This is a genomic window from Nocardioides terrae, assembly GCF_900112345.1.
Classification (GTDB): Bacteria; Actinomycetota; Actinomycetes; order Propionibacteriales; family Nocardioidaceae; genus Nocardioides; species Nocardioides terrae.
Window position 1 is genome coordinate 226,303 of sequence record NZ_FOLB01000001.1, and the last position, 56,904, is coordinate 283,206.

The following is a 56,904-nucleotide window of genomic DNA, read 5'->3' on the forward strand; positions in this document are numbered from 1 at the left end:
GTGACCTGCGAGTACTGGGGCCGCCCGGTGGAGCTGGCCGTGCTGGCGGGCCCGCACGCCGACGTGCTCAGCGACCACCTCGGGAAGCGGGTCGTCCTGGCCGCCGCGCCGCCGGCGGCCGTCGTCTATGGCGGGCCCACCGTCACGCTGGTCGGCACCGCCTCGCTGCGCGACCTCGGCGAGCGCTGCGGGGTCGACCTCCTCGCCGAGTCGGCGCGGTTCCGGGCGACCCTGGTCGTGGAGACCGAGGAGCCCTACGTCGAGGAGTCGTGGCTGGGCAGGGAGCTGCAGGCAGGTTCGGCGGTGCTGCGCGGTGGAGTCGCGATCCCGCGGTGCGCGGTGATCGACCACTCCCCCGCGACGGGCGAGAAGGACGCCCGCCTGCTCAAGGCGCTGGTCACCTACCGACCGCTCAACGCTGCGGGCGAACCCGCGTTCGGTGTCTACGCCTCGGTCACGACCCCAGGGGCGGTCACCGGCTCACTCGCCTGACTCATCGTCGTCGAGCTTCCCCTCGCGCTCGGCCTCCGCGACGATCCGCCGCACGCTCTCCACCGAGCCGCAGCCGGAGTCGATCAGCTCGTTGCGGCGCGCCGCCCACCTCTCGCCGAGCTCGAGCCGGATCCGCTCGCCCACCTCGGTCCGGGCCGGGCTCAGGATCGTCAGCTCCTCCTCGGCGACGTGGTGGGCGACGAGGTTGCTGAGCTCCTCGACGGCGTCGGTGAAGGCCTGGGTGTCGGTCCCCTTGAGCTCGAGCACCTTGAGGAGCGCCTGGTTGCCCTCGGCGTGCTCCTCCTCGCCGTGCTCGACCTCGTGCTCGCCGATGTCCTCGGCCTTGCGCCGCAGCACCGGGTAGACCAGCTCCTCCTCCGCGACGCCGTGCCCGATGAGGACGTCGGAGAACGCGCGCCGCACGGCCTCGCGGTCCTCGGTCTGGTCGCGCAGCTGGCGCAGCAGCTGCTCGAAGCGGCGGTGGTCGTCGATGATCAGGTCGATGACGTCCCCGGAGAGGGGACGGCCCACGTCGATGCTCGTCATGGGGCAGCAGTAGCCCGTGGCGCGCCGCGGCATGCCCGTCACCCACCGGGATACCAGTCGCCATGACCACATCGCCTACTCCCTCGGACCCCCGCCCGTCCGCTCCTCTCGCGGTCGTGACCGGCGCCTCGACCGGCATCGGTCGCGCGCTGGCGAAGGAGTTCGTCGACCACGGCTTCGACATCGTCATCGCCGCCGACGAGCCCGCGATCCTCGAGGCGGCCGCCGAGCTGGCCACACCGGACCGTCGGGTCGTCCCCGTGGAGGTGGACCTGTCCACCGCGGAAGGCGTGCAGGCGCTCTACGACAAGATCGACCGCACCCCCGACGCGGTCGCCCTCAACGCCGGGATCGGCGCCAGCGGGCGCTTCGACGAGACGAGCCTCGACGACCACCTGCGGCTCGTCGACCTCAACGTCCGGTCCACCGTGCACCTCGGCCAGCTGCTCGTCCGCGACATGGTGCGCGCCGGCAAGGGGCGCCTCCTGGTCACCTCGTCGATCGCGGCGGTCGCGCCCGGGCCCTACCACTCGACGTACGCCGCGTCGAAGGCGTTCGTGCACTCCTTCGCCGAGGGGATCCGCGAGGAGCTGAAGGGCACGGGCGTCACCGTCACGTCGCTGATGCCCGGGCCGACCGACACGGAGTTCTTCCGCCGCGCCTCCATGGAGGACACCCCGCTGGGCCGGAGCGACGCGAAGGACGACCCGCAGGAGGTCGCCCACGACGGCTACGAGGCGCTGATGGCCGGCAAGAACAGCGTCGTTGCCGGCTCCGCCAAGAACCGCATCCAGGCCGAGCTGGGCACCCACCTGCCCGACGCGCTCGCCGCGCCGCTCATGGCCCGGATGACCAAGCCCCAGGACTGAGCATCCACGAACCGTCGAAGGAGACAGCATGCGAGCCGTGACCTGGCAGGGACCCAAGCACATGAGTGTCGAGGAGGTCCCCGACCCGACCATCAAGGACCCGACCGACGCGATCATCCGCGTCACCAGCACCGGCCTGTGCGGGTCCGACCTGCACCTCTACGAGCCCCTGAGCCCGTTCATGACCGCCGGCGACGTCGTCGGCCACGAGCCGATGGGCATCGTCGAGGAGGTCGGCTCGGAGGTCGGCGACCTCAAGCCCGGCGACCGGGTCGTGGTGCCGTTCAACGTCAGCTGCGGCTCGTGCTGGATGTGCGAGCGCGGCTTCCAGAGCCAGTGCGAGACGACGCAGAACCACGAGCACCACACGGGCGCGAGCCTGCTCGGCTACAGCAAGCTGTACGGGCAGGTGCCCGGTGGCCAGGCCGAGTACCTGCGGGTGCCGTTCGCCGGCTACGGCCCGATCAAGGTGCCGGAGGGTCCGCCCGACGACCGGTTCGTCTACCTCTCCGACGTGCTGCCCACCTCCTGGCAGGCCGTGGAGTACGCCGGCGTCGGACCCGGCGACACGCTCCTGGTCCTCGGCGCCGGTCCGATCGGCGACATGTCGACGCGCATCGCGCTGCACCGCGGCGTCCGCGTCATCGTCGCCGACCGCGTGCCCGAGCGGCTCACCCGCGTCTCCTCCCGTGGCGCCGAGGTGATCAACATCGACGAGGCCGGCAAGGAGCTCGGCGACCGGGTCCGCGAGCTGACCGGCGGCCGCGGCACCGACGCCGTGATCGACGCGGTCGGCATGGAGGCGCACGGCTCGCCGGTGGTCGAGATGACCCACAAGATGGTCGGCCGGCTGCCCGATGCGATCGCGCAGCCGTTCATGAAGAAGGCCGGCATCGACCGGCTGGCGGCCCTGATGAGCGCCTTCGACGCGGTCCGGCGGGGCGGCACCGTCTCGCTCTCCGGCGTCTACGGCGGGGCGATGGACCCGATCAACATGATGCAGCTCTTCGACAAGCAGGTGACGCTGCGGATGGGCCAGGCCAACGTCCGGCGCTGGAGCGACGACATCCTCGACCTCCTGACGCAGGACGAGGACGTGCTCGGCGTGGAGTCGTTCGCGACGCACCACCTGTCACTCGACGACGCCCCGTCGGCGTATGCCGACTTCCGCGCCAAGAAGGACGGCATGGTGAAGGTGCTGTTCAACCCGTGAGCGGCCCGATCCGGCGGATGCCGCTGTACCGCCACGTGAAAGCGGGTACATGATCGACTCGACCATCCCCACACCCTTGGAGGAACCATGACCGACGGACCGCTCAGCGACGACGACCTGACCACCACCGGCGCAACCGGTCCCGACGCCTCCGTGGGCGGCGACGCCGACGGCACCGACGGCGACGGCACGGACGGGACCGACGGCGACACCACCGATGGCGACGGGACCGACGGGACCGACGGTGACGCCACCGACGGTGACGGCACCGACGGTGGCGACAGCGACGGGACCGACGCCTAGATGACCGCCTCCTCCTCGGAGCCGGTCGTCGGGTGAACGCCCTCGACCTGCTCAGCGGTGACGCCCAGACCTTCCTCGCGAAGGTCTGGGCGTCCCGCGTGCACCTCCACCGCACCGAGCCCGACGAGCTGGTCGGGCTGCTGTCCCTCGACGACGCCGACGCGCTCCTCACCGACACCGCGATCCGGACGCCGGCCGTCCGGGTGGCCAAGGACGGCGCCGTCCTGGCCGAGTCGTCCTACACCCGCCACGCGACGATCGCGGGCAAGCAGCTGACCGGGCTCGTCGACCCGCGCCGGGCGCTGGAGCTCTTCGCCGACGGCGCGACGATCGTCCTCCAGGGGCTGCACCGCTACCACCCGCCGCTGACCCGGCTGGTGGCCGAGCTCGAGCTCGCGCTCGGACACCCCTGCCAGGCCAACGCCTACCTCACGCCGCCGGGCGCCCAGGGATTCGCCGTGCACTCCGACAGCCACGACGTCTTCGTCTTCCAGACGGCCGGCTCCAAGCAGTGGGAGATCCACGGCGCCGACGGTGCCGAGGAGGTCCTCCTCGAGCCGGGCCTGTCGATGTACCTGCCCGCGGGCACGCCGCATGCCGCCCGCGCCCAGGAGACCGTGTCGCTGCACGTCACCATCGGCATCAACCAGCTGACCTGGCGCGGACTGGTCGAGCGGACCGTCTCGCCGCTCCTCGCGGGCGTCGACGGTGGCCACCTGCCGGCCGGCTACCTCGACGACCCGGCCCTGCTGCGCGACGGGCTGGCCGAGCGGCTCGAGACCCTCGCCGCCGAGGTACGCCGCCTCGACACCGCGGCCGCCGTCGGGGCCGAGATCCGCCGCTTCCTCACCTCGCGCCCACCCCGGCTCTCCGGCGGGCTCCAGGACGTCCTCTCCGCGGGGTCGGTGGAGGTCACGACGCGGCTGCGCCGTCGCCCCGGACACCCGTGCGTCCTGCTCGACCGCGGCGAGCAGGTCGAGGTGCTGCTCGGCGACCGCGCGATGACCGGTCCCGCCCGGATCAGGCCCGCCCTGGAGGAGCTCCGGCTGCGCGCCGAGCTGACCCCCGCCGACCTGCCCCTGGACCCGGAGAGCAGTGTCGTGCTGTGCCGCCGCCTGGTCCGGGAGGGCCTGTTGGAGATCGTGTGAGCGTCGCCAGCGACGCCGACGGTCCAGCCGGCACCCCTGCCTGGCGCTGCGCGGCCGCGAGCCTCGACCGCGACGAGCCGGTCGCGGGCAGCGCCACCCACGTCCGTACCTGGCTGCTGCTCGAGCACGTCGGCCCCTGGGGTCGCACGGCCCTGCTCGACGCCCGCCTGCCCGACGGACTGGGCGCCGAGCTGAGCCGGCGCGCCCAGCAGCTGCGCGCCAAGATCCTCCTGATCCGGCGCTACAGCTCCGAGCCGGACAGCAGCGACGGGCTCCGGGTCTTCGCCGCGCAGGCGGACCCCGTCGCGCCGCGGCTGGAGTCAGGCCTGCTCAGCGACCCGCGCGACGTGCTGGACCTCGACCTGGCCGCACTGCGCCACGGCGGCACGACCGGCCTGTCGGCGCACGACGGAGACATCTACTGCGTCTGCACCAACGGCCGTCACGACGCCTGCTGCGCCGAGCGCGGGCGACCGGTCGCGAAGGCGCTCGCTGCGGCCCACCCGGAGGAGACGTGGGAGGTCTCGCACGTAGGCGGCGACCGATTCGCGGGCAACATGGTGGTGCTCCCCCACGGGCTCTACTACGGACAGCTCGACCCGGCCGGCGCACTGGACGTGATCGCCGCCCAGCGCGCGGGCCGGCTCGACCTCGACCGGCTCCGCGGCCGGTCGACGCACCCGATGCCCGTCCAGGCCGCCGAGATCGCGCTGCGCCGCGAGCTCGGCCTGACCGGCTTCGACGAGGTGCGGCTCACCGGCGCGACGAGCGACGGCGAGGTGACCCGCGCGGTCTTCAGCACGCCGACGAGCGGGTACGCGGTGAGGGTGCGTACCACCCGCTCCCCCGCCACGGCCGTCCGACTGACCTGCACCGCGGGACGACCCGAGCCGCCGATCGCGCACGACGTGCTCGGGATCGCCGAAGCGGGGACGTGACCGGTCGTTTGGCAGGCTGGAGAGTGTGATGACCGTCGAGTCCGAGCCCGTCGCGGGTCGCTACCGCCTGATCCGCGAGGTCGGCCGGGGCGGCATGGGCGCAGTCTGGTTGGCCCACGACGAGCTGCTCGGCCGGGACGTCGCGCTGAAGCGGCTCGGCCACTTCGAGGGGGTCCAGAGCCGGGTGCGGGCCGAGCGCGAGGCCCAGCTCGCCGCCCGGCTCAGCCATCCCAACGTGGTCACCGTCTTCGACCTCGCGGAGGACGACGACACCCGCTGGCTGGTGATGGAGTACGTCGAGGGCACGACCCTCTCCCGGCTCGCGGCCCTCCGCGACGGGCTGCCGCTCGACGAGGCGGCGGCGATCATCCGGCAGGCGGCCGAGGCGCTCCGCGTGGCGCACGCGGCCGGCATCGTGCACCGCGACGTGAAGCCGTCGAACCTCATCGTCGCGCTCGACGGGACGACCAAGCTCACCGACTTCGGCATCGCCCGCGGTGACGCCGACGACACGCTGACGGCGACCGGCATCCTCACCGGGTCGCCGGCCTACCTCGCGCCCGAGGTGGCCTCCGGGACGACGGCCACGCCGGCCAGCGACATGTGGTCGCTGGGCGGCACGCTCTTCCAGGCGGTCACCGGCCGGACGCCGTACGAGCTGGGTGACAACGTGGTCGCCGGGCTGGTCCGGATCGTGCACGACGACCCGCCGCGGCTGCCGGCCGGATCCGGGCCGCTCGGCACGGTGCTCGCGGCCACGATGGTCAAGGACCCGGCGAGCCGCTGGACCGCAGCGCAGGTGTGCGACTTCCTCGACACCGTCGCCACGGCGCCGCCCGGCGCATCGCTCCCGCTCCCGACCGACGGGCCCGACAGCACCCAGGTTCTGCCCGAGACGCCGACCGCCGCCCGGCCCGCTCGGCCTGCCCGGCGTGCACCGGCGGCCCGGTCCCGCCTGGTCTGGCCGGTCATGGCAGCGGTCCTGATCCTCGTCCTGGTGCTCGGCGGCTGGCTGCTCAGCCGGTCCCGCTCCCCGAACAACGAGCCCTCGGCCACGTCGACGTCGACGTCGGGCCCGGCGAAGGGCGCCACCGGCACACCGCAGACCTCGACCACCCAGGCCGCGAAGCCGACCGCCGAGGAGATGACGTCGTTCCTGCGCGGCTACCTCACGACCGTTACCAGCGACACCCGAGCGGCCTTCGCGATGCTGACCCCGTCCTTCCAGCAGGCGTCGGGCGGGTACGCCGGCTACGACTCCTTCTGGAAGCACGTCCACCAGGCCACCCCGAGCGGGATCCGGGCGGACCCCGAGGAGCTGACGGTGAGCTACCACGTCGACTACGCCGGACCGAAGAAGAAGGTGAGCGGCGGATCCGACGACGTACGGCTCCAGCTGGTCTACGACGGGGCCGGCCACTACCTCATCGACGGCGAGCCGAAGTGATCAAACCAGACCGATCTAGTAGACTAAACCCGTGACGATCGACGCCCTCCCTCACCGGACCCGCCACCGCATCGCCGTGATCGGCGGTGGCGCGAGCGGCGTGCTCACCGCCGTCAACCTGCTCGCCCGCTCCGACGACCCCGGCCTCGAGGTCGTGATCCACGAGGCGAGCGGCGTGGTCGGGCGCGGCGTCGCCTACGGCACCAACGACCAGCGCCACCTGCTCAACGTCCGCGCCCGGCACATGAGCGCCTTCCCGGACTCACCCGGCGACCTCCTCGACTGGGCGCTGCGGACCGGTCGCAGCGACGACCCGCAGGGCTTCCTGCCCCGCGCGGACTTCGCGATCTACCTGCAGGACCGGCTCACCGACGTCGCGGACGACCGGCTGCGCATCCGGGCCGGCCGGGTGACCGACATCGTGCGCACCGACCCCGGCTCCGACTCCGACCCGGCCGGCGGCTTCGAGATCGTCACCGAGCGGAGCCGCAGCCGCGCCGACGCCGTCGTGCTCTGCCTCGGCAACCAGCGGCCCGCGCCCCTGCGCGACGCATCCGGCGAGCCGCTCGCCGAGGCGCCCTGGCACCTGGCGAACCCGTGGGATCTCGGCCGTCTGCGCACCCTGCCCGCCGACGCGCGCGTCCTCGTCATCGGCACCGGCCTGACCGCGATCGACACGGCTATCACGTTGCTGGAGGACGGCCCCCGCCGCCGGGTCTCCCTGGTCAGCCGGAGCGGGATCCTGCCCAAGCCCCACGTCGAGCAGCAGCACACCGCGTGGGTGACCAAGGTGCCCGCCGGCCCCCTCACCGCCGACCTGCTCGCCGCCGCGGTCAGGGCCGAGTGCGAGGCAGCGCGCCACCTCGGGGTGAACTGGCGCAACGTCGTCGACGGCCTCCGGCCGCATACCCAGGACATCTGGCGACGGCTGCCGTTGCCGGAGCGTCGACGCTTCCTGTCGGTCTACGACCGCGAGTGGGAGGTACGTCGGCACCGGATGGCCCCCGAGGTCGCGCTCCGGCTGGCGCGCTACCGCTTCGAGGGCCGGCTCACCGTCGCGTCGGGCGCCCTGCACACAACCACCGACCTCGGGGCGCGATGTGCCGTCTCGACGGCGCCGGGCGGCCCGGCTTCCGAGGTCGATGCGGTGGTGAACTGCACCGGGCCGCTCTCGGACCTCGGCCGCGCGACGGACCCGCTGCTCGTGGCGCTGCGGGACAGCGGGCTGATCGCGCCTGACCCGCTCGCACTCGGCCTCGACACGACGCTCGACGGCCGCGTGGTCGGGATCGACGGCGGCGTCGTCGGCGGGCTGTTCACGGTCGGCCCGGCTCGCAAGGGCACGCTGTGGGAGTCGACGGCCATCCCCGAGATCCGCGCCCAGGCCGCGGGTGTCGCCGCGATCCTGTCCGATCAGCTGGACGGTTCGGGAACGTCCACCTTCGAGCAGTCGACCTTGGGGTTGACGCCGAAGTAGTTGAGCGGCCCCGCCACGATGGTGAGGGCGGTGTCACCGACGTCCTTGCAGCTGACGTCGTCGTCACCGCTGAAGTAGTCACGCTGGTAGGCCGCGAACGCCCCGATCAGCAACCAGATCAGCACGATCAGTCCGATGAGTCCCCGCATGGGGAGGTCGTACCCTCTCGCGACGGCGCGCAACCGTCGGCCGCGCGTCAGAAGGTCCGGGCCGCCCAGACGACCTTGCCCTCGGAGGTGCTGCGGCTCCCCCACCGGTCGGCGACGGCCTCGACGATGGTCAGCCCGCGCCCGCTCTCGGAATCGCGGTCGACCCGGCGTCGTCGCGGCCGCAGCGGCGTGGCGTCGACGACCTCGATCAGGACCTCGTGGGGGACGTGGCGCAGGCGCAGCTCGTAGGGGCCGCGCGCGTGCCGCACCGAGTTCGTGACGAGCTCGCTGGTGATCAGCTCGAGGTCGGCCACGATCCGCTGCGGCAGCTGCCACCGCTGCAGCTGCGCAGCGACGGCGCGGCGGGCCCGCGCCACCGAGGCCGGCTCCTCCTCCAGGGACACCCTCATCAGCTGGCTGCCGGAGTCGTGCACCTTGACCACGGCCAGCGCCACGTCGTCGTTGGCCCCGTGCGCGAGCAGCTCGACGAGGGTCTCGGGCAGGTCGGCGACGGGCCGGCCGCGCAGGTCCACGAGTGCCGTCTCGAGGGCCTCGATCCGCGCGCCGAGGTCGACGCCGCGCCGCTCCACGAGCCCGTCGGTGTAGACGGTGAGGAGCCCGCCGACGGGCAGCTCGACGCGACGCGTCGCGAAGCCGACGTACCCCGACCCGAGCGGCGGCCCGTCCACCGAGAGCTGCGCGGTCGTCCCGTCCGGACGGACCAGGATCGGCGGGACGTGACCGGCGTTGGCATAGCTGAGCGAGCGATCGGTGTCGTCGTAGACGCCGTAGACGCACGTGACGATGCCCTCGGGAGCGACCTCCTGCACGATCGCGTCGAGGTTCTCGACGACCTCGCCGGGCGTGAGGTCGAGCCGGGCCAGGGCGCGCACAGCCGCCTTGATCTGACCCATCACCGACGCGGCGCGCACGCCACGGCCCATGACGTCACCGATCACCAGCGCGGTCCGGCCGCCGCCGAGCGCGATGACGTCGTACCAGTCGCCGCCGACCTGCATGCCTTCTACGCCGGGGCGGTAGAAGGTGGCCACCTCGAGCGCCTCGGAGTGCGGCTCGACGTCGGGCAGCAGGCTGTGCTGCAGCTCCTCGGCGATCGCGCGGTCGCGGGCGACGGCGTGGCGCTCGGCCGCCGCCGCGGCGTGCTGGAGCTGGATCATCCGGCGCTGCACGCGCAGCCGCGCGAGCAGCTCGCGCGCTGCGAACGGCTTCACCAGGTAGTCGTCGGCGCCCGCCTCCAGTCCGTCGGCCATGCCGTCCTCGCCGGCCCGGGCCGACAGCATCACGACGGGTACGCCGGCCAGGCGGGCGTCCTGCTTCATCCGAGCCAACAGGCCGAACCCGCCCAGGCGCGGCATCATCACGTCCGAGACGACGATGTCGACCGGCCGCTCGGCCAGCAGCTCCAGCGCCTCGATCCCGTCGGTGGCGGTGAGCACGACGTAGTCCTCGGCGAGCAGGTCGGCGACGTAGGTGCGCATGTCGTCGTTGTCGTCGACGACCAGCACGGTGGCGCGCTCGCCCCCGTGCTCTGGCCCGTGCTCGGCCCCGTGCCCGACGACCTCGTGTGGCGCCTCCGCCCCGGCCTCCAGCCAGCGGACGGTGTCCTCGACGATCGACTGACCGGGGACCGGCCACCCGAGGTCGTCGGTGGAGTCGGCCACCTGCTCGGCGGGCAGGTGGTCGTGGCCGAACGGGATCCTGACCGTGAAGGTGCTCCCCTCACCCAACCGGCTCCGGACCTCGACCTCGCCCCCGTGGAGGTCCGCGAGCTGGGCGACCAGCGCCAGGCCGACCCCGGAGCCCTCGATGCTGCGCGAGGCGGCGCGGCGGACCCGGTGGAACCGTTCGAAGAGCCGCGGCAGCTCCTCCTCGGGGATGCCGGTCCCCGTGTCGGAGACCCGCAGGACGGCACGGTCGCCGTCGGCGTCCCCCTCACGGTCCACGCTCACGGTGATCCCGCCCTCGAAGGTGAACTTGAAGGCGTTGGAGAGCAGGTTGAGGACGATCTTGGCCCAGTGGCCGCGGTCGACGTACGTCTCGCCCTCCAGCGTGCCGGTCACGGCGAGCCGCAGGCCGGCCCTGTCCGCGGCGCTCTCGAACATGCTGGCCAGCTCGGCGGTGTAGCGCAGCAGGTCGGTGGGCTGGAAGGTCGACTCGTCCCGCAACGCGTCGAGGCGGGAGAAGTCGAGCAGCGTGTTGACGAGGCCGAGCATCCGGCTGCCGTTGCGCGCGATGACCTGGAGCCGGGTGCGCTGGGTGTCGTCCAGCGGGTGCCGCTCGTCCGCCAGGGCATCCTCGGCGGGCCCGAGCAGCAGGGTGAGGGGCGTGCGCAGCTCGTGGCTGACGTTGGCGAGGAAGTCCGACTTCGCCTCGTCGAGCCGGCCGAGCGCCTCGGAGCGCTCCTTCTCCTGCTCCATCGCGCGCGCGTCGGTGATGGCGGCCGAGAAGTGCCCTGCGATCAGGTCGGCGAAGTCGAAGAAGCTCCCGTCGACGGGCCGGTGCCGGTTCGCTCCGAGGGCCAGGAAGCCGTAGGGCGTCGCGTTCATCGGGCGCGGCAGCGGGACGAGCACCGCCTTCTCCGGCGGCAGCCGCCAGACCCCCGTCGGCAGGTCAGGGAAGCGCTCGTCGATGGCGTCGACGGTCACGCGGGACCCCTCGGCCAGCCGTCCCACGGGCCAGACCGGGTCGGCATCGCCCGCCTCGATGCGCCGGGGCGCCGCCGGATGGCCCGGGTCGATGCCCGACGTACCGGCCAAGGACGCGCTGCCGTCACCGTCGAAGAGATAGGCCGCGACCCACGGCAGCGACCCCTGGTTGAAGGCCAGGTGGTCACAGCCCGCGCGTACGGCGTCGGCGACCGTCTCGGCGGTGGAGACGCGGATGCCGAGGTCCCGCAGGGTGCTGGCGCGGCGCTCGCCGACCACCTGCTCGGTGACCTCGGCGACGACACAGAGCAGCCCCTTGATCACACCGTCGTCGTCGGTCAGCGGTGAGTAGGAGAGCGTGTGGTAGGTCTCCTCGAGGTAGCCGGACCGCTCGAGGAAGAGCTGCAGCGAGTCGTCCCAGGTGGACTCGCCGGCCATCGCCAGAGCCACCCGGGGCTCGACGGACGACCACACCTCCGACCACACCTCGCGGGCCGGCCGGCCGAGCGCCCAGGGGTACTTGGTGCCCAGGCTGTCGTGGCGGTGGGCGTCGTTGCAGATGAAGGTGAGGTCGGGACCCCACGCCATCCACATCGGGAAGCGCGAGCCGAGCACGATCTGCACGGCGCTGCGCAGACTCTGCGACCACTCGTCCGGGTCGCCCAGCGCAGTCGCCGCCCAGTCGACGTCGGCGAGGTCGCGGCCGACCCGGCCGGCCGCGCGCAGCGTCTCCCGCATCGAGGTGGTCGTCATGGTTGGCCCGGTCGGCTCGGGCTAGCCCGCGAACTCCCGGTCGAGCGCCTCCTCGACCGTCGGGTGGACCGCGACCACCTTGTCGAGGCTCGTCAGCCTCAGCAGGCGGAGGACGACGTCGTTGCTGCACGCAAGGACCAGTGCGCCCCCGAGGACGTGCAGCCGTCGCCTGATCGAGACCAGCGCGCCGAGACCGACCGAGTCGAGGAAGACGTCGCCCTCGAACGCGAGCACCTGGTTGACGTGACCCTCGTCGGCCAGCTCGAGCAGCCTGGTCCGCAAGCGCTCCGCGGTGGTGATGTCGATGTCACCCGTGGCCGAGATGACGCAGGCCCGCTCCCCGATCGACACGTCGAACGAGAGCGCCTCGTCGGGGGTGGGGTCGGACTCGGCAGGCGACACGGAGACTCCTCGGAAGGCGGCGAACGAGAGCCCGTTACCCGGACTGAGGTCATTGTGCACGTTCTCCGCGCCGACTGACGCCTACCCGATCCTGGCGATTTCCCCGACTCGGCGGCCGTGCGAGCGGCGAGGCGATCTGAGCGTGGGTCGGATACCCATTCCCCTGCAAGGAGGCAGCTCGATGCGGAGACTCCAGACGATTGCGAGCGTCGCGGCGCTCACTCTCACCGCCGGCTTGGCCGGCGTACCCCAAGCCGAGGCGGCCGGCCGTCACCGAACCCTCGCGGATGGCCTGCTGAGCCCGCTCAGCCTGGCCGTCGACACCGACGGCACCACCTACTTCACCCAGAACTTCGCCGGCATGCTCGCGAAGGTCAGACGCGGCAAGGCGCCCAAGGTGCTCTACCGCGCGGCCAACGGCAACGAGGTCGGCGGCGTCTCCGCCCACAACGGGCGTGTGGTCTTCACCGAGACCGCCAGCGACCCGCAGGGCAACCCGGCCGACTCGTGGGTCAAGGTGCTCACCCGCCGGGGCAAGGCCCGCACCCTCGCTCACGTGCGCGCCTACGAGAACAAGAAGAACCCCGACGCCAGGGTTCTCTACGGCGCCCGCGGGATCAGCGGGGAGTGCGCCAGTCAGTGGCCTGTCGAGCAGGCCGGCCCCGCCGTGCACCAGGGTCTCAAGGACTCCCACCCCTACGCGACCTGGCAGAGCGGTCGGACGGTCTACGTCGCCGATGCGGCCATGAACGCGATCCTCGCCGTGCGCAAGCACCGGATCAGGACCGTCGCCGTGCTGCCGCCTGCGGCGGTGAAGATCACCGCTGAGCTGGCCGCCGGCGCCGGGATCCCCGCGTGCGCGGTGGGCCTGACCTACTACAGCGAGCCGGTGCCGACCGACGTCGAGAAGGCTCCCAACGGCTCGCTCTACGTCACCACCGAGGGCGGCGGACTCGGCGAGATGATGCCGCTCGGCGCCCTCTACCGGATCCGCGGCAAGAAGGCCCACCAGGTGGTCGGCTCGCTGTTCGGTCCGGTCGGCCTGGCCATCAACGGCCGCGGCGACGCCTTCGTCTCCCAGCTCTTCGGCGGGATGATCTCGAAGGTCAAGCACGGCACCCATCGCGCCCGCACCTTCGCGAAGGTCAACATGCCCGGTGCGCTGGACTGGCGGGGTCGGCTCTACGCGACCACCGACGTCCTCGTCGGCGCCGGAGACCCGAGCGCACCGCCGGCCGCGCCCGGCGGCAAGGTGGTGCGCTACCGCCGCTGAGCACTCCCGCACCAGGTGACGAGGGGGCCGTCCACGGCGGCCCCCTCGTTGCGCGGACGACCCCGATTTGGGGTTAACCCACCCCACCTGTAATGTTCTGTTCAGCGACGCGGGGTGGAGCAGCTCGGTAGCTCGCTGGGCTCATAACCCAGAGGTCACAGGTTCAAATCCTGTCCCCGCTACCACACAGGGAGTCCCGGACCATCAGGTCCGGGACTTCCTGCATTTCCGACCCGCTGTGATGCGCCGAGGCTGCGCGACCCCTCGCTGCAGGTCCCCGGCCGCGACACGCAGCCGTCTCGGCGTGTCGGGCTGGTGGCACGCGTGGAGCGGCTGCCGGGCGCTCGGGGGCGGCGCGGACGGCATGGCGGAGGCTAGGGAGCAAGCACGTGCCCCTCCCGCGTCACTCCAGCAGCGCGACCGCCTGCGCGACCTTGTCCTGGGCCTGCTCGAGCAGCTCCTCGCGCTTGGCGAAGTCACCGGCCTTGCCGGCGGCATCGGCCTGCGTGAAGAGGGTCTGCGCCTCGTCGAGCAGCGCGCGCGCCCGCTGCTCGGCGTTCCCGTTGGGGTTGCCGCTGGGCGTGGGCGTCGGCGAGCCGCTCGGGTTCGGCGACGGCGGACTGGTCGGAGTGGGCGTCTGAGGCGTACCCGTCGACTTCAGCGCCGACGTGATCGCGGCCTGCAGCGTCTTGCCGTAGCCGAGATGGTTGTCGTAGGAGACGAGCACGTAGGCGAGCACGGGGTACGGCGACGACGTGCCCTGCTTGGCGTAGACGGGCATGACGTACATCAGGCCGTGCGACGTCGTCGGGATGGTCAGCAGGTTGCCGTAGGTCACCAAGGAACCGGTCCCCTGGTACGGGAGCAGCGCGCTCGAGATGGCCGAGTCGTTCTTCAGGTTGGAGAACACCTGGCCCGGGCCCTGCGTCTGCTGGTCGGGGCGCTCGAGCACCTCCATCGTGCCGTACTCCGGCGAGGTGGCGTCGGAGTTGACCGTCATGACCGCCGAGAGGTTGTTGCGGCCGTTCGGCGTGAAGGTCGTGGAGAGCGACCAGACCTCCTTGTCCGAGCCCGTCTCGTCGAGGAACATCCGGTAGGGCGCCATCAGGTGCTCTCCCGGCGTGGCCGGGTCGGTCGGCACCTGCCACCAGTCGGAGCCCTGCAGGAACGCGCGGGCGTCGGTCACGTGGTACTTCGCGAGCTGGAAGCGCTGGACCTTGAACAGGTCCTCCGGGTAGCGCAGGTGTGGCAGCAGGTCGTCGGGGATCGCCGACCGGGGCAGCACGGTTCCGGGGAACGCCTTCGACCACGCGTGCAGGATCGGGTCCGACTCGTCCCAGGCGTAGAGCCGGACGGTGCCGTCGTAGGCATCGACGGTGGCCTTCACGGCGTTGCGCATGTAGTTGATCTGGTCGGTCGGCAGCGTGCGCAGGCCGGTGTTCTGCTGGAGGACGTCGTCGGTCATCTCCTGGAAGGAGTCCTTCTCCGAGCCCGGGTAGTGGTCGGTCGTCGTGTAGCCGTCGAGCACCCACTGGATCCGGCCGTCGACGACCACGGGATAGGCGTCGTCGTCGAGCGTCAGCCACGGCGCGACCTTCTCCACCCGCTGGCGCGGCGTGCGGTTGTAGAGCACCTCGGAGTTCTCGTTCATCCGCCCGGAGAGCAGGAAGCTGGACGAGCCGAACTTGATGCCGTACATCAGCCGACGGAACGTCGACCCGATCGGCACACCACCCCGCCCGTCATACGTCGTGTGGGTCTCCGCGTCCTCGCCCGACTCGGCCAGGTCCAGCTCGACGGGCGAGGCACCGTCGGGTCGGCCGACGACGGCGTAGGTGGTCGCCTGCTCACCGAAGTAGACGCGCTGCTCGAACTGGCCCGGCCCGTTCTCGACCAGGTCGTTCTGCGCACCCTGGTTGCCCTGCGCCCACTGGATCGACTCGCTCTCGCCGGAGTCGTCGAGCGGCCGCTGGTTGGCGTAGGCGGCGATCACGCCCGAGCCATGGGTGTAGGTCGTGTGCAGGTTGGTCCAGTTGCGGTCCTTGGGGTCGATGCCGCTCTGGTCCAGCTCGCGCACCCCGAGGACGAGGGCGCGGTCCTTCCCGCCGATGTCGTAGCGGTCGACGTCCAGCGGCTCCGCGAGGCTGTAGTAGCTGCGCTCCTGCTGGCTCTCCTCGAAGAGGTCGTGCACCAGCAGCGGGTCGACGAGCGGCGCCGACGCGACCTGCGCGTCGAGGTCCTGGGCGAGCGAGGCCGGCCCGGAGGCGTTCGCCTGTGCGGTGTAGTTCTGGACCATCACCTTCGAGTCGTCGATCGCGTAGGCCTGCCGCGTCGCGTCGATGTTCTTGGCAAGGTAGGGGATCTCCTTGTCCGGCGAGGGGCGCACCTGGAAGCCCTGCACGATCGCCGGCCAGATCAGCCCGAGCAGGATCGCGGAGATGAGCAGCAGGGCGGCGCCGACGCCGGGCAGCAGCCACGTCCGGCGCCAGATGTTGACGAGGAACAGCACCGCGCAGATGACAGCGATCCCGGCCAGGATCGCCTTCGCCGGCAGCACGGCGCGGTCGTCGGTGAACGAGATGCCGGTCATCTTCGGCCCGTCGCCGTGGACGAGGTCGTAGCGATCGAGCCAGTAGTCGGCCGCCTTGGCGAGCACGAAGATGGCGATCAGCGTGGAGAGCTGCACCTGCGCGCCCGGGGAGACGCGGTCGCGCTGGGACTGCAGACGGATGCCGCCGTACAGGTAGTGGACCAGGAGGGAGAGCAGCAGCGCCACGACGGACGCGGCCATCACGAAGTTGACCAGGAGGTGCCACCACGGCAGGTCGAAGACGTAGAACCCGATGTCCTTGCCGAAGTAGGGGTCGTCCTGGCCGAAGTCACCGCCGTTGCGCCACAGCAGGTAGGTGCGCCACTTGCCGGCCCCCGAGGCGCCCGCGAACACCCCCGCGATGACGGCCACGCCGACCAGCAGCCACGTGCGGATCGGGTTCACCGCGTCGCGGTAGCGCTCCAGGCCGTTGTCGCCCGCGGCGGGCTGGATGAGCGGTCGGCTGCGGTAGGCAGCCATGATCGTCGCGGCGACCGCGCCGCCCATGATCAGGCCGAAGACGAGGAACAGGCCGGCGCGCACCCGGAACAGCCGGGTGAACACGCTGCCGTAGCCCATCCGGTCGAACCACAGGTGGTCGGTCCACAGCGAGGCGAAGGTCGTCAGCAGGAACAGCGCGACGGCGAGCGCCACGGCCGTGATGACGAGCGCCCGGGTGCGCCCCGAGCCGCTGCGCGGCGGGCTGTCGCGCGGGTCGTCGTCGAAGAGCTCGCTCACGCCTGACCGTCCTCCGCCTCGGCGCCGTCGTCCTCGAGCGTGCCGCGCAGGAGCTCGACGAGCTGCGGGACGAGGTCGTCGCCCGCGACGACCTCCTCCGGGGTGTCATGGGTCCGCAGGCGCAGGGCGCAGTACGACGCCCCGGCGCGGGTCACGCCGACGACCATCCGCACGTCCTGGCGGTCCGGGTGCTGGCGCGCGAACGCGTCGGCCGCAGCCGGGTCCGCAGGGATGTCGGCGTCCACGCCCGGCGGCAGCACGAGCCGCTCGACGACCGCTGCACAACCGACCACGCCGTCGGGCCAGATGATCGTCGGGAGCGCCTCCTCGAGGGGGCGGGTGAGCTGCTCCTGCTCGACGGGCGTCAGGCTCCCCTGCGCCGAGGCGTCGTCGAGGCCCATGAGCGCGGCCAGGGCGGGCTCCTTGGCGACGAGCGACGCGGTGTCGACGAGGGCGTAGAGCGTCGCCGGCTGGTCCCACCCCTGCCCGCTGGCGTGCGTCTCCAGCTCCAGGACGGCGGCCGCCAGGGCCGGGTCGATGTCAGTGATGTCGAGGCTCATGATCCCCCTCCGCAGGTCGGCAGCTTCGCGTCATGATCCTTCGTCCACGTCTCGACGGACGTCACGGCGTCGTGCATGGTCGTCACCTCCACCAGTCTCACGTCACCCCGGGCGGCGCCGACGGCCTCGTCGCAGTTGTCCTTCGGGACCAGGAACAAGCGCGCGCCGTCGCGGTCGGAGGCTGCGATCTTCTGCTGGATCCCCCCGATCGGGCCGACGCTGCCATCGGGCTCGATCTCGCCGGTGCCGGCGATCTTCTGGCCACCGGTCAGGGAGCCGGGCGTGAGGACGTCGAAGATGGCGAGGCTGAACATCAGGCCCGCGCTCGGGCCGCCGATCGCCGGGTCGATCCCGATGGAGACGTCGAAGGGGAAGTCGTAGCCGGCGCCGACCGTCGCCCCGATCCGCGGCGTGCCGTCGTGGTCGGTGGGCGTGACGCTGACGTGCATCTCCTTGCCGTCCCGGCGCACCAGCAGGTCGAGCGGCTGGCCGGCCGGCGTCTTCCGGATCAGGCCGATGCCCTGGTCGGTGCTCGTCACCGCCGCGCCGTCGATGCTCACGAGGACGTCACGCGGCTTGAGCCTCCCGTCCGCCGGCTCGCCCTTGCCGACGTCGGCGATCGTGACGACCTCCGGGACGTCCTGGCCGAGCTCGTGCAGGGCGACGGCGGTGGCCACGTCCTGGGAGGAGGCCATCTGCGCGGCGCCCTCCTGCCGGCTCTCCTTGTCGCTCGTGCCGGTCTGGTAGACGGCGTCCCACGGATAGACGGCGTCCTTCTTGCTGACCCACGCGCCGAGCAGCTCGGGCAGCCGGACCTTCGTGTCCGGGCGGCTCACCGAGACCGTCGTCATGCGCAGCTGGCCGTCGTCGCGGAAGACCTGGTGACCCTCGACGTCGATGATCGGCTTGCCGTCGCTCTTGCCGAGCACGTCGACGGTCACACCGGGCCGGTAGACCACGTAAGGCAGCGGGCTGAGCCATGCCACCACCAGGAGCGCGATCACCAGCGGCACCGCGACGAGACCCGCGATCGTCCGCTGGGTCATCGAGGTGGCCTTCTTCACGGCGCCAACCCTCCCATGCGATGCCAAGCGGCACCTGAGAGGTCCGGGCCTGCGCTCAGGACGCCCGGTCCCGCGGCGCGCGGACCGCGACGCCGGTGGAGCGCTCACGCGGCGGCCGGCGTACGACGACCCCGGGCTGCGCGGGACGGCTCAGCGCCTCGCCCATCCGGCGCACGGCCGTCTCGCGGTCGACGTCGCCGCGGCCCTCGCGCCCCCACCAGGCGACCCACAGCATCGCCAGGACCGTCACGACGGCGGACGGCACGAGCCAGAGCAGGATGTCCACGCGCCCCAGGCTATTTCAGCGCGACCCGCTGGCGGCTACGGCGCGCCGACCCACTCGTCGGTGCCGTCGGTGAAGCGCTGGTGCTTCCAGATCGGCACCTCGTCCTTGAGCGTGTCGATGAGCGCCCGGCTCGCGGCGAAGGCGTCGCCGCGGTGCCCCGACGTGGTGGCGACGACGACGGCGATGTCACCGATCGCCAGGTCCCCGGTGCGGTGGACGGCGGCGACGCCGTTGACGTCGTGGTCGCGCGCGACCCGCTCGCAGACGTCGACCAGCCGGTCGAGCGCGGTCGGGTGGGCGTCGTAGGTCAGCCCGGTCACGCCCTTGCCGCCGTCGTGGTCCCGGACCCGGCCGACGAAGAGCGTCAGCCCGCCCGAGGCGTCGTCGTCGAGGACCTTCACGACCTCGTCGACGTCGAGCGGCGTCTCGCGGATCTCGGCGAGCCGGACTGCAGGATGGGTCACAACGATCACCTTAGGCGCGCGTGGGTGTGCCGCGTACCGTTGGACCCATGGCTGAGAACCCTGGTGACCCGGGCGACAACCCGTTCAAGGGCACCCCTTTCGAGGCGTTCTTCACCGGCGGCGGCATGCCCGGCGGCGGAGTTCCGGACCTCTCCTCGCTCTTCGCGCAGATGCAGTCGCTGATGCAGCCGTACGACGGCCCGCTCAACTGGGACGTCGCGCTCGACATCGCCCGCAAGAGCGCCGCCCAGTCCCCCGACCCCACGCCGACGGACCGGCAGAAGGGGGCGGTGGCCGACGCCCTGCGTCTGGCCGACCACTGGCTGGACGGCACCACCTCGTTCCCGTCCGGGATCGCGACGGCCCAGGCGTGGAGCCGGGCGGAGTGGCTGGTCAACACCGTCGACGTGTGGAAGGTCCTGGTCGAGCCGGTGGCCGCCTCCTCGGTCAACGCGATGAGCGGCCAGCTGCCCGAGGAGATGCAGGCGATGGCCGGCCCGATGATGGGCTTCCTCGGCAAGGCCGTGGGCGCGCTGATCGCCAACCAGGCAGGCTCCGGCCTCGGTGGCCTGGCGAGCGAGGTGCTGTCGGTCTCCGACATCGGCGTACCGCTCGCCGCGCCCGGCCGGGCCGCGCTGCTGCCGACCAACGTGCACGCCTTCGCCGAGGGCCTCCCGGACGTCTCCGAGGACGACGTGCTGCTCTACCTCGCCCTGCGCGAGGCCGCGCACCAGCGCCTCTTCGCCGGCGTTCCCTGGCTGCGCGACCACGTGATCGGCGCCGTCACCGACTACGCCCGCGGCGTCGAGGTCAACCTCGGCAACATCCAGCAGCAGGTCGAGGAGCAGATGCGCGGCGTCGACCCGGCCGACCCGCAGTCGCTGCAGCAGCTCTTCGAGAACGGCTCGCTCTTCGAGATGCCCGACTCCCCCGCCCAGCAGGCGGCCCTGGAGCGGCTCGAGGTCGTGCTCGCTCTGGTCGAGGGCTGGGTCGACGAGATCGTCGGCGAGGCGACCAAGGAGCGGATGCCGGCCGCGGCCAAGCTGCAGGAGGCGTTCCGCCGCCGCCGGGCGGCGGGCGGCCCCGCCGAGCAGACCTTCGCGACCCTGGTGGGCCTGGAGCTGCGGCCGCGGCGGCTGCGTGACGCGTCGACGCTGTGGGGCGCGCTGCGGGCACGCCAGGGCGCCGAGGCGCGCGACGGTGTGTGGATGTCGCCGGCCCTGCTGCCCACGGCGGCCGACCTCGACGACCCGCTGGGCTTCCGCGAGGGCGCCGACCAGCCCGAGGCCCTCTCCGAGGACGACTTCGACGCCGAGCTGCGCAGGCTGCTCGACGGCCCCGACACCGAGTGACGCTCCACGAGGACGCGCTCGACCTGCTCGCCTCCTGGCCGGCCCCCACGCCCGGCCAGGAGGTCCTGCGTCAGCGGTACGCCGACTACCTGCTCACCCACCCGCCCGGAGTGTTCCGCGAGGACCGGCCGCACCACCTCACCGCATCGACAGTCGTGCTCTCCGCCGACGGCGGCTCCGTCCTGCTGACCCACCACCGCAAGGCGCAGCGCTGGTTCCAGCTCGGCGGCCACCTCGAGCCGGGCGACTCCTCCGTGCTGGCCGCGGCGACCCGGGAGGCACGCGAGGAGTCCGGGCTGGCCCTCGACCTCGACCCGGCGCCGGTCCAGCTCAGCGACCACGCGGTGGAGTTCTGCGGCCCGGGCGTGCACCACCTCGACGTGCGGTTCCTCGCCGTCGCACCTGCGGACGGCGTACCCACCACCTCGACCGAGTCGCTGGACGTGCGCTGGTGGCCGGCGGCCGACCTGCCCGACCCCGACCCCGACCTAGTCGAGCTCGTCGCCCTCGCCGTGCGGCGGCTCGATCTTGGCGGCCGCTGACCAGCCCAGCAGGTAGCCCTTGGCCCGCTCGGCCTGCGGGAAGCGGTCGACCCACCCCCAGAACCGGGCGTCGTGGGACGGCTCGAAGAGGTGGGCGAGCTCGTGCACGAGCACGTAGTCGAGGACCCAGGACGGCATCCCCTGAAGCCGCTCACTGAGCCGGATCGTCCGGTCTCCCGGCGTGCACGACCCCCAGCGGGCGTTCTGGTTGCCGACCCAGCGCACCGACTCGGGGATGGCGATGCCGCCGAAGTAGCGGTCGCTGAGCGATAGCGCCCGCTTGAGCAGGTCCTCGTCGCTCGGCTTGAGGCGGCGCTCCTGCCTCTCCAGGCGGGCGACCATCGAGTCCACCCACTCGGCCTCCTCCTTCGCGGAGAGGGAGGCGGGGACGAGCACGACGATGCGATCGCCGTCGCGATAGGCGGAGACGGTACGCCGGCGCCGCTTGCTGCGCCGCACCTCTACGTTCGCCCTCGCCATGCTCGGACCCTAGCGCCGCGCCCAGTCGAGCAGGCGCTCCTTCGGCCAGGTGTTGACGATGCGCTCGGGGTCGATGCCGGCCGCCTCGGCGCGCTCGCAGCCGTAGATCTGGAAGTCCAGCTGGCCGGGCGCGTGGGCGTCGGAGTCGATGGAGAACAGGCAGCCGATGTCGCGAGCCAGCTCGAGCAGCTTCGTCGGCGGGTCACGGCGCTCGGGGCGGCTGTTGATCTCGACGGCGACCCCGTGCTCGGCCGCGGCCTCGAAGACCCGACGCGCGTCGAACGTGCTGCCCGGGCGGGTGCCGCGGTTGCCGGTCACCAGCCGCCCGGTGACGTGGCCGAGGACGTTGGTGAAGGGGTTGCCGATGGCGGCGATCATCCGCGCGGTCATCTCGGCGGGATCCATCTTGAGCTTGGAGTGGACGCTCGCCACGCGCAGGTCGAGCCGGGCCAGCATCGCGTCGGTCTGGTCGAGCGAGCCGTCGTCGAGGATGTCCACCTCGATGCCCTTGAGGAGGGTGAATCCGCCGTCCAGGTGCTCGTTGAGGGCATCGACCACGGCGAGCTGCCGTCCGAGCCGGTCGACACTGAGCCCGTGCGCGATGGTGAGCCGTGGCGAGTGGTCGGTCAGCACCAGGTAGTCGTGGCCCAGCTCCATGGCGGTGAACGCCATCTCCTCGATCGGAGAGCCCCCGTCGGACCAGTCCGAGTGCGAGTGCAGGTCTCCCCTCAACCGCTGGCGCAGGTCGGCGCCACCGGACGTCAGCTCGCCGCCGTACTCCTCCTCGAGGCTGGTCAGCCGCTCCGGGATCTCCCCGGCCACGACCTGGGCGACCACCTTCGCCGTGCTGGCGCCGACGCCGGCCAGGTCGGTCAGCGTGCCCGCGCCGGCACGGGCGGAGATCTCGTCCTCGCCCAGCGGCAGCAGGGCTGCGGCAGCGGTGCGGAACGCCTTGACCTTGTAGGTGTCGGCACGGGCCCGCTCGAGCAGGAACGCGATGCGGCGCAGGGTCGCGACGGGGCCTCGGGAGGGCGACACGCCGGAGTTCACGGCCACTATTTTTCCTCCACACCCCGTGGAAAGACATCGTCGCTGGTCACGAGGGCGATCCGTCGCCCCTCGAGATCGTTGTCCCCACGGCTTTCCCGACGTTGTCCACGGTCCCGCCCAGGTTATCCGCATGCTGTCCACAGGTTCGCCCACAGGGTGGGGATCCTCCGCGTTGACCACCCGCGGGGCCGCTCCTAAGGTTTCTCCGCAGATGAGACCCCCGGCGCCGCCGGACGGCCTTCGCAAGGGGAAGGCGAAGGACGATCCAGGCACCGGGGGTCTCCTCATGTCCCCGGCCGGGTCGCCGCTCGGGCTGAGCGTGGCCCGCCCCAGCGCGACACGCCGGACGCTGAGCGTGGCCGCAGTGTGGATCGGGGCGCTGTGTGCCGTAAGGTCGAGGCGGGCCCCGCGGTCAGTGCGCCGCGGGATCACGGCGGGCTTCCCTGCATCAATCCCCGTCGCGACGACCATTCGTGAGACATAGAGAAGGAGGCCGTCATGGCGGAGTCATGGAGCGGCGAGTTCTACTGCGTGAAGTGCAAGGAGAAGCGCGAGGCGACCGGTGAGGTCAAGGTGAACGACAAGGGCACCAAGATGGCGAAGGCCGTCTGCCCCGTGTGCGGCACCAACCTCAACCGCATCCTCGGCAAGGCCTGATCCACCCGGCCTGAGCTTTCGACGGCGGCGTCGCCCGGTGATCCGGGCGGCGCCGCCGTCTTCTGCGTCTCCTGTGGATGACGGCCGCGCCTCCTGATCGATCCGTGGCAGCCTCCGGACATGAGCGCGCCCATCGACGAGGCCGGACGCCCGCTCCTGCGGCCCGGATGGCAGGTCGCCCGCTTCGACGACCAGCACCTCCAGGTCGGCCTGGACGCACCGGCCCGCGTCGTCCTCACCGACTCCCCCGACGTACGCCGCCTGCTGTCGCTGCTCGCCGATCCGGACGCGGCGTGGGAGCCGCCCTCGTCGCTCCTGGCGATGCGGGCGCTGGACGGCCTGCACCGGGCCGGTCTGTTGGTGCGACTGCCCGCCTCGGCGCTGGAGACGCGGCTGGCTGCGGTGCACGGCGTCTCGGCGCCGGGCAGGGTCGCCGCGCGCCGCCTCGCACGAGTGTCCGTCGACGCGCCCGCCGACGTCTCCGAGACGCTGGCCGCCATGCTGCGGTCCGAGGGCGTCAGGCCGGTCACGAACGCCGCCTCGGTCGTCCTGGTGCTGGCCCGCGGGGCGGTGCGGCGAGGGCGCCTCGACGACCTGTTGCAGGGCGGTCGGCCGCACCTGGTGGTCAGCGGTCTGCCGACGGGGTGGGAGGTCGGCCCGTTCGTCTCACCCGGCCAGACCGCCTGTGTGCGCTGTGTCGACGCGGCGCGGGCCGAGCGCGACCCTCGCCGCGCGGTCGTCGCCGACCAGCTCGCCCGGTCCTCGGCGCCCGTGCCGGTCTCGCCGACACTGCAGACCGCCGCGCTGGCCCTCGCTGTGCGAGAGATCGTGTCCTACGTCGACGGCGACGTGCCGACAACCTGGTCGACGTCCCTCCTGCTCGGCCCGTCGGGCGCGCCCGAGGTCCGCCGCTGGCCGCGGCACCCGCTCTGCGGGTGCGCGTGGGACGTGGTGCTCGCCGAGGAGCCGGAGGCGCGGGGCTGACCCGGCGCCCGTGCGCCGGGCGCTCGCTCACCACCACTCGGAGTCGAGCTTGCCCTCCATCGCGCGCAGGTGCTCGCGCGAGCAGGCCTCGCAGAAGGTCTTGCGGACGCCGTGCTCGACGGCCGTCGTCCAGGTGAGCGTCTCCGCACCCTCCGACGCGGTCCGCCCGCAGAAGTCACAGCTCAGCACAGGACCAGGAAAGCAGAACGGCCCGCCCGCCCCAAGTGGGACGGACGGGCCGTTCGTGTCACACACCCGCGATCAGGGTGCCGGGGAGGTGTCCCCGGTGTGCCTCTCTGTCTCTACAGAGCGCGGGCGAGGGCCAGGCGCGCCTGCTGAGCTGCCTGCTCCGCCTTGCGGCTGAGCCGGCGGGCGCGGGCCAGCTGGTGGCCGCGCCGCATCTCCTGCGCCTCTCCCAGGCGCGCGGCCATCTGCGCGCGCGCCAGGTCTTCCTGCAAGCTGATCATCTTCGTGCTCCTGTTTCGGAAAAGGGTCATGGGTCGTGGTGGTGCTAGGCGACGATGGGGTGCTTCCGCGGGCGACCGCGCGGGCGCTTGCGGGGGATCACCGTTCCCTGGAGGAACAGCTCACCGCCCCACACGCCCCACGGCTCACGTCGCGCGAGCGCTCCGTCGAGGCACATCGTCTGGACGGGGCAGTCGCGGCACAGTGCCTTCGCGAACTCCACGTCGCTCGGGGACTCGGCGAACCACAGCTCCGGGTTGTTGGCCCGGCAGGGCAGCAGCTCGTCGTCGACCTTGCCGGCACTGTCGTGCAGCAGACCCAAGGTGGGGTCCAGGACAGTGTCCAGCCCAGCCTCGAACGCCTGGTCGGCGCGGTCGAGAACGCTGGTGGTCATCTCGTTCACCTCCTGTGTTTTCCTGATCGCTTGTTCTTCTTGACGTTGTGGCGCTGAACTAGGGATTCGGCCTTGTCGCGGAAAACAGAAAGGCCGCGGATCCCGGGGTTCGGGTTCCGCGGCCTGGAGGCTGCCGGTCGTCTGACGATCAGACGGACGGTGGTCTCCAGGCGTAGGTCCCACGAACCCAGCCCTTGCGGGTGGTGGCCGGCTTGAGAGCCACCTCTCCCTGGGCGAGATCGACGGTGCGCACGGCGAAGCGAGCCGCGTCGGCGCACGGGGCAAAGGTGTGGTGGTAGCCGGACATGCCGATGGACGACTGGATGTCAGTCGTCTGCTGGATCAGGTTGCTGTTCATGTTGCTGCCACCTCCTTCGAGGGATCGTGCGCGCGAAGCTGCCAACTCCACAGTGCGCGGTTTCGGGGTCGAGAAGAACGCTAGTGGGAGCTCGTCAATGGCCGCAAATCATTTATGGGCTGTTTTTCAAGGAACTTCTGCCACGATCGCGAGAACGTCCTCGCCGTACGCCGTCAGCTTGGCGTCGCCGACGCCGGGAACGCGCAGCAGATCGCTGCGGGAGAGCGGTCGCCGTTCGGCGATCGCCTCGAGCGTCGCGTCGGTGAAGATGACGAACGCCGGCTTGTCGATGGTCCTCGCGGTCGCGACCCGCCATTCCTTGAGCCGGGCGTAGAGCGCCTCGTCGTAGGGCGCCGGGCAGTCCTCGTGCCGACCGGCCCGCTTCTCCGCCGCCGTCCCGAGCGGCCGCCCGCAGGTGCGGCACATCCGGGCGCCGCGGCTACCCGTGGGCCGCTCGCCCGCCCGCTGTCCGGCTCTGACGGAGTCCGGCAGCAGCGGGTCGAGGAAGCGCGACGGCTTGCGGCTGCCCCGCTGACCGGGCTGCCGGGCCGCCGACCACGACAGCGCGAGGTCGACCCGGGCGCGCGTGACGCCGACGTAGAGCAGCCGGCGCTCCTCCTCCACGGCTGCAGGCGAGTCGAGGGAGTAGCTGATGGGCAGGGTGCCGTCCTGGAGTCCGACGAGGAAGACCGAGTCCCATTCGAGGCCCTTGGCGGCGTGGAAGGTGGCCAGGGTGACGCCGTCGGCGACGGGGGCGTGCTGGTCGGCGGCCCTCCGGTCGAGGTCGTCGACGAACGCGCCCAAGGTCGGCGGGGTGTCTCCGCCGGCCGCGGCGAACGCGACCGCCTGGTCGATCAGCGCCTGCCACGACTCCCAGCGGTCGCGGACCTGGCCGCGGTTGTCGGGCGGCGTCGAGGTCCAGCCCATGCCGGCCAGGGTGCCGTGGACGGTCTCCAGGAACTCCTCGCCCTCCCCCGAGCGAGCGGCGCCGCGGAGGCGGGTGACCGCCTCCCGGACCTCGGGCCGGTCGAAGAAGCGGGCGGCGCCACGCAGGACGTAGGGGACGCCCGCGCCGGTCAGGGCGTCCTCGAACGTCTCCGACTGCGCGTTGATGCGGAAGAGCACGGCGATCTCGCCGTAGGGCCGGCCGTCGGCGTGCAGCTGGCGGATCCGGGCCGCGACCGCCTCGGCCTCCGCGACCTCGTCGGAACGCGGCTGGAAGGTCACCGCGGGACCGGCCGGGCGCTGGGCCCGCAGCTCCACGCCGTGGCTGGACGAGCCGGCGAGCAGCCGGTTGGCCGTCTCGACGACCTGCGGGCTGGAGCGGTAGTTGCGGACCAGCTCGACGCTGGTGGTGTTGGCGAACTTCGCCGGGAAGCCGCGGAGGTAGGCCGCGTCGGCTCCCGCGAAGGAGTAGATCGTCTGCGCGGGGTCGCCGACGACGCAGATCTCGTCGCGACCACCGAGCCACAGGTCCAGCAGCGCCGACTGCAGCGGTGAGACGTCTTGGAACTCGTCGACGACGAACCACTTGTACTGACGACGCACCTGGGCGGCGACCCGCTCGTCCTCGGCGAGGAGACCGGCGGTCAGCAGGAGGACATCCTCCATGTCCATCCGGCCCTGCTCGCGCTTGACCTCCTCGTAGGAGCCGAAGAGGCGGCCGACGGTCTCGAGGTCGACGTTGCCGACCTCGCGCCCGCGGGCCAGCGCCACGCGCTGGTAGGAGTCCGGATGGACGTTGCTGACCTTCGCCCACTCGACCTCGGAGGCCAGGTCGCGCAGCAGCGCCTGGTCGGCCCGGAGCCGGTGACGGCGCGCCGCCGGGGCCAGCATCGGGATCTTGGACTCGGTCAGCGTCGGGAGCTCGGTGCCGTTCACGTGGGGCCAGAAGTAGCGCAGCTGCCGCAACGCTGCGGAGTGGAACGTGCGGGCCTGCACCGCGCCGGCGCCCATGCCGCGCAACCGCTGGCGCATCTCGCCGGCCGCCCGCGTGGTGAACGTGACCGCGAGGATCTCCGTCGGCGAGTAGACGCCCGTGGCGACGCCGTAGGCGATCCGGTGGGTGATCGCGCGCGTCTTGCCGGTCCCCGCTCCGGCGAGCACACGGACGGGACCACGCAGCGCCTCGGCCACGCGGCGCTGCTCCGGGTCGAGCGCGTCGAGGAGGGCGTCGGGGCTTGTCACGGCGACCACCCTAGAGGCGGGCTCCGACAGCGTCCGCAACGTGCACGTCACCCGGTGGACGGGTGGAACAACTCCGCGCTCCGCACGGTTGAGGCGTACGACGATCCCTGAGAAAGCGGAGGCGAGTAGTCCAGATGGCTGCCCAGACGTTCACGATGTATTCGACCCCCTGGTGCGGCTACTGCCAGCGCCTCAAGGGCCAGCTCGGCCGCGAGGGCATCACCTTCGAGGAGGTCGACATCGAGCAGCACCCCGACGCCGCCAAGATCGTCGAGCAGGTCAACAACGGCAACCAGACGGTGCCGACCCTCGTCTATGCCGACGGATCCGCGCAGACCAACCCCAGTGTGATCCAGATCAAGGAGAAGCTCGCCGCTCTGGCCGGCTGAGCCTCTCGCTCACCAGGTGCCGGGCAGCCGGTCGCCGTACCACGCCTCGATCAGCGACCTGCTGATGGAGACACCGCTCGGCAGCTGGACGTCTCCGGACTCCGCTGCCGAGCGCAGCTCGGCACGGGTGAGCCAACGCGCCTCGACGATCTCGTCCTCGTCGACCTCGATGTCGGTGCTGTCGGCACGGGCGGTGAACCCGAGCATGAGGCTCGCCGGCAGCGGCCACGGCTGGTTGCCGAAGTAGGTCACCTCGCCGACACGTACGCCGGTCTCCTCGGCGACCTCGCGGCGGACCGCGTTCTCCAGCGACTCCCCCGGCTCGCAGAAGCCGGCCAGCGTCGAGAACCGCCGTTCCGGCCACACCCGCTGGCGGCCGAGGAGGCAGCGCTCCTCGTCGGCGCCCGGCTCGCCGAAGGTGACCAGCATGATGACGGCGGGGTCGCTCCGGGGGAACTGGACGTGGCCGTCGCTGCAGACGAGCTGGTGACCGGCCTGCTGCGGCGTGAGCGGGCGGCCGCAGCGCGGGCAGAAGCGGGTGGCGTGCAGCCACTCGGCCATCCCGAGGGCGTGCAGCACCAGGGTCGCCTCCCCTTCGGCCTCGCCGGACGCGAGGGTCGGCAGCAGGCCACGCAGTGCCAGCCAGTCCTCGCCCCCCTCGTCGGCGCCGAGGACCACGGCGAACCGGGTCTGCCCCGCCCGGTCGCCGAGCAGGAGGCGGACGCCTGTCGGGGCCGTGGTCGGGCGCACCCAGTCGATCCGGCCCTCGGTCATCCGCACCCGGTTGCCGGCCACGAGCATCGCGCGTGATTCCGGGTGCCGCCACTGCCGGTCGAGCCAGTCCTCGTCGTCGCGATGGGCGTGCAGCCGATCGTGGGCGATGCCCGCGAGGCGCTCGTGCGGATGGGTGTCGGTGCGCACGTGGCCAACCTAGGGCCTGCGGCAATAAGGCGGCAGGCCCGGGTGTTGAGCAGGTCGTGGACATGCCTCTCGACTCCGTCGTCATCGGCGCCGGGCAGGCGGGACTCTCGGCCAGCCACCACCTGCGGCGGCGCGGCATCGACCACGTCGTGCTCGACGCCGACGAGGCGCCGGGCGGTGCCTGGCAGCACCGCTGGGACTCCTTGACGATGGCCGACGTGCACGGCATCGCCGAGCTCCCCGACAGTCGGCCGCCGGTCGACCCGGGTCGGGTGAACGTCGTCGTGCCGGCGTACTTCTCCCACTACGAGCGCGATCACGACCTGCCCGTCATCCGGCCGGTGCGCGTCGACCGGGTCGAGCCGGCCGGTGATCTGTTGCGGGTCCGTGCAGGCACCCGGGAGTGGCCGACCCGGACCATCGTCAACGCGACGGGCACGTGGTCGCAGCCGCACCTGCCCTCCTACCCGGCCGGCGCGACGTTCGCCGGCGAGCAGCTGCACACCCACGACTACCCCGGGCCCGACCACTTCCGGGGCCGCCGGGTGGTCGTCGTCGGCGGCGGCGCGTCGGCGGTCCAGCTGCTCGGAGAGCTCGCGCTCGCCGTCGACGACCCTGCTCGCGACCTGACGTGGGTGACCCGGCGCGAGCCGGTGTGGCGGACCGGCGGCTTCGACCGGGAGGCCGGTGCCGCGGCCGTGGCCCTCGTCGAGGACCGGGTACGCCGCGGCCTGCCACCCGCCAGCGTCGTGTCGGTGACCGGGCTCATGCTGCGGCCGCAGGAGGAGGCGGCCCGTCAGCTCGGCGTCTATGACCGACGCCTGCCGATGTTCGCCTCGATCGAGCCGTCGGGCGTGCGCTGGGCCGACGGCACCTTCCGCGAGGCCGACGTGATCCTGTGGGCGACCGGATTCCGGCCCGCGATCAGGCACCTCGCCCCGCTCCACCTTCGCAGCGCGGCCGGCGGCATCCAGCTGGACCGGTTCGGCACCACCGCCGTCGCCGACCCGCGCGTCCAGCTCGTCGGCTACGGCCCGTCGGCCTCGACGATCGGCGCCAACCGGGCCGGCCGGTTCGCCGCCCGAAGGGTCGCCGCCTGGCTCGATCGCGATCAGCTCAGCAGCGCCTCCAGCGCCTGACGGTCGGGTAGATCGGCCGGCTCGACGATCGCGCCGGTGCGGACGTAGACGAACGCCGCGCGCACCTGCTCGAGCGGCACCCCCTGGAGCTCGGCCCAGGCGACGCGGTAGATCGCCAGCTGGAGCGGATCGGCGGTGGCGGCCCTGCTGGTCTTCCAGTCGACGAGCAGCCACGAGCCGTCGGGCTCGCGGTAGACGGCGTCGATGCGCCCGCGCACCACCTGACCGGCGAGGACGAGCGCGAACGGCGCCTCGACGCGGTGGGGCGGCCGGTCGGCGAAGTCGCCCGCCTCGAACGCCTTGACCACCTCCGCCAGGTCGGCGTCGTCGACGATGTCGGCGTCGCCGCGCCCCGGCAGCTCGTCGGGGTCGAAGAGGTCCTGCTGGCCGAACCGCGCTTCGACCCAGGCGTGGAAGCGGGTGCCGAACCGGGCCGCCGACGACGGCTGCCGCGGCACCGGCCGGGCCAGCTCGCGGGCGAACGCCTCCGGATCGTCGCGGAGTCGGGCGAGCGCTGTGGCGGACAGGCTCTGCGGGCGGCGTACGACGACCTGCTGCTCGGCCTCGGCACGGGCCTCGGCCACCAGCCGGTCGATCTCCTCGTCCCACTCGGCGACCCGTGCCGCCTGGACCATGTCGAGGTCGTCCTCGGCCGTCGCGTCGACGCTGCGCACCAGCTCGGCGGCGGCCAGCCGCCGGCGCGCCTCCGCGCCCGGACCGGTCGCCGGCCAGGGCCGGGACGGATCGACGGCGGCGTAGGGGTTCGGCGTCTGCTTGGGGTCCGGCTTGACCAGCCAGTCCACGGCGGTGCCGCGCGCCTCGAGGTGCTCGCGGACGACCGCCTGGTAGGCCGAGGGGCCGAACGGCGTCTTGCGCGGGGTCCACAGATAGCTGGTCACCGAGAGCCGGTCCTCGGCGCGGGTGAAGGCGACGTAGCCCAGGCGGAGCTCCTCGGCGGCCTCGTGCACCTTCACCGCGGCGCGGTAGGCGTCGATGGCGGGCTTGTCGAAGCCCTCGAGGTGGGGCAGGTCGCGGGCGTCACGCCGCAGCCGGGACGGCAGCACCGAGGGCGTGGTCAGCCAGGTCGGCCGGGTGCGGTTGGACGGGAAGACCGTCTCGCACACGCCGACGAGGAACACCTCCGCCCACTCCAGGCCCTTGGAGCGGTGCACGGTGAGGAGCTTGACCGAGTCCGCCGCCGACGGGGTGGCCAGCTCCAGCCCGCTGCCCTCCTCCTCCTCGGCGGTGAGGTAGGCCAGCAGCGCGGCCATCGACACGTCGCCGTCGATGGCCTGGAAGTCGGCGACCGCCTTGACGAAGAGGTCGACATTGTCGCGCCGCGTGGCGGCGGCCGGCCCGGTGGCCGAGGCCAGCTCGACGTCGGTCCCGATCGTGTCGATCACGCGGCGCACCACGTCGAGGAGCGGCTCGCCCGCGTGGGAGCGCAGGAAGCGCAGCTCGCCGGCCAGCAGACCGAACCGCTCCCGCGCCTCGGGTGAGTAGGGCCAGTGGGCCGGGTCGCCGGGGTCGGCCAGTGCGTCGTCGAGGGCCGGCAGCTCGGCTGGGTCGATGCCGTCGGCGATGGCGACCATGGCGTCGGCGATCGAGCCGGCCTCGGCCGTGCGACGGCCGCCCGCGAGCCCTTGGGCGCGCAGGGCGAGCAGCTTCTGGTCGCGCGGGCCGATCGCCCAGCGTGGTCCGTTGAGCAGGGTGAGCAGCGCGGCGTTGGCCGTGACGTCGTGGAGCAGGTGGAGCACGGCGACGATCTCGGCGACCTCGGGCAACCGCAGCAACCCGGCGAGGCCGACGATCTCCACCGGGATGTCGGCGGTGGTCAGCACGTCGAAGACGCGCTCGGCGGAGGCGTTGTCGCGGGTGAGGACCGCGAGCCGCGACCAGGCCGGCTCGGAGTCCGCCGCGAGCGCGGCGTGAGCGATCTTGACCTCCTCGGCCAGCCAGGCGAGCTCGTCGTCCTGCCGCTCGAAGACCCGGGCGGTGACCCGCCCCTCCCCCTTGCGCGGGTCGGGCACGAGCGGCCGGACGCCGGGCGTGGCGTCGTACAACGGCTGGGCGAGCTCGTTGGCGACGGCCAGGATCTGGCTGCCGGAGCGACGGTTGACGGTGAGGTGGAAGAGCGGGACCTGGCCGCCGTCGCGGCGGGGGAAGGTGTCGGCGAAGCCGAGGATGTTGGAGACCGAGGCGCCGCGCCAGCCGTAGATCGCCTGGTTGGGGTCGCCCACCGCCATCACGGCGTGGCCCTCGCCGAACAGCCGGGACAGCATGATCGCCTGGGCGGTCGAGGTGTCCTGGTATTCGTCGAGCATCACGACCTTGAAGCGCTGCCGCTCCGCGGCGCCCACCTCCGGCTGCTCGTCGGCGAGCCGCGCGGCGAGCGCGATCTGGTCGGAGAAGTCCATGAGCCGCAGGTCGGCCTTCACCCGGCGGTAGGTCTCGACGAGCTGCAGCAGCTCCTCGCGTCGCTCGACCGCGTCGAGCGCCTTCTCGACCGGCTCGAGCCAGGTCTTGCGCGCCTTGCCGGCCAGCTCCTCCTCGCGCGCACGCTCGAAGCCGCGTCGCACGTCGGCGTCGTGCGCCCGCACGTCGTCGGGCTCGCGCAGGTGCTCGTTGAGGGAGCTGTCGAGCGCGAGCAGCCACTGGATGACGGTCGGCGGGTGGTCGGAGAGCAGGACGACCTCGCCGCCGTGCCGGTCGATGGCGCGCGCACCCAGCTGGTAGCGCGCCGCGTCCGTGATCACGCGGGTGTCGGGCTCGTGGCCGATGCGGAGGCCGTGGTCGGTGAGCAGACCGGCGGCGTAGGCGTTGTAGGTGGACACGGTGGGCTCGAGGACCTCGCCCTCCTCGTCCTCCTCGAGGACGCCTGCGTTGTCGAGCGCCTGGCGGATCTTCGCGCGCAGCTGCGCGGTCGCCTTGGTCGTGAAGGTCAGGCCCAGCACCTCGTCGGGCCGGACCTGGCCGGTGACGACGAGGTAGACGACACGCGCCGCCATCAGCGTGGTCTTGCCGGACCCCGCGCCCGCGATGACGACGACCGGCTCGAGCGGCGCCGTGATCGCCTGCCACTGCTCGGGCGAGGCGGGGTGGTCCTCCCCCATGATCGCCTGGAGCTCCTCGGGCGTGCGGACATCGCGCGCGCTCATGCGGTCACCGCCCCGGCGCCCCTGATCGGGCAGAGGCTGAGGTAGTCGCAGCGCTTGCAGTGCTCCCCCGAGACGGCCGGCAGCTCCTCGGCTCGCAGCCGCTGCGCCGCGACGGCGAGCTGGCGGCGCAGCTCGGCGCGGACGGCGCCGGTGTCGTCGTGGGCCTCCTGGCGCTGGACCTTCACGGCCAGCGCCGGATCGGGCATCCCGAGCTGGACCAGCTCTCCACCGCCACTGCCCGCACCCGGCGCGTGCTCGGCGACGCCGCCGCTGTCGATGGCGAGCTGGTAGACGGCCAGCTGGGCGTTGGACTCGACCGACCTGTCGCTGGGCGGGTTCTTCCCGGTCTTCAGGTCCACCACGACGACGTGGCCGTTGCGATCCAGCTCGAGCCGGTCGGCCCGGCCGGTGAGGGTCACGGTCTCCCCGTCGTCCAGGCGTACGTCGGCCCGGAAGGCGACCTCGACGTCGACCAGCCTCCGCGCATTGCCGAGGTGCCAGGCGACGAACCGCTCGAGCGCGGACCGGATCCGGGCGTGCTCGCGCTGGCTGGCCCACTGCACCCGGAAGCTCAGCCGGCTCCAGACCGCGTCGACGTGCTCCATCAGCACGTCGACGTCGGGCGGCAGGTCGGCGGTCGCCACCCGCTGGGCCAGCGCGTGGACGATCTCTCCGACGTTGGCCGCTTGGTGCGAGGCGGCGATCCCGCCCGCCTCGCGGGAGAGGAACCACTGGGTGGGGCACTGCAGCAGCCCGTCGAGGACGCTCGGCGAGATCGGCACCGGCTTCGCCGGGTCGCGCAGCGGGGTGACCGACCGCGACGCCGAGCGGGTCCCCCACCAGGTCGACGGGTCGGCCGCCGGCACGAGCGGGCGCTCGCCGCGCGACTCCCCCGCCAGCCGGGCCAGCCGGCGGGCGGCCGCGAGCCGCAGAGGCTCCTCGGTCTCGGGGTCGGCGACGACGCGGCGCAGCTCGGCGACGAGACCACCGAGGGAGAGCGGCCGGCGCGGGCGCCCGATGGTGCGCTCGACGCTCACGCCGAGCTCGTCGAGGAAGCGGCTGGGCTGCTCGCCCTCGTCGTCGTCGGAGTGGACGGCGGTGACGATCAGCCGCTCGCGGGCGCGGGTGCAGGCGACGTAGAACAGCCGTCGCTCCTCGGCGAGCAGCTCGCGGGCGGTCAGCGGCGGGACGAGCCCGTCGTCGCCGATCCGGTCGGGCTGCAGCAGGCTGCTGCGCCGGCGCAGGTCCGGCCACGCCTCTGCCTGCACGTGGGCGACGACGACGAGCCGCCACTCCAGGCCCTTGGACCGGTGGGCCGTCAGCAGCCGCACGGCCGCACCGCGGGCGCCTCGCTCGGCGAGCGTGTCGGCCGGGATCTGCTGGGCGGAGAGGAGCTCGAGGAACGTGCGGGCCCCGGCCCGGTCGCGCTGCGCCTCGATCCGGGCGGCGGCGTCGAAGAGCGCGAGGATGGCGTCGAGGTCGCGGTTGGCCCGGCGCGCGGAGCCGCCGCCGAGCTCGACGGCCCGCTGCAGCCGCTCCGGCCACCGGGTCGACGACCACAGCTCCCAGAGCAGCTCCTCCGGGCTGGCGCCGTCCTCCTCCATCTCGGCGACGCGGTGGAGCAGCTCCACCGTCGCGCAGGCCCGGGACACGGCGGCGTCGTCGTCGACGCCCGCCAGGAAGTCCCGGTCGACCAGCGCGTCGCGCAGGAGCTCGCGCGAGGACCGGACCGGCCGCTCCTCCTCGGCCGCCCGGACCTTCTCCCGGCTGCGCAGGGCGCGCGCCAGGCGGCGTACGTCCGGGGCGGCGAGGCCGCCGAGCGGGCCGGTGAGGATGCCCTCCACCTGGGCGTGGTCGACGAAGTCGGCGTGCTCGGGATCGTCGTTGCCGAGATTCAGGGCCGCACGCAGCGCCGCGAGGAGCGGCTCGACCGCGGGGTCGCGCACCAGCGGCACCTCGTCGCCGGCCACCTCGACCGGGACGCCGAGCGCCCCCAGGGCACGGCGCAGCGGCGGGATGGTCGACCGGCCGGACCTGACCAGGACCGCCATCTCGTCCCAGCCGATGCCGTCCTCGAGGTGGGCGCGGCGGAGGAGGTCGGCGAGGTGCTCGGCCTCGGCGCGCTCGCTGTCGAACGTCATCACCTGGACGCGTCCGGCCGGGCCGTCGGCCTGCGGCGCCAGGAAGGCCTCCCTGGCCTCCTCGTCGATCGTGCCCGGCAGGCCGATGCGGCCGGCGACGCGCTGCGCGGCGACCAGGAGCCGCGGGCCGAAGCGCCGCGTCGTGCGCAGGGCGACGACCGGGGCGGCGGCACCGCTCGCCTGCGGGAACTCGGTGGGGAACTCGAGGATCCCGCGGACCTCGGCGCCGCGGAAGCCGTAGATCGACTGGTGAGGGTCCCCCACGACGACCAGGTCGCGGCCATCGCCGGCCAGAGCACGCAGCAGGGCGACCTGGCCCGGGTCGGTGTCCTGGTACTCGTCCACGAAGACATGGCGGTAGCGCGCGCGCAGCTCGTCGCGGTGGACCTGCGCCTCGATCGTCGCGCGCCGGATCAGGTCGGCGTAGTCCGTCGCGCCCTGGCTGTCGAGGTTGGTGAGGTAGGAGTCGAGGAAGAGGCCGGCCGCGGCGAACTCCGGGATCCGCTCCTGCTCGCCGAGCAGCCGAAGGTCCTCGCCCTCGAGCCCCTTCTCCCGCGCTCGCGAGAGCACGGCCTGCACCTCGCGCGCGAAGCCACGGGTGCCGAGGGCGCGGCGCAGGCTGTCGGGCCAGTGCACCGACTCCGGGTGGTCGGCGAGCAGCTCGCGCAGCACCACGTCGGCCTCGGGGGCACTGAGCAGCCGCAGAGGCGCTTCGTAGAGCTCCTTGGGGGCGTAGGCGCGGATCAGGCCGTAGGCGAAGGAGTGGAACGTCGAGCACGGCGTCGCGCTCATGGTCCGGCCCAGGCGAGCGGTGATCCGGTCGCGCAGCTGGTCGGCCGCCTTGCGGGAGAACGTCAGCGCGAGCACCTGGTCGGGCTGCGCCCCGCGCTGCTCGATCCTCTCGACGATCGCCTCGACCAGCGTCGTCGTCTTGCCCGTGCCGGGCCCCGCGAGGACGAGCAGCGGCCCGCCCGGATGGTCGACGACGCGCTGCTGGTGCTCGTCGAGGGCCGGCGGCGCCGGCGCGGGCGCCGGGTCGGCGAGACGGTAGGTGACGGTGGGGCTCATGGCAGGAACCACTCCATCATGTGCCACCGACACCTCCGACGCCGCCCGAACCGCCGGATTGCCCGAACCCGGTCGCGACATTGGTCGAGAGATGCCATTCCGAGGCAGTCCCGGCCGATGTGAGGCTGGCGCGCATGACCGGTCCCCTCGCCGACCTGCTGGTCCTCGACCTGACCCGGGCCCTCGCCGGCCCCCACGCCGCGATGACGCTCGGCGACCTGGGTGCCCGGGTCATCAAGATCGAGCCGCCCAACGGGGACGACTCCCGGTCGTGGGGGCCGCCGTTCATGGACGACAGCGAGCACACCTCGACGTACTTCCTCTCGGCCAACCGCAACAAGGAGTCGGTCGTCCTCGACCTCAAGAGCCCGGAGGACGCCCGGCTGCTCGAGCGGATGGTCGCCAGGGCCGACGTCCTCATGGAGAACTACCGCCCCGGCGTCCTCGACCGGCTCGGCTTCTCCATGGACCGCCTGCACGAGCTGAACCCGCGGCTGATCGTGCTGTCGATCACCGGCTTCGGCCACGACGGGCCGGAGGCCTCGCGGGCGGGCTACGACCAGATCGCGCAGGGCGAGGGCGGCATCATGTCGCTCACGGGCGTCGGTGCGCCGACCAAGGTCGGCGTCCCGATCGGCGACCTGGTGGCCGGGGTGAACGGCGTCGTCGGCGTCCTGGCCGCCCTGCACGAGCGGGCGTCGACCGGGCGTGGACGGGTGGTGCGGACCTCGCTGCTGGCCGGCATGGTCGGGTTCCACGCCTTCCAGGGCACCCGCTGGACGGTCGCCAAGGAGGTGCCGGGGCTCGCCGGCGGCCACCACCCGTCGATCGCGCCGTACGGCATGTTCGCCACGGCGACCGCGCCGATCCAGATCGCCTGCGGCTCGGAGTCGCTGTGGCGGGCGCTCTGCGGCACGCTGGGGTGGGACCCGGCCGTCGACGGGTTCGCGACGAACCGCGAGCGGGTCGCGAACCGGCCCGCCCTCGTGGAGCGGCTCGAGAGCGACTTCGCGTCCGCCCCGGCCGAGCACTGGCTGGCCCTGCTCGACGCGGCCGGCGTCCCGTCGGGCAAGGTCCGCACGCTCGACGACGTCTACGAGTGGGAGCAGACCCGCTCGCAGGGCCTGGTGGTCACCGTGGACCACGCCACGCTCGGCCCGATCGAGCTGCCCGGCTCGCCTCTGCGCTTCGACGACAACGCCTACTCCGGCGCCCGCGAGACGCACCTCGCTCCCCCGCTGCTCGGTGAGCACACCGAGGCGGCGCGGGCGGAGTTCGCCGAGGCCTAGCCTGGCCCCATGGCGTACGACGAGCAGCTGGCCGCGAGGGTGCGGGAGCTGGTGCCGCCAGGCACCGCGGAGACGAGGATGTTCGGCGGTCTGGCGTTCATGGTGAACACCCACATGGCGCTCTCGCTCTCCGGCGACGGACTGTTGGTCCGCGTCGACGACCCGGAGGCTGCCGCCGCCCGCGGCGCCGAGGAGATGCGGATGGGCGAGCGGGTCATGACGGGCTTCATGCGCGTCCCCGCCGCGGCGCTGGCGACCGACGACGCGCTTGCGGGCTGGGTCGGGCCGGCCGTCGCCGAGGCGCAGGCCACGCCGCCGAAGGTCCGGAAGACCCCGAAGACCCCGAGGCGGCCGAAGGGCTCGGACAAGAACGGCTGAGCGTGGTTACCGGGTCGGCGTGAAGCCGCCGAAGGACGCCGCCGTCGCCGCATCGGGCAGCTGGACCGACCCCGATGACCGCTACCGGTCACCGACCGGCATCGTCCACGCGTGGGTGCCGCGCACCAACCAGACGCTCTGCGGCCTCCCGCTGAGCAAGGCGGGGCTGATCAGGTTCCCGCACATCCCGTGGGCCGAGGTGCAGCCCGCGACCGGTCGAGACGCCGACCAGGTCCAGGAGGTGTGCCCGCGGTGCGCGGCGGCGATGGGCCAGCGCCGCGACGAGAAGTCGTGGCGCCGGACCAACCCGCGTCCTTGATTCAGCCCAGGTCGACGATCGCGGCGACCGGGCCGCCGCCCTCCGGCCCCTGGTGGGCGGCGGAGACCGAGACGAACACGGCCGGGTCGCCGGTCACCGCGGCGGTGACACCGCCGACCGCCGCCTTGATCTGCCGGTGCCAGTGCACGTCGGAGTCGTCGAGCATCGCGTTGCGGCGACCGCGCACGTGGCCGTCCTGCGAGGCCTCGCACTTGAGGAAGACGTTGACCAGCCGGCCGTCGAGGTCGGTCGGGTGCGGCCGCTCGGGCAGGTCCAGGCCGGCCGAGCGGACGGCCTCCCAGATCCCGTCGGCGTCGAGGGCGTCGCCCATCACCGAGTGACCGATCCGGTAGCGCCCGCCGACGCCGCGCGCGTTGCCGACCACGACCACCTGGGCACGGTCGAGCTCGACGCCCGAGGAGCAGGAGGCGACCGCCGAGAAGAGCGAGCGGTCGCGCATGATCTGCTCGTCCGTCGGCATGTCGATCTCACCGAGCGCGACGGCGATGCCGAGCGCCGTACCGCCGTTGGAGACGTCCATGGAGTGCAGCGTGTCATCGGTGAAGACCGTCTTCCCCCGCGCGTGCGCGTCGGCGATCGTCTTCAGCACCAGCAGCGGCGTCTTGGTCTGCACGTAGTGGACGTCGGCGACGTCGGTGATCCCGGCCCGCTCCATGGCGACCTTCACCGCGGCGGCGACCTTCTCGACCATGGCGACCCGGCCGATGTCCTCGGGCAGCAGCTCCTCGCTCATCGCGTAGCCGACGGTGAGCCGGAGGTCGTCGGTGGCCTCGGCGTCGACGGTCGCGAAGATCGTCGCGTGCGGGCTGATCACGCCGTCGGTGCCGCCCGACCACACGATCGGGATCTCCTTGACCGCCTCGGGGTCGGCGCCGCGGGAGACCAGTGCCTCGCGGAAGGCCCGGTCGGCCAGGATGCGGGTGTAGTCGTTGACGCCGCCGTTGCCCTCCGTCTTGCCGACGACGGCGATGACGCGGGTCGCCTCGAACACGCCGTCGTCGATGAGCTTGACCAGCTCGGAGGCGTCGGAGACGTGATGGAGCGGCACCTTGCGGACTTCGATCGCGGGCATTCAGCTCTTCCTTTCGGGGTCTGGCGAGACGTTCGTGCCGGCGGCGCCGGCGAGGGCGGGGACGATGTGGTCGAGCGAGCAGATCGATGCCTGCCGCCCGGTGGTGCGGACGAACCGGAGCGCGGCCTCGACCTTCGGGCCCATCGACCCGGCGCCGAACTCGCCGTCGTCGGCGTAGGCCTGCAGCTCCGACAGGGTGGTGCGGTCCAGCGGCCGCTCCTGCGGCGTGCCGTAGCCGAGCAGGACCTGCGGGACGTCGGTCGCGATGAGGAGCACGTCGGCCTCGACCGCGCCGGCGAGCACCGCCGCGGCCAGGTCCTTGTCGATGACCGCCTCGACCCCGCGCAGCCGGGCGTCGGGTCCGTCGCGGACGACCGGCACGCCGCCTCCGCCGCCGGCGATGACGACGTACCCGTTGGCGACCATGGCCAGGACGGCCGGCACGTCGAGGACCTCCTGGGGCTCGGGGCTGGCAACCACGCGGCGCCAGCCCTTGTCCCCGAAGTCGCGCCAGACCTCGCCGTGGCCGATGAGGGTCTGCGCCTCCTCGCGCGGCAGGTAGCGCCCGATCGGCTTGGACGGCTCGAGCAGGCCCGGGTCGTCGGCGCTGACGAGGGTGCGGGTGACGAGCGCCGCCACCGGCCGGTGGGCGCCGCGCGCCTGGAGGGCGAGCTCCAGCGCGTTGGCCAGGATCACGCCGATGGTCGCCTGCGTCTGCGCGACGCACCAGTCGAGCGGGACCGGGGGGACGACCGCGGCGGCGATCTCGTTCTTGACGAGCAGGTTGCCGACCTGCGGCCCGTTGCCGTGGGTGACGACCACCTCGTGGCCGGCCGCGACCAGGTCCGCCAGCCCGTCGGCCGCCCGGCCGGCCGCCGCGATCTGGTCCTCGGGCCGGGCGCGCCCGTCGGGGCTGCTCAGCGCGTTGCCGCCGAGCGCGACGAGGACTCTCATGCCTGAACGCTAGGGGCGCGCACCGGGCCGCGGCATGGGCAGGTGTTGCCGCGCCGTGGCCCGGATGTTCGGCGACAACTACGCACTCGGTCTCGCGACGGTCGCTGCGCGACCTCCTCGACCAGCGTGCTCAGCAGCGACCGTCAGCGGCCGCCGGCCACCCGGACGGTCGTCGCGGTGACGTACGACGCCTCCGGGCTCATCAGCCAGGCGACGGTGGCGGCGATGTCGTCGGGCTCGCCGGGCCGGCCGAGCGGCACGGCGCCGCCGATCCGGTCGAGCCGCTCGGCGTCCCCGGAGTCCTCGTGCATGCGGGTGCGGATCGCCCCGGGGGCGACGCCGACGACGCGCACGCCGTCGGGCCCGGCCTCCTTGCCGAGGCCGAGCGTGAGGGTGTCGAGCCCGGCCTTGGCCGCCGCATAGTGGACGTACTCCCCCGGCGAGCCGATCGTCGCCGCCCCGGAGCTGATGTTCACGAGGACACCGCCCGATCCGCCGTAGGACCGGCCGAGGCGTCGTACGGCCGCGCGGGCCACGAGCAGCGGAGCGACGAGGTTGACCTCGACGACGCGTCGCACGACCTCGGGATCGGTGTCCGCGAGCGGTCCGAGCGGACCGGCCCAGCCCGCGTTGTTGACGACGCCGGTGAGGCTCCCGGCGGTCTCGAAGAGCCTGTCCACGCCGTCCGCCGCGGCGAGGTCGGCGGCGACCAGGTCGCAGGAGACGCCGAGGCTGCGCACGGACGCGGCGGTCGCCTCGGCGGCCTCCGCGTCGGCGCGGTAGGCAAGGACCAGGTCGTGCCCGGACGCGGCGAGCCGGTGCGCGATCGCGGCACCGATGCCTCGGGTGCCCCCGGTGATCAGTGTTCGGGTCAGGTCGGCAGCGTCCACGGCCTCATTCTGGCCGGTCGTCCTCCTGGCCCATCCGGGGGCTGCCGAGGAGGTACTGGCCGAGCAGGCCCGGCTTCCTCTTCGGCTCGTGCTCCGGCTCGGGCACGATCCGCCCCTGGGCCATGTCCCAGAAGGCATCGGTCCGCCGCATCACGCCGCGCGAGACCCTGCCGAGCATGCCGCCGTGCGGCTGGTGCGGGTGCGGCCGGGTCGGCTCCTGGGGCTCGACCCGCTGGATCCGGCCGGTCAGCTCGGCGAGCCGCTCGTCGTCCAGTCGCTCGGTGAGCCGGCGGGCGAGCTCCTCCTCGTGCCGACGCTCGTCCCCCAGCGCCTGCTCGACGTCGGCCCACAGCTCCGGCCAGGCGTAGTGCCCCTCGATGGTCGAGCCGTACTCGTGCGCGTTCACGTGGTAGAGCAGCACCTCGAGCCGCTTCACCGACGCGGTGAGGTCGTGGCACAGGGCCTTGCCGTCGGGAACCTTCGCGTACTCGGGCAGCATCACGTCGTCGATGGCGTGCAGGTGCCGGGAGGTGCCGCCGAGGAAGTCGTCGATGCGGTGCCTCTCGAGGCGCGGGTCGTCGCGCGTGCCCTGCATGTGTCGGGCGGTCTCCATGCGAGCGGCCAGGTCGTCGTGCGTCGAGCCGACGTAGTCGATCAGGCAGGCGGTCTTGGTGCTCATGCTGTCACCTCGCTGAACTCGATCTCTCTTCACAGTGCCCTGCTGTTCACGAGATCACAAGCCCACAGGTTCAGGGCCGCAGGTCGACCTCCGCGTACGCCGCCCCGCCACTCAGCCCGGCATAGCCCGGGCCGCGGTCGAAGAACACGTCGGCGACCCGCGAGCGGCCCGCCCGCTCGACGGCCGTCGCCTCCGCGTCGAAGCCGAGCAGGTCACCCTCGCCGGTGAGCACGACGCCGTAGTCGTCGAGGGCGGCCGCCGGCGAGACCTTGCGCCACAGCACGTCGCGCACGACCGACGCGGGGTCGCGCTCGAGCGGGTCGCCCCAGCCGCCGCCGCCGGTGGTGCGGATCCGGATCACCTCGCCGGCCTGCACGGGCGCGGCGTCGGCGAGCGCGTCGATCTCGCGCTCGTCGGGGCCGCCCGGGTCGATCGTGACCTGGAACGGCCGGCCGGCACGGCCCCCGGCGACGCCCCAGCAGGCGAGGATCGAGCGGTCGGCGATCGACATGAAGTGGGCGTCCTTGAGCATCCGGATGTGCTTCTCGTAGCCGAGCCCGCCACGGTGCTTGCCCGCTCCCCCGCTGTCCACGGCGAGGCTGAGCGACTCCACCCGGAACGGGAAGCGCGCCTCGGTGAACTCGGTCGGGAGGTTCCTGGAGTCGGGGACGACGTGGATGGTGTCCTCACCGTCGCCGTGCGGTCGCCCGCCCGAGCCGCCGCCGAGGACCTCGCGCATCAGATAGGGGCGGCCCTCGCGGTCCTCGCCGTAGACGCCGGTGTAGCGGATGGTCTCCTGGTCGGCCGGCATCTGCCCGTCGACCGCCTTGGCGACCACCCCTGCGAGCACGCCGAGGAGCCGCAGGATGACGAACGTCCGCGCGTTGGTCGGCGCCGGGAAGACCGGCGTGAGCAGCGTGCCCGGCTCGGGGAACCGCATCTCGATGAGCGGCACGATCCCCTCGTTGACGTCGAGCTCCGCCATCCGCTCCGGGGTGTCGGCGAGGTTGCGCAGGATCGGCGCCAGCCACTTCTTGAGGAAGACACCGTCGCTGTAGTCGCCGCAGTGGTTGATCGGCCCCTTGGCCTGCGGTCCGGTGCCGTCGAAGTCGAGGATGATGCGCTCGCCGCCGGGGTCGTCGGCGCCCGTGCGGGTCAGGGTGATCCGCTGCGTGTGCAGCATCGGCTCGTCGACGCCGTCGTGCTCGGCGTAGTCCTCCCACGTCCACGTTCCGAACGGGATCTTCGCGATGATCTCGCGTCGGTAGGTGTCCGTGGTCCGGCTGATGATCGCGTCGAAGGCCGCCTCGACGGCGCCGACGCCGTACCGCTCGAAGAGCTCGCCGAGCCGTCTCGCGCCCATCAGGCAGGCGCTGCACTCGGCGTCGAGGTCGGCGGCCAATGACTCGGGCATGCGGGAGTTGCGGGTCATGATCGCCAGGGCCGAGCGGTTGGGCACGCCCGCGTCCCACAATCGGATCGGCGGGACCATCAGCCCCTCCTCGAAGACGCTCGTGGCCGCGCTCGGCATCGAGCCGGGCACCGCGCCGCCGATGTCGTCGTGGTGGCCGAACGCCTGCACGAAGGCGACGACCCTGCCGCTCGCGAACACCGGGACGGTCACGCACAGGTCGGGCAGGTGGCCGATGCCGCCCTCGGAGCGGTAGACGTCGTTGTGGAAGAAGACGTCGCCCTCGCGCATCTCCTCGATCGGGAAGTCCCGGGCGACCGGGTGGACCAGGGCGCTGTAGGACCGGCCGGTGAGCTTGCGCAGCAGCCGGTCGTGGATGCCGGCGCGGAAGTCGTGCGCGTCGCGGATCATCGGGCTGCGGCTGGTCCGCGCAATGGCGGTCTCGACCTCCTGCTCGACGGCCGCCAGGCTGCCCTGGACGATCTCGACGAGCACCGGGTCGGCGCTCCTCCCCTCGTCGGCGGTCAGGTGGCCGAACGGGAACTGGGTGGGCACTCTTCGGCTCATGCTCCGCCTGCCTCTTCCTCGTGGGCGCGGGTCACGATCAGGTTCAGGTAGGCGTCGACGGTCGCCGTGAAGCCCGGGTGGATCGGCACGGTCGAGCCGAACTCCTCCACGATGGCCGGCCCCTCCACGCGTACGCCGGGGGCGAGATCGGGCCGCCAGAGGATCGGCGCGTCGACGTACCCCTCGGCGGCGTCGAAGCAGACCGGCCTCGCGGTCTCGATACGCTCGCTGGCGCTCGCCTCTCGACCACCGACGCTTTCGCCGGTCGAGTGGCCGGAGCCGCTGGGCGGAGGCGTATCGAGACCTGCCTTCCTGATCTCCGGGCGCTGGATCGGCCCGATGCCGGAGACCCGGAGGTTGACCCACTCGACCTGCTGGGTCGGGTCGCTGGCGAAGTCGTAGCCGTAGGTCGAGCGGTGCTCGGCGTGGAACCGGTCCGCGACGACGGCGAGCGTCGCCGCGGTGACCGGGCCGTCGGGGACCGGGACGCGGACCTCGAAGGCCTGCCCGAAGTAGCGCAGGTCGGCGGTGCGCGCGAACTGGTGCTGCTCGGCCGTGAACCCCTCGCCCGTCAGCGCCTCCGCGGCCCGCGCGGTCAGCGCGTCGAGGATCGCCGCGACGTCGCCCGGGTCGAGCGCCGACGCGAGCGAGACGTGGGTCTGCACGTAGTCGTTCTTGACGTCGACGGTGAGCAGCCCGAACGCGCTGACGTTGCCCGGGTTCGGCGGCACCAGCACGGTCGGGATGCCGAGCACGTCCATCAGCCGGCACAGCAGCAGCGAGCCGGAGCCGCCGAAGGTGACGAGGGTGAAGTCCCGGACGTCGAGCCCGCGCTTGACGGTGACCTGGCGCAGCGCGTTGGCCTGGTTCCAGGCCGAGATCTCGAGGATGCCGGTCGCGCAGGCCTCGGGCGTCATGGCCAGCTTCCCGGCCAGCGCCTCCAGGCCGGCGCGCGCGGCCGGGACGTCGAGCGGGATCTCCCCGCCGAGCAGGTGCGGAGGGATCCGGCCGAGCACGACGTGGGCGTCGGTGACCGTGACGTCGGCCCCTCCGGAGCCGTAGCAGATCGGGCCGGGCGCGGCGCCCGCCGACTGCGGGCCGACCTTGAGGGATCCCTCCGGCGAGAGCCAGGCGATCGAGCCGCCGCCGGCGCCGACGGTGACCACGTCGATCATCGGGATCTTGGACGGGAACGCGCCGACCGAGCCCTCGGTCGTCAGCGTCGGCTCGCCGTCGATGACGACGGAGACGTCGGTCGACGTACCGCCCCCGTCGCTGGTCAGGATCCGCGAGAAGCCGGCGACCTTGGCGATGAGCGCCGCGCCGAGCGCGCCGGCCGCCGGGCCCGAGAGCACGGTGGTGATCGGCTGGTGGACGACCTCGTCGGCCGAGAGCACGCCGCCGTTGGACTTCATGACGTAGAACGGCGGGCCGCCGAGCTCGGCCAGCCGGCCCTTGATGTTGCCGACGTAGGAGCGCAGCCGCGGCTTGACCGCGGCGTCGACGAGGGTGGTCATCGAGCGCTCGTACTCGCGGTACTCGCGCAGCACCTCCGAGCTGATCGAGACGACGGCGTCCGGGTGCTCGTCGGTGAGGATCTCGCGCATCCGCTCCTCGTGCGCGGGGTTGGCGTAGGAGTGCAGGAAGCTCACGCCCAGGGTGCCGACGCCCTGCTCGCGGAACCAGCGGGCGACCTCACGGGCACCCGCCTCGTCGAAGGGACGCACCTCGGTGCCCTCGAAGTCCATGCGGCCCTCGACGCCCTTCACCCGGTCGCGCGCCACGATCCGGTCGGGCTTGACCCAGAAGTAGGAGTTGCCGTAGCCGTCGGGCACCGACTGCCGGGCGATCTCGAGCATCGCCTCGTAGCCGGTGTTGGTGATGAACCCGAGCCGGTCGACCTTGCCCTCGAGCAGTTGGTTGGTGGCCACCGTCGTGCCGTGGGACACGGCGGCGATCGCTTGACCGTCCTCCGCTCCGAGACCGATCAGGCCGAGCCCCTTCTCGACGCCCGCGAGGAACCCCTCGGCCGGGTCGTGCGGCGTGCTCGGCGTCTTGGTGGTGACCACCTCGCCGGTGGTCTCGTCGAACACGACCACGTCGGTGAAGGTTCCGCCGGTGTCGATCCCGATCCTGATGCTGCGGGGCGGTCGCATGCGGCAAGTGTTTCGGCCGTACGACGGCTCCGGCGACGGCACGATGTGCCGACGAACCGGCGTTTCGTTGTCAGATGTCGTCGGCGGGCCGGGCGGTCAGACGTCGGCGGCCCGCTCGTTGTAGACGCCGGCCTCCTCCTGGCCGGTCAGCGCCTGGATCGCCGTCATCACCTCGTCGGTGAGCAGCCGGCGGGCCTTGCCGAGCGGCAGGCCGTCGTACCGACCGCGCGGGTCGATCGGCTCGCCGAACGTGACGTGCACCTTCACGACCCGCGGGATGCTCGAGCCGATCGGCTGGATCCGCTCGGTGCCGCGCAGGCCGACGGGGACGATCGGGACGCCGGCGGTGAGGGCGAGATGGGCGGCGCCGGTGCGGCCGCGGTAGAGCCGGCCGTCGCGGCTGCGGGTGCCCTCGGGGTAGATCCCGAACGCCTCACCGCGGCGCAGCACGTCGAGGGCGACGTCGAGGCTCTCCAGGGCCGACTTCGTGTCGTCGCGGTCGATGGGCAGCATGCCGAGCGCCTCGAACCAGGCCCGCTGGACCGCTCCGCGGACCCCGGGCGTCGTGAAGTACTCCGACTTCGCCAGGAAGACGACCGTGCGCGGCGCCACGGACGGGATCACCACCGAGTCGACGAAGCTGAGGTGGTTGCTGGCGAGGATCACGCCGCCGCTGCGCGGGACGTTCTCGAGGCCCTGCACGTCCGGTCGCCAGACGGCCCGGAGCAGCGGCGGGACGACACGATGCACGGCGTCGTAGAACATGCTCGCGATCCTGACGGTTACCGGTCGGTCTCGGAAACCTGCGCCTCGCTGTCGGCGCGCCTTCCCGGCCTGGCGACCGGGACCTGCTCACATAGGTGAAGGGCCCTCGCGAGTATGAGTCGCAAGGGCCCTTCGGTTTGACCGATCACGGGTGAGCCTCTCGGTCGACAGCTCCTCGCCTCCGGTCCCCGCGCTGCATCACCCAGCGGCGGCGCCCTCTCCTTCGCCTTGCGGCGTCGGGTCCGGCGTCTGGACCTTCGTCTCCGAGCTGTCCCGCCTTCCTCGGTTCCTCCGGTTTCCCTTCGGTGCCTCGGTCGGCGTGAGAGAAGTTCTACGCCCCCTGTGAGCCGGGCCACAAGGGGTCGGCGAGAACAACTTCGATTCCACAGCCGACTGCACAGGATGACCCCGGTTATCCACCACGGCCGTCACTTCTCCACCGGTTGTCCACCGGTTCCGGGGACGGCTGTGCAGAACCGGTCTAGACGACCGATCGGCTCGTCGTCACCAGCCGCGCGCCTGCTCGAACGCCGCGGCGATCTCCAGGAGACGTCGGTCGGCGCCGTGCGGGGCGACGATCTGCACGCCGACGGGCAGCCCCTCGGGCGTGGCCCCGGCCGGCACGGAGATGGCGGGGCAGCCGGTGACGGTGATGAAGTAGGCCGACCGCATCCAGTCCAGGTAGCTCGCCATCGGCCGCCCGTTGATCGACGTCGGGAACTCCTGGTCGGCCGGGAAGGGCGGCACCTGCGAGGTCGGCAGGACCAGGACGTCGTAGTCGTGGAAGAACAGCCGCATGGTCTCCGCGAGCCGGGTGCGCTGGGCGTAGGCGCGGGCGACGTCGGCGCCCGTCAGCGACTCCCCGGCCCGGATGTTGTCGGCCAACGACTGCTTGAACGCGTCGGGGTGGCGGGCCAGCAGGGCGCCGAACGCCGCCTGGAATTGCCACGCGCGCAGCGTCCGGAACGTGTCGTCGGCCAGCGCCAGGTCGGGCCAGGCGGAGAAGACCGAGGCGCCGTTGCGGGCCAGGAGCCGCCCGGCCTCCTCGGTGACGGCGGCGACGGACGTGTCCACCTCGAAGGCACCGCCGAGGTCGAGCGTCCAGGCGACGCGCAGACCGTGCAGGGACCCGGCCACCGGCGGCGCGAAGGCGGCGCCGGGCTCGCCGAGCGCCTGCGGCGCGCGGGGGTCCGGCCCCGCGATCACCGAGAGCAGCAGCGCCAGGTCACCGACGTTGCGCGCCATCGGGCCGCCGACCGACGTCGTCTCCCACTGGTTGGGCTTGGGCCACTCGGGCACACGACCGAAGCTGGGACGCAGGCCGACCAGGCCGCAGAACGACGCCGGGTTGCGCAGCGAACCGCCCATGTCCGAGCCCTCGGCCAGCGGCACCATCCCCGCGGCCAGCGCCGCCGCCGCTCCCCCGCTCGACCCGCCGGCCGACCGGCTCGGGTCGACGGGGTTGCGGGTGGTGCCGAAGACCGCGTTGAACGTGTGCGACCCGGCGGCGAACTCGGGCACGTTCGTCTTCCCGACGGTCACCACCCCGGCCCGCCGGATCCGCTCGACGATCAGCTCGTCGGCCTCGGGGACGTGGTCGGCGAAGAGCGGCGAGCCGTACGTCGTCCGCCATCCGGCCACGGCGTGGGTGTCCTTGAAGGCGAACGGCAGGCCGTGCAGCGGGCCGGCCGGCGCGCCGGAGGCGAGGTGCTGGTCGGCGGCCGCGGCGCCCGCCCGGGCGCGGTCGACGTCGAGGGACACGATCGCGTTGAGGTCGTAGTTGCGCTCGCCGATCCGGGCCAGGTGGAGCTCGAGCAGCTCGCGGGCGGAGATCTGCCGCGCGCGGATCGCGGCCGCCTGCTCCCGGGCGGTCGAGGCAACGGTGAGGTCGGTCATCGGCGCCCGAGGAATCGGCCGGCGACGACGCCGAGCAGGACCAGCCCGGCCCCGACCGCGATGCCCTTGACGAACTCGTCGCGGTCACCCGACCGCGCCGGGGCGGTGAAGACCGTCCCGACGGCAGCGGGGGTCTCGATACGCTCGCTGACGCTCGCTACTCGACCATCGGACGCCCCGCTGGTCGAGTAGCCGGAGCCGATGGGCGGAGGCGTGTCGAGACCCCTGATCGCCTCGCCGATGCCCTTGAAGAACTCCCCCGCCATCCGCTTCGAGACGCTGGTCAGCATCCGCTGGCCGACTCCTCCGACCATGCCCCCGACGGTCGCGTCCGCGGCGTAGGAGACCTCCGTGCCGCCGTCGACGGCCCCCAGCGTGACGTCCACGGTCGCGTCGATCGTCCCGGGTGCGCCGGCCCCCGACAGCCGCATCACGAGCGACTGGCGCTCCACCAGGTCGGAGAGTACGGCGGTGCCGTCGTAGGTGCCCTTGATCGCGGCGACGCCCGCGGTGACCGTCATCGCGTAGGAGTTCTCCCCCACCGTCTCCAGCCGCGAGCAGCCGGGGATGGTGCGGACCAGCACGGCCGGGTCGAGGATCGCCTCCCACACCGACTCCACGGGGTGCGGGACGACGACGGATCCGGTGATCTTCACGAGTGCTCCTGACGCAGGGTGAACAGGTCCGACGGGGAGATCGGCATCGCGGTGAGGGCGAAGCCCTCGGCGTCGGAGATGGCCGAGGCGAAGACGGCCGCCGACGGGATCACGCCCGCCTCGCCGGCGCCCTTGATGCCGAGCGGGTTGAGCGGCGAGGGCGTCTCGAGGTGGTCGATGTCGATGCCGTCGGGCACCTCGGTGACGTAGGGCATGAGGAAGTCCATGAAGGACGCGTTCAGCAGCTGGCCGGACTCGTCGTAGGCCATCCGCTCGTAGAGCGCGCCGCCGACCCCTTGCGCGACGCCGCCGTGGATCTGGCCCTCGACGATCATCGGGTTGATGAGCCGGCCGCAGTCGTGCACCACGGCGTACTTCAGGATCGAGATCTCGGCCGTGTCCGGGTCGGTCTCGACGATGACCGCGTGCATGCCCGAGGCGAAGGTCGATCGCTCGGGGCTGTAGAAGTCCTTGCCCTCCAGGCCCGGCTCGTCGTCCTCGGCGACCGGCGGCTTCCCCGGGTCGCCCACGGTGAACTGGGTGGCGACCCGGGACTTCTCGTCGAAGGCGTAGCGCAGCGGGTTGGAGAGCACGGCGACCGTGCCGAGGTCGATCACGGCGCCCCCGTCGAGCGGGTTGCCCTTGACCGACACGACGCCGTCGTTGATCTCCAGGTCGTCCTCGGCCGCCTCGAGGGCGTCGGCGGCGATGCGCAGCACCTTCTCGCGGGCACGCAGCGCGGCCAGGTGGATCGCCGAGCCTGACATCACGGCCGCGCGGGAGGCGAAGGTGCCGACGGCGTACGGCATGCGCCGCGTGTCGCCGGTGACGACCTCGACGTCCTCGAAGCGGCACCCGAGCGTGTCGGCGACGAGCTGCGCGAACGCGGTCTGGTGCCCCTGACCCTGGGTGGTCAGGCCGGTGGCCACCTTCACCTTGCCGGAGGTCTCGATGTGCACGTGGGCGCCCTCGTAGGGCCCGACGCCGGTGCCCTCGACGTAGCAGGCCAGCCCGATCCCGACGCGTCGGCCCTGTGCGGCCATCTCCTGCTGGTAGGCCGGGAAGTCGTCCCAGCCGACGAGGGCCTTGATCTTCTCCAGCATCGCCGGGTAGTCGCCGGAGTCGTACTCCAGCTCCCGGCCGTCCTGGAAGATCAGCCCCTGGTCGTAGGGGAACTCGTCGGGCTGGATGAAGTTGGCCGCCCGCACCTCGGTGCGGTCCTTGCCGAGGAACCCCGCGATGGCGTCCATGGTCCGCTCCATCGCGTAGCAGCCCTGCGGCCGGCCGGCGCCGCGGTAGGGCGTCACCATCACGGTGTTGGTGTAGAGCGACTCGAAGACGACGCGGTAGACCTCGGGCTTGTAAGGCCCGAGCAGCTGCGTGGAGGTGATGATCGGGACGATGAGGCCGTAGGGGATGTAGGCGCCGTGGTCGTGCCAGAACCGCACGTCGAGCGCGAGCAGCCGTCCGTCGTCGTCGAAGCCGACCTCGACGTGCTGGACCTGGCCGCGCTCGTGAGCGCTGGAGATGAAGTGCTCGCGGCGGTCCTCGGTGAACTTCACGGTCCGGCCCAGGGCGCGCGCGGCGAGCGGGACGAGCAGCTCCTCGGGCCACGGGTGGTTGATCTTGACGCCGAAGCCGCCGCCGACGTCCGGGGTGACGACGTCGACCTGGCCGAGGTCGAGGCCGAGCTTGGCCGCCACCACCGCGCGTACGCCGGTCGAGGTCTGCGTCGACGTCCAGACCTGCAGCCGGTCGGTGTCGGGGTCCCACCGGGCGACGGTGCCACGGCCCTCCAGCGGGGTGCAGGCGGACCGCTCGACGGTCAGGTCGAGCGTCAGTGTGTGCGGCGCCTTGGCCATCGCGGCCTCGACGTCACCGGTGGCCTGCTCCATCCGAGCCGCCACGTTGCCGGGCACGTCGTCGTGGACGAGGTGCTCGGCGGCGCGGGCCGCGTCGATGCCCACGACGGGCGGCAGGAGGTCGTAGGCGACCTCGATGCGGCCGACCGCGTCCTCGGCGAGGTAGCGGTCGTCGGCGACGACGAACGCGATCGCCTCGCCGACGTAGTTCACCCGGTCCTTGGCCAGGGCGTACTGCGTGCGTCCCTCGGTCAGCGCGGGGTGAGGGATGAGCAGCGGCAGCGGCTCCGCCATCGGGCCGGTCAGGTCGTCGTAGGTCCACACCGCGTGGACGCCGTCGACGTCGAGCACACCGGAGACGTCGATGTCGACGATGCGGGCGTGCGCGTGCGGGCTGCGCAGCACCGCGCAGTGCAGCGTGCCGGGCGAGACGGCCACGTCGTCGGCGTACCGGCCCCTGCCGCGGAGGAGCCGCTGGTCCTCCGTGCGCTGCACCGGCTGGCCCATCAGCTTGGTGGTCATCGCTGCTCCCCGCTCAGCTCGGCGGCGCGCTCGACGGCCTTGACGATGTTCTGGTAGCCCGTGCAGCGGCACAGGTTGCCGGCGATCATGTCGCGGGCCTGCTCGTGCGTCGGGGTCGGGTTGTCGCGCAGCCCCGCGGTGATCGTGGTGAGGAAGCCGGGGGTGCAGAAGCCGCACTGCAGCCCGTGGCACTCGGCGAACGCCTGCTGCACGGGGCCGAGGCTGTCGTCGTCGTTCGCCAGCCCCTCGACCGTGGTGACCTCGGCGCCCTGCGCCGTGACGGCGAACATCAGGCACGACCGCACCGGCCGGCCGTCGAGCAGCACCGTGCAGGCCCCGCAGACCCCGTGCTCGCAGCCGACGTGGGTGCCGGTCAGCCCGAGGTCGTGGCGCAGCGCGTCGGAGAGCAGCCGGCGGGCGGGCACGGCCAGGTCGTGGGTCACCCCGTTGACAGTCAGGGCGAACTCGTGGAGGTCCTCGCTCATCTCGCCTTCCTCGCCTCTCGCACGACCTTCGCGGTGAGCACCCTGACCAGCTGGGCGCGGTAGTCGGCGGTCGCGTGGATGTCGCCGATCGGGTCGAGCCGGCTCAGGGCCGCCTCGCCCAGGTCGTCGTCGGGCACGTCGGTGAGGTCGATCACCGTCGGCACGTCGCTGACCGAGAGGTACGCCGCCTTGACCGTGTCGTTCGAGACCAGGGCCGCCACGCCGACCAGCGCGTAGTCGCCGTGCCGCCGCGCGACCTCGGCGAACGCCACGCCGGCGCCGTCGGCCAGCGCCGGGAAGGTCGCGCCCAGCGCCAGCTCGTCGGGTGCCAGCGACGACTCCAGAGGCCCGACGAAGAGCTCCTCGGCAGGGACGGTGCGCGTCCCACGCACCGACCCCACGTCGAGGGACCCGCCCAGCAGGGCGAGCACGGCCGGCAGCTCGGCGGCGCTGTCGGCGTGCACGATCGACCCGACCGACGTACCCCTGTTGCGGATGGTCGGGTGGGCGACGTGGGCGAGCGCCTGGGCCAGCAGCGGCTGGGCCAGCCGCGCTTCCTCGGAGGCGAGCAGGTCGGCGTGCCGGACCAGCGCGCCGACGTGGACGCCCTCGGGCCGGATCTCGATCGCGGCCAGCCCCGCCGCCGGGTCGAGGTGGTTGATGTCCACCAGCGCCGGCGGCGAGGCCAGCCGCATCGAGAGCAGCGGGACCAGGCTCTGCCCGCCCGCGAGCACCTTCGCGCCCGCACCGTCGCGCAGCTCTGCTGCCAGTGCTTCGCACGCCTCGGCGGGCGTGCTCGGACGGTGGTAGCGGAAGGGGGCAGGCTTCACGAGTCCGTGTGCATCCTGTGGTCGTCGCGGTCCTCGCCGCCGATGTGGCGGTGAGGCGCCGCGTGGTCCTCGACATGGGCGCCGGGATGGCCGACGGCGATGATGGCGCCGTCGTCGACGCCCCGGGGCGCGACGACGCGGGCGAGGTGGTAGCCGCCCACCACCACGATCGTGCCGAGCGCGATGCCGGTCAGGCTGAAGTCGTCGGTGAACTTCAGCGTGGCGTCGCCGACGGCGAGAATGATTCCCGCGGCGAGCGGCACGAGGTTGGCGGGGTTCGCGAAGTTGACCCGGTTCTCAATCCAGATCTTGGCGCCGAGGAGACCGATCATGCCGTAGAGCACGAGCGTGATGCCGCCCAGCACAGCTGGCGGGGTCTGGTTCACGATCGCGCCGAACTTCGGGATGAAGCCGAGCAGGATCGCCACGATCGCGGCCACGAAGTAGGCGGCCGTCGAGTAGACCCGGGTGGCCGCCATGACGCCGATGTTCTCGGCGTACGTCGTCGTCGGCGAGCCACCGACCGCGGAAGCGATGACGGTGCCGACGCCGTCGGCGGCCACCGCACGGCCCATCAGCGGGTCGAGATCGGCGCCGGTCATCTCGGAGACCGCCTTGACGTGACCGACATTCTCGGCGATGAGCGCGATGACCGCCGGCAGCGCCAGCAGGATGAACGTGATCGAGAACGACGGCGCGTGCCAGCCCACCGCATCCAGGTTGCCGGCCAGCGTCTGGTTGCCGACCAGGCCGTCGGCGGTGTGCTTGGGGAAGCCGAACCAGTCAGCATGCTTCACCGGGCTCCAGTCGACGCGGGCGTGCGTGGTCGCCTCGCCGTTGGAGGACGGCGTCACCGAGGTGATCTTCCCGAAGATCCCGTCGAACAACCACGACACGAGGTAGCCGAAGATCAGGCCGAGGAAGACCGCGATCCGGCCCGCGAAGCCGCGCAGTCCGACCGCCATGAGGACGACTGCCACCATGGTGATGATGGCCACCCACGCATCGGCCGGCATGTAGGTCTTGGTGGCTACCGGCGCAAGGTTGAAGCCGATCAGCATCACTACGGCGCCCGTGACGGCGGGCGGCAGCACCGCGTTGACCACACCCGCGCCGAGGAAGTGGATCACCAGGCCGACGATGGCGAGAACGATGCCGGCAACGAGGATGGCCCCGGTGACGTCCGCGGGGCCGCCCTTCTGGGCGTAGATGGCGGTAGCCGCGCCGACGAAAGACGCCGAGGTGCCCAGGTAGCTGGGCACCTTGCCCTGGACGATCAGCAGGAAACAGATCGTCGCGATACCGGACATCATGATCGCCAGGTTGGCGTTCAGCCCCATGACGATAGGGAAGACGAATGTCGCGCCGAACATCGCCACGACGTGCTGGGCCCCGATGCCCACGGTCTTCGGCCAACTGAGGCGCTGATGGGGGGCGACGGGCTGACCCGGCGCCGGGTCGACCACGTCCCACTTGAACAACGACGACATCGCTGAACCCTTCTCTGGTGCCTCGCTCGGGGTCGAGGCGGATCTGCTCAAACTAGTGACGCAGATCATGGCCACTCGACGGCGACACCTGCCGAAGGCTCGCCAGAGCGGTGGGCAGCAGTTGTGCGGTGTCGCCGGCGCAGGCGGCCCGGTGATCAGCCCGTGATCTCGAGGACGCGCAACGCCACGGCGACGTCGAGCCGCAGGTGCGGGTCCTGTGAGAGCGGCCCGAGCAGCCGCTCGAGCTTGGAGACGCGGTAGCGCATCGTGTTGTAGTGGAAGAACTGGCTGCGCGCCGCCTCGGCGACGTTGAAGTTCGTGTCGAGGAGGACCTGCAGCGTGCGCCGGAGGTCGGCCGCGTCGCTCGAGTCGTCGGCGAGCGGCCCGAGCACGTCGTGCGCGAACGAGCGCAGCTCCGCCTGGTCGGGGATGAGGGCGATCAGCCGGTGCAGGCCGAGGCCGTCGAAGAACGTCGTCGACCCGCCGCCGTGCACCCGTCGCCCGACCTCGACGGCGCGCTGGGCCTGGGCGTAGGCCTCGGAGAGCTCGTCGACGGTGCTCGCGATCCGGCTCACCCCGACGCTGAACGGACGACGGCCGCCGCCCTTGTCACCGGTGACCGCGGTGACGGCGCGGCGGACCGCGGTGTGTCCGCTGTCGGCGCAGTCGGCGACGGGGAGCAGGACGACGACCTCGGAGGAGAAGTCGACCGTCGGGATCGACTCGTCCAGGCCGCGGGTGACCTGGCGCCAGGCCGCGGCGAACCGCTCCTGCCACTGCCGCCTGACCAGGCGGGCGACCGGCGCGGTGTCCGGTGGCAGGGGGTCGATCTCGGCGCAGAGCACCACGACCGGCCGGTCGAGGTTCCAGCCGAAGGTCGCGGCGTGCTCGGCGACGTAGTCGTCGCTGTTGGGCCCGCCGGTCCGGTGCAGGAGCAGGTCGCGCAGGAAGTCGCCTTGATACTTGTTCTCGATGGCGGTGATCGCCTCCTGCCGGGTGATCAGCAGCGCGGCGACGGCGGCGGCCCGCTCGAGAGCCTGGACGTCGTCCTCGGCGATCGGCCCGTCGAGCTTGACCACGATGAGCCGGGCCAGGTCCGACCCGCCGGCGGCGACGCGCTGGCTTCGCGCCTCGGCGCCGTCGCGCATCGGCACGCTCGACCCGCTCAGCCGCTCGACCCTGATCCGGCCGGTCGGGTCGACCAGGTGGTGCACGTCGAGCATCGCCCGATGGTCGAGCGTCACCGCCGACGCGCGTTCGCGTCCGTCGGTCGACGTCACCAGCACGCCGACGCCGACCACCCTGGCCACCTCGGCGGCGATGTTGTCGAGGGTGCCGTCCTCCAGCACGATCTGCGTGAGCGCGCGGTGCAGCGCGTCGATCCGGGCCAGCGCATCGATCGCGCTGCGCTGGTCGACGGGCTGGTCGACGGGCTGGTCGACGGGCCGATCGACGGGCCGATCGACGGGCTGGCCCACGAGCTGTTCCGTCATGAGCCGCTCCCTATCAACATCTGCAGCCGTCCTCACGGATCGTTGTCAGGTCCTCACATCGGCACACCGTAAAGCACGCCGCTACCGTCAGGCACGTGAAACCCCCGACCCGGCTGCCGGCGGCCGCCTCACGCCGCGTCCGCGACCGGATCGGGAGCGCGCCCGACGGGCCGCTGCCCGTCCTCCACCGCGGCCCCCACGCGCTCTACCTCGACCTAGCCGGGCGGTGCCTCGGAGTCGTCGACCGCCTGGCCGCCCAGGTGCCGTGCGCCCTGCGGGTGACGAGCCTGACCGGGCTCGAGAGCGCCTCGGCCACGGTCGTGGCCGGCGTCCTCCACCTCGACGGCAGCCCGCTGCCGATCGGGCGGATCGTCGACGTCGCGGTCCCGCGCATCCCTGCCGCGGGCCGGGCCGAGCAGCCCTCCGCCGCCCGGGTCGCCGAGCTGGTCGGCTCGGGCACCGGCCTGACGCCGTACGGCGACGACGTGCTGTGCGGCTGGCTCGCG

The 56,904-nt window shown here is 72.5% G+C and carries 52 protein-coding genes and 1 tRNA gene (2 of these 53 cut by a window edge); 20 read left to right on the forward strand and 33 right to left on the reverse strand.

What is annotated here, in order from left to right; genetic code table 11:
• Positions 1-492: the 3' portion of an MOSC domain-containing protein gene (locus BM236_RS01095; protein ID WP_245750059.1), read on the forward strand. The gene continues 276 nt to the left of window position 1, outside the view; the window shows 492 of its 768 coding nt (coding positions 277-768); the start codon falls outside the window, past its left edge; the stop codon is at positions 490-492.
• Here the strand turns inward: BM236_RS01095 and BM236_RS01100 are convergent.
• Positions 481-1,038, reverse strand: a complete 558-nt coding sequence (locus BM236_RS01100) for a hemerythrin domain-containing protein (RefSeq protein ID WP_091119913.1) — start codon at positions 1,036-1,038, stop codon at positions 481-483. The genes BM236_RS01095 and BM236_RS01100 overlap by 12 nt on opposite strands.
• A 116-nt stretch (positions 1,039-1,154) precedes the next feature.
• On the opposite strand from BM236_RS01100, the gene BM236_RS01105 reads away from it, so the two are divergent.
• The 7 genes from BM236_RS01105 to BM236_RS01135 all read left to right on the forward strand — a co-directional run bounded on the left by BM236_RS01105 (position 1,155) and on the right by BM236_RS01135 (position 8,433).
• Positions 1,155-1,907, forward strand: coding sequence for an SDR family NAD(P)-dependent oxidoreductase (locus tag BM236_RS01105; RefSeq protein WP_217645176.1), 753 nt, complete (start codon positions 1,155-1,157; stop codon positions 1,905-1,907).
• A 28-nt stretch (positions 1,908-1,935) separates the two neighbouring features.
• Positions 1,936-3,120 (forward strand): zinc-dependent alcohol dehydrogenase, encoded by a 1,185-nt coding sequence (locus tag BM236_RS01110; protein WP_091119224.1) that lies wholly within the window; start codon positions 1,936-1,938, stop codon positions 3,118-3,120.
• A gap of 87 nt (positions 3,121-3,207) precedes the next feature.
• Positions 3,208-3,423: a hypothetical protein gene (locus tag BM236_RS01115; RefSeq protein ID WP_091119227.1), complete on the forward strand. Its 216-nt coding sequence runs from the start codon at positions 3,208-3,210 to the stop codon at positions 3,421-3,423.
• 32 nt (positions 3,424-3,455) lie between these two features.
• Entirely contained in the window at positions 3,456-4,571 is a 1,116-nt protein-coding gene (locus tag BM236_RS01120) for a cupin domain-containing protein (protein WP_091119228.1), read from the forward strand.
• A complete protein-coding gene (locus BM236_RS01125) occupies positions 4,568-5,509 on the forward strand; it encodes a ferredoxin family protein (RefSeq protein WP_175507489.1) in 942 nt (313 codons plus the stop codon). Before BM236_RS01120 ends, BM236_RS01125 begins: the two co-directional genes overlap by 4 nt.
• A gap of 28 nt (positions 5,510-5,537) precedes the next feature.
• The gene (locus tag BM236_RS01130) at positions 5,538-6,956 is read left to right on the forward strand and encodes a serine/threonine-protein kinase (RefSeq protein ID WP_091119234.1); all 1,419 of its coding nucleotides are present in this window, start codon (positions 5,538-5,540) and stop codon (positions 6,954-6,956) included.
• Between the two features lie 31 nt (positions 6,957-6,987).
• Complete coding sequence (locus BM236_RS01135) at positions 6,988-8,433, forward strand: FAD/NAD(P)-binding protein (RefSeq protein ID WP_245750060.1); 1,446 nt, start codon at positions 6,988-6,990, stop codon at positions 8,431-8,433.
• On the opposite strand, the gene BM236_RS01140 is transcribed toward BM236_RS01135, so the two are convergent.
• The 3 genes from BM236_RS01140 to BM236_RS01150 are packed head-to-tail and all read right to left on the reverse strand — an operon-like array spanning position 8,370 to position 12,403.
• Positions 8,370-8,582: a hypothetical protein gene (locus BM236_RS01140; protein ID WP_091119235.1), complete on the reverse strand. Its 213-nt coding sequence runs from the start codon at positions 8,580-8,582 to the stop codon at positions 8,370-8,372. The two genes, BM236_RS01135 and BM236_RS01140, sit on opposite strands and share 64 nt — an antisense overlap.
• A gap of 47 nt (positions 8,583-8,629) precedes the next feature.
• Positions 8,630-12,001 carry a SpoIIE family protein phosphatase gene (locus BM236_RS01145; RefSeq protein ID WP_091119238.1) on the reverse strand — a complete coding sequence of 1,124 codons (3,372 nt, stop codon included), beginning with the start codon at positions 11,999-12,001 and terminating at the stop codon, positions 8,630-8,632.
• Positions 12,002-12,022: 21 nt separating this feature from the next.
• On the reverse strand, positions 12,023-12,403 hold the full coding sequence (locus tag BM236_RS01150) for an STAS domain-containing protein (RefSeq protein WP_175507490.1): 381 nt from the start codon (positions 12,401-12,403) through the stop codon (positions 12,023-12,025).
• Between the two features lie 181 nt (positions 12,404-12,584).
• Here BM236_RS01150 and BM236_RS01155 point away from each other — a divergent pair, with 181 nt between their 5' ends.
• Both BM236_RS01155 and BM236_RS01160 read left to right on the forward strand, forming a co-directional pair.
• Positions 12,585-13,676, forward strand: a complete 1,092-nt coding sequence (locus BM236_RS01155; protein WP_091119242.1) for a ScyD/ScyE family protein — start codon at positions 12,585-12,587, stop codon at positions 13,674-13,676.
• Between the two features lie 108 nt (positions 13,677-13,784).
• A tRNA-Met gene (locus BM236_RS01160) sits at positions 13,785-13,861 on the forward strand.
• A gap of 218 nt (positions 13,862-14,079) precedes the next feature.
• Here the strand turns inward: BM236_RS01160 and BM236_RS01165 are convergent.
• Genes BM236_RS01165 through BM236_RS01185 form a run of 5 tightly spaced genes read right to left on the reverse strand, consistent with a single transcriptional unit; the run spans position 14,080 to position 19,378 of the window.
• Complete coding sequence (locus BM236_RS01165) at positions 14,080-17,004, reverse strand: UPF0182 family membrane protein (RefSeq protein WP_091119244.1); 2,925 nt, start codon at positions 17,002-17,004, stop codon at positions 14,080-14,082.
• Positions 17,001-17,564, reverse strand: a complete 564-nt coding sequence (locus BM236_RS01170; RefSeq protein ID WP_091119247.1) for a PPA1309 family protein — start codon at positions 17,562-17,564, stop codon at positions 17,001-17,003. Before BM236_RS01170 ends, BM236_RS01165 begins: the two co-directional genes overlap by 4 nt.
• A complete protein-coding gene (locus tag BM236_RS01175) occupies positions 17,561-18,628 on the reverse strand; it encodes a YlbL family protein (protein WP_245750061.1) in 1,068 nt (355 codons plus the stop codon). Before BM236_RS01175 ends, BM236_RS01170 begins: the two co-directional genes overlap by 4 nt.
• Positions 18,629-18,683: 55 nt before the next feature.
• Complete coding sequence (locus tag BM236_RS01180) at positions 18,684-18,914, reverse strand: hypothetical protein (protein ID WP_139229989.1); 231 nt, start codon at positions 18,912-18,914, stop codon at positions 18,684-18,686.
• Between the two features lie 35 nt (positions 18,915-18,949).
• Complete coding sequence (locus BM236_RS01185) at positions 18,950-19,378, reverse strand: molybdenum cofactor biosynthesis protein MoaE (RefSeq protein ID WP_245750062.1); 429 nt, start codon at positions 19,376-19,378, stop codon at positions 18,950-18,952.
• A 47-nt stretch (positions 19,379-19,425) separates the two neighbouring features.
• Between BM236_RS01185 and BM236_RS01190 the strand changes: the two genes are divergently transcribed.
• Together BM236_RS01190 and BM236_RS01195 are read left to right on the forward strand one after the other, a co-directional pair.
• On the forward strand, positions 19,426-20,730 hold the full coding sequence (locus BM236_RS01190; protein ID WP_091119252.1) for a zinc-dependent metalloprotease: 1,305 nt from the start codon (positions 19,426-19,428) through the stop codon (positions 20,728-20,730).
• Complete coding sequence (locus tag BM236_RS01195) at positions 20,727-21,272, forward strand: NUDIX hydrolase (RefSeq protein ID WP_091119253.1); 546 nt, start codon at positions 20,727-20,729, stop codon at positions 21,270-21,272. The genes BM236_RS01190 and BM236_RS01195 overlap by 4 nt, the downstream gene beginning before the upstream one ends.
• Here the strand turns inward: BM236_RS01195 and BM236_RS01200 are convergent.
• On the reverse strand, positions 21,219-21,752 hold the full coding sequence (locus tag BM236_RS01200; protein ID WP_091119256.1) for a M48 metallopeptidase family protein: 534 nt from the start codon (positions 21,750-21,752) through the stop codon (positions 21,219-21,221). The two genes, BM236_RS01195 and BM236_RS01200, sit on opposite strands and share 54 nt — an antisense overlap.
• A 9-nt stretch (positions 21,753-21,761) precedes the next feature.
• On the reverse strand, positions 21,762-22,802 hold the full coding sequence (locus BM236_RS01205; protein WP_245750063.1) for a PHP domain-containing protein: 1,041 nt from the start codon (positions 22,800-22,802) through the stop codon (positions 21,762-21,764).
• Positions 22,803-23,300: 498 nt separating this feature from the next.
• Here BM236_RS01205 and BM236_RS18810 point away from each other — a divergent pair, with 498 nt between their 5' ends.
• Positions 23,301-23,459, forward strand: coding sequence for a DUF5679 domain-containing protein (locus tag BM236_RS18810; RefSeq protein WP_091119258.1), 159 nt, complete (start codon positions 23,301-23,303; stop codon positions 23,457-23,459).
• A 120-nt stretch (positions 23,460-23,579) separates the two neighbouring features.
• On the forward strand, positions 23,580-24,443 hold the full coding sequence (locus tag BM236_RS01215) for a hypothetical protein (RefSeq protein ID WP_091119260.1): 864 nt from the start codon (positions 23,580-23,582) through the stop codon (positions 24,441-24,443).
• Between the two features lie 27 nt (positions 24,444-24,470).
• Here BM236_RS01215 and BM236_RS18815 read toward each other — a convergent pair whose 3' ends face one another.
• The 5 genes from BM236_RS18815 to BM236_RS01235 all read right to left on the reverse strand — a co-directional run bounded on the left by BM236_RS18815 (position 24,471) and on the right by BM236_RS01235 (position 27,847).
• Positions 24,471-24,632, reverse strand: coding sequence for a hypothetical protein (locus BM236_RS18815; RefSeq protein WP_175507491.1), 162 nt, complete (start codon positions 24,630-24,632; stop codon positions 24,471-24,473).
• 113 nt (positions 24,633-24,745) lie between these two features.
• Positions 24,746-24,910 carry a hypothetical protein gene (locus BM236_RS01220; RefSeq protein WP_245750064.1) on the reverse strand — a complete coding sequence of 55 codons (165 nt, stop codon included), beginning with the start codon at positions 24,908-24,910 and terminating at the stop codon, positions 24,746-24,748.
• 44 nt (positions 24,911-24,954) lie between these two features.
• The gene (locus BM236_RS01225; protein WP_091119924.1) at positions 24,955-25,302 is read right to left on the reverse strand and encodes a WhiB family transcriptional regulator; all 348 of its coding nucleotides are present in this window, start codon (positions 25,300-25,302) and stop codon (positions 24,955-24,957) included.
• A gap of 148 nt (positions 25,303-25,450) precedes the next feature.
• Positions 25,451-25,660 carry a hypothetical protein gene (locus BM236_RS01230; RefSeq protein ID WP_091119265.1) on the reverse strand — a complete coding sequence of 70 codons (210 nt, stop codon included), beginning with the start codon at positions 25,658-25,660 and terminating at the stop codon, positions 25,451-25,453.
• Positions 25,661-25,786: 126 nt separating this feature from the next.
• Positions 25,787-27,847, reverse strand: coding sequence for an ATP-dependent helicase (locus BM236_RS01235; protein WP_091119926.1), 2,061 nt, complete (start codon positions 27,845-27,847; stop codon positions 25,787-25,789).
• A 134-nt stretch (positions 27,848-27,981) separates the two neighbouring features.
• Here BM236_RS01235 and BM236_RS01240 point away from each other — a divergent pair, with 134 nt between their 5' ends.
• Positions 27,982-28,236 carry a mycoredoxin gene (locus tag BM236_RS01240; RefSeq protein ID WP_091119268.1) on the forward strand — a complete coding sequence of 85 codons (255 nt, stop codon included), beginning with the start codon at positions 27,982-27,984 and terminating at the stop codon, positions 28,234-28,236.
• 9 nt (positions 28,237-28,245) lie between these two features.
• On the opposite strand, the gene nudC is transcribed toward BM236_RS01240, so the two are convergent.
• On the reverse strand, positions 28,246-29,157 hold the full coding sequence (gene nudC / locus BM236_RS01245) for an NAD(+) diphosphatase (RefSeq protein WP_175507492.1): 912 nt from the start codon (positions 29,155-29,157) through the stop codon (positions 28,246-28,248).
• Positions 29,158-29,219: 62 nt separating this feature from the next.
• Here nudC and BM236_RS01250 point away from each other — a divergent pair, with 62 nt between their 5' ends.
• Positions 29,220-30,296, forward strand: a complete 1,077-nt coding sequence (locus BM236_RS01250) for an NAD(P)-binding domain-containing protein (protein ID WP_091119930.1) — start codon at positions 29,220-29,222, stop codon at positions 30,294-30,296.
• Here BM236_RS01250 and BM236_RS01255 read toward each other — a convergent pair.
• Positions 30,269-33,454 carry an ATP-dependent helicase gene (locus BM236_RS01255; protein WP_091119271.1) on the reverse strand — a complete coding sequence of 1,062 codons (3,186 nt, stop codon included), beginning with the start codon at positions 33,452-33,454 and terminating at the stop codon, positions 30,269-30,271. The two genes, BM236_RS01250 and BM236_RS01255, sit on opposite strands and share 28 nt — an antisense overlap.
• A complete protein-coding gene (locus tag BM236_RS01260) occupies positions 33,451-36,663 on the reverse strand; it encodes an ATP-dependent helicase (protein ID WP_091119273.1) in 3,213 nt (1,070 codons plus the stop codon). Before BM236_RS01260 ends, BM236_RS01255 begins: the two co-directional genes overlap by 4 nt.
• Before the next feature lie 134 nt (positions 36,664-36,797).
• Here BM236_RS01260 and BM236_RS01265 point away from each other — a divergent pair, with 134 nt between their 5' ends.
• Genes BM236_RS01265 through BM236_RS01275 form a run of 3 tightly spaced genes read left to right on the forward strand, consistent with a single transcriptional unit; the run spans position 36,798 to position 38,649 of the window.
• Positions 36,798-37,952 (forward strand): CaiB/BaiF CoA transferase family protein, encoded by a 1,155-nt coding sequence (locus tag BM236_RS01265; RefSeq protein WP_091119275.1) that lies wholly within the window; start codon positions 36,798-36,800, stop codon positions 37,950-37,952.
• A gap of 9 nt (positions 37,953-37,961) precedes the next feature.
• Entirely contained in the window at positions 37,962-38,330 is a 369-nt protein-coding gene (locus BM236_RS01270) for a TfoX/Sxy family protein (protein ID WP_091119277.1), read from the forward strand.
• A 19-nt stretch (positions 38,331-38,349) separates the two neighbouring features.
• Positions 38,350-38,649, forward strand: coding sequence for a hypothetical protein (locus BM236_RS01275; protein WP_091119279.1), 300 nt, complete (start codon positions 38,350-38,352; stop codon positions 38,647-38,649).
• A gap of 1 nt (position 38,650) precedes the next feature.
• Here BM236_RS01275 and bar read toward each other — a convergent pair whose 3' ends face one another.
• The 14 genes from bar to BM236_RS01340 form a co-directional block, all read right to left on the reverse strand.
• Positions 38,651-39,742 (reverse strand): barbiturase, encoded by a 1,092-nt coding sequence (bar, locus tag BM236_RS01280; RefSeq protein WP_091119281.1) that lies wholly within the window; start codon positions 39,740-39,742, stop codon positions 38,651-38,653.
• On the reverse strand, positions 39,743-40,696 hold the full coding sequence (locus BM236_RS01285; RefSeq protein WP_091119284.1) for a carbamate kinase: 954 nt from the start codon (positions 40,694-40,696) through the stop codon (positions 39,743-39,745). It lies immediately after the preceding gene.
• A gap of 143 nt (positions 40,697-40,839) precedes the next feature.
• A complete protein-coding gene (locus tag BM236_RS01290) occupies positions 40,840-41,586 on the reverse strand; it encodes an SDR family oxidoreductase (RefSeq protein ID WP_245750065.1) in 747 nt (248 codons plus the stop codon).
• 4 nt (positions 41,587-41,590) lie between these two features.
• Positions 41,591-42,265, reverse strand: a complete 675-nt coding sequence (locus BM236_RS19175) for a hypothetical protein (protein ID WP_217645177.1) — start codon at positions 42,263-42,265, stop codon at positions 41,591-41,593.
• A 70-nt stretch (positions 42,266-42,335) separates the two neighbouring features.
• A complete protein-coding gene (locus BM236_RS01295; RefSeq protein WP_091119288.1) occupies positions 42,336-44,243 on the reverse strand; it encodes a hydantoinase B/oxoprolinase family protein in 1,908 nt (635 codons plus the stop codon).
• Complete coding sequence (locus BM236_RS01300; RefSeq protein WP_091119290.1) at positions 44,240-46,399, reverse strand: hydantoinase/oxoprolinase family protein; 2,160 nt, start codon at positions 46,397-46,399, stop codon at positions 44,240-44,242. Before BM236_RS01300 ends, BM236_RS01295 begins: the two co-directional genes overlap by 4 nt.
• A 96-nt stretch (positions 46,400-46,495) precedes the next feature.
• Complete coding sequence (locus BM236_RS01305; protein WP_091119292.1) at positions 46,496-47,164, reverse strand: lysophospholipid acyltransferase family protein; 669 nt, start codon at positions 47,162-47,164, stop codon at positions 46,496-46,498.
• Positions 47,165-47,668: 504 nt separating this feature from the next.
• A complete protein-coding gene (locus BM236_RS01310; protein WP_091119294.1) occupies positions 47,669-49,060 on the reverse strand; it encodes an amidase in 1,392 nt (463 codons plus the stop codon).
• A complete protein-coding gene (locus BM236_RS01315; RefSeq protein ID WP_091119297.1) occupies positions 49,057-49,716 on the reverse strand; it encodes an SRPBCC family protein in 660 nt (219 codons plus the stop codon). The genes BM236_RS01310 and BM236_RS01315 overlap by 4 nt, the downstream gene beginning before the upstream one ends.
• Positions 49,713-52,100, reverse strand: a complete 2,388-nt coding sequence (cutA, locus tag BM236_RS01320) for an aerobic carbon-monoxide dehydrogenase large subunit (RefSeq protein ID WP_091119299.1) — start codon at positions 52,098-52,100, stop codon at positions 49,713-49,715. The genes BM236_RS01315 and cutA overlap by 4 nt, the downstream gene beginning before the upstream one ends.
• Positions 52,097-52,585, reverse strand: a complete 489-nt coding sequence (locus BM236_RS01325; protein WP_091119302.1) for a (2Fe-2S)-binding protein — start codon at positions 52,583-52,585, stop codon at positions 52,097-52,099. The genes cutA and BM236_RS01325 overlap by 4 nt, the downstream gene beginning before the upstream one ends.
• Complete coding sequence (locus BM236_RS01330) at positions 52,582-53,415, reverse strand: FAD binding domain-containing protein (protein WP_091119303.1); 834 nt, start codon at positions 53,413-53,415, stop codon at positions 52,582-52,584. The genes BM236_RS01325 and BM236_RS01330 overlap by 4 nt, the downstream gene beginning before the upstream one ends.
• A complete protein-coding gene (locus tag BM236_RS01335) occupies positions 53,412-54,905 on the reverse strand; it encodes a uracil-xanthine permease family protein (protein ID WP_091119306.1) in 1,494 nt (497 codons plus the stop codon). The genes BM236_RS01330 and BM236_RS01335 overlap by 4 nt, the downstream gene beginning before the upstream one ends.
• Before the next feature lie 155 nt (positions 54,906-55,060).
• A complete protein-coding gene (locus tag BM236_RS01340; RefSeq protein ID WP_091119308.1) occupies positions 55,061-56,398 on the reverse strand; it encodes a PucR family transcriptional regulator in 1,338 nt (445 codons plus the stop codon).
• A 95-nt stretch (positions 56,399-56,493) separates the two neighbouring features.
• Between BM236_RS01340 and BM236_RS01345 the strand changes: the two genes are divergently transcribed.
• A protein-coding gene (locus BM236_RS01345) for an oxamate carbamoyltransferase subunit AllH family protein (protein WP_175507493.1) crosses the window boundary here: on the forward strand, positions 56,494-56,904 show its 5' portion. The gene runs 273 nt beyond the window's last position; only the first 411 of its 684 coding nucleotides appear in the window; its start codon is at positions 56,494-56,496; its stop codon lies beyond the right edge, outside the window.

Bases quoted from the DNA above. Each gene is read 5' to 3' on its own strand.
- BM236_RS01335 (WP_091119306.1), bottom strand. From the start codon at position 54,905: ATGTCGTCGTTGTTCAAGTGGGACGTGGTCGACCCGGCGCCGGGTCAG.
- BM236_RS01310 (WP_091119294.1), bottom strand. From the start codon at position 49,060: ATGACCGACCTCACCGTTGCCTCGACCGCCCGGGAGCAGGCGGCCGCG.
- BM236_RS01190 (WP_091119252.1), top strand. From the start codon at position 19,426: ATGGCTGAGAACCCTGGTGACCCGGGCGACAACCCGTTCAAGGGCACC.
- BM236_RS01115 (WP_091119227.1), top strand. From the start codon at position 3,208: ATGACCGACGGACCGCTCAGCGACGACGACCTGACCACCACCGGCGCA.
- BM236_RS01140 (WP_091119235.1), bottom strand. From the start codon at position 8,582: ATGCGGGGACTCATCGGACTGATCGTGCTGATCTGGTTGCTGATCGGG.
- BM236_RS01260 (WP_091119273.1), bottom strand. From the start codon at position 36,663: ATGAGCCCCACCGTCACCTACCGTCTCGCCGACCCGGCGCCCGCGCCG.
- BM236_RS01145 (WP_091119238.1), bottom strand. From the start codon at position 12,001: ATGACGACCACCTCGATGCGGGAGACGCTGCGCGCGGCCGGCCGGGTC.
- BM236_RS01270 (WP_091119277.1), top strand. From the start codon at position 37,962: ATGGCGTACGACGAGCAGCTGGCCGCGAGGGTGCGGGAGCTGGTGCCG.
- bar (WP_091119281.1), bottom strand. From the start codon at position 39,742: ATGCCCGCGATCGAAGTCCGCAAGGTGCCGCTCCATCACGTCTCCGAC.
- BM236_RS01200 (WP_091119256.1), bottom strand. From the start codon at position 21,752: ATGGCGAGGGCGAACGTAGAGGTGCGGCGCAGCAAGCGGCGCCGGCGT.
- BM236_RS01300 (WP_091119290.1), bottom strand. From the start codon at position 46,399: ATGCGACCGCCCCGCAGCATCAGGATCGGGATCGACACCGGCGGAACC.
- BM236_RS01295 (WP_091119288.1), bottom strand. From the start codon at position 44,243: ATGAGCCGAAGAGTGCCCACCCAGTTCCCGTTCGGCCACCTGACCGCC.
- BM236_RS01305 (WP_091119292.1), bottom strand. From the start codon at position 47,164: ATGTTCTACGACGCCGTGCATCGTGTCGTCCCGCCGCTGCTCCGGGCC.
- BM236_RS01225 (WP_091119924.1), bottom strand. From the start codon at position 25,302: ATGACCACCAGCGTTCTCGACCGCGCCGACCAGGCGTTCGAGGCTGGG.
- BM236_RS01340 (WP_091119308.1), bottom strand. From the start codon at position 56,398: ATGACGGAACAGCTCGTGGGCCAGCCCGTCGATCGGCCCGTCGATCGG.
- BM236_RS01215 (WP_091119260.1), top strand. From the start codon at position 23,580: ATGAGCGCGCCCATCGACGAGGCCGGACGCCCGCTCCTGCGGCCCGGA.
- BM236_RS01230 (WP_091119265.1), bottom strand. From the start codon at position 25,660: ATGAACAGCAACCTGATCCAGCAGACGACTGACATCCAGTCGTCCATC.
- BM236_RS01240 (WP_091119268.1), top strand. From the start codon at position 27,982: ATGGCTGCCCAGACGTTCACGATGTATTCGACCCCCTGGTGCGGCTAC.
- BM236_RS18810 (WP_091119258.1), top strand. From the start codon at position 23,301: ATGGCGGAGTCATGGAGCGGCGAGTTCTACTGCGTGAAGTGCAAGGAG.
- BM236_RS19175 (WP_217645177.1), bottom strand. From the start codon at position 42,265: ATGAGCACCAAGACCGCCTGCCTGATCGACTACGTCGGCTCGACGCAC.
- BM236_RS01255 (WP_091119271.1), bottom strand. From the start codon at position 33,454: ATGAGCGCGCGCGATGTCCGCACGCCCGAGGAGCTCCAGGCGATCATG.
- BM236_RS01250 (WP_091119930.1), top strand. From the start codon at position 29,220: ATGCCTCTCGACTCCGTCGTCATCGGCGCCGGGCAGGCGGGACTCTCG.
- BM236_RS01100 (WP_091119913.1), bottom strand. From the start codon at position 1,038: ATGACGAGCATCGACGTGGGCCGTCCCCTCTCCGGGGACGTCATCGAC.
- BM236_RS01155 (WP_091119242.1), top strand. From the start codon at position 12,585: ATGCGGAGACTCCAGACGATTGCGAGCGTCGCGGCGCTCACTCTCACC.
- BM236_RS01285 (WP_091119284.1), bottom strand. From the start codon at position 40,696: ATGAGAGTCCTCGTCGCGCTCGGCGGCAACGCGCTGAGCAGCCCCGAC.
- BM236_RS01265 (WP_091119275.1), top strand. From the start codon at position 36,798: ATGACCGGTCCCCTCGCCGACCTGCTGGTCCTCGACCTGACCCGGGCC.
- BM236_RS01325 (WP_091119302.1), bottom strand. From the start codon at position 52,585: ATGAGCGAGGACCTCCACGAGTTCGCCCTGACTGTCAACGGGGTGACC.
- BM236_RS01110 (WP_091119224.1), top strand. From the start codon at position 1,936: ATGCGAGCCGTGACCTGGCAGGGACCCAAGCACATGAGTGTCGAGGAG.
- BM236_RS01220 (WP_245750064.1), bottom strand. From the start codon at position 24,910: ATGATCAGCTTGCAGGAAGACCTGGCGCGCGCGCAGATGGCCGCGCGC.
- BM236_RS01170 (WP_091119247.1), bottom strand. From the start codon at position 17,564: ATGAGCCTCGACATCACTGACATCGACCCGGCCCTGGCGGCCGCCGTC.
- cutA (WP_091119299.1), bottom strand. From the start codon at position 52,100: ATGACCACCAAGCTGATGGGCCAGCCGGTGCAGCGCACGGAGGACCAG.
- BM236_RS01130 (WP_091119234.1), top strand. From the start codon at position 5,538: ATGACCGTCGAGTCCGAGCCCGTCGCGGGTCGCTACCGCCTGATCCGC.